Annotated in this window: 54 protein-coding genes and 4 tRNA genes (1 of these 58 cut by a window edge); 19 read left to right on the top strand and 39 right to left on the bottom strand. The window is 70.8% G+C overall.

Annotation, left to right across the window (positions count from 1 at the left end; genetic code table 11):
• The 10 genes from AC07AW_RS05245 to AC07AW_RS05290 form a co-directional block, all read right to left on the bottom strand.
• Window positions 1-785, bottom strand: partial view of a DNA-directed RNA polymerase subunit beta' gene (locus AC07AW_RS05245; protein ID WP_189800405.1) — the beginning only. The gene continues 3,115 nt to the left of window position 1, outside the view; only the first 785 of its 3,900 coding nucleotides appear in the window; its start codon is at window positions 783-785; its stop codon lies beyond the left edge, outside the window.
• Window positions 786-885: 100 nt separating this feature from the next.
• The gene (rpoB, locus tag AC07AW_RS05250; RefSeq protein ID WP_478814108.1) at window positions 886-4,368 is read right to left on the bottom strand and encodes a DNA-directed RNA polymerase subunit beta; all 3,483 of its coding nucleotides are present in this window, start codon (window positions 4,366-4,368) and stop codon (window positions 886-888) included.
• A gap of 549 nt (window positions 4,369-4,917) precedes the next feature.
• Window positions 4,918-5,301: a 50S ribosomal protein L7/L12 gene (gene rplL, locus AC07AW_RS05255; RefSeq protein ID WP_033202007.1), complete on the bottom strand. Its 384-nt coding sequence runs from the start codon at window positions 5,299-5,301 to the stop codon at window positions 4,918-4,920.
• Window positions 5,302-5,412: 111 nt separating this feature from the next.
• Window positions 5,413-5,943 (bottom strand): 50S ribosomal protein L10, encoded by a 531-nt coding sequence (gene rplJ, locus AC07AW_RS05260; RefSeq protein WP_030687887.1) that lies wholly within the window; start codon window positions 5,941-5,943, stop codon window positions 5,413-5,415.
• A 249-nt stretch (window positions 5,944-6,192) separates the two neighbouring features.
• Window positions 6,193-7,116: an SCO4651 family lipoprotein gene (locus AC07AW_RS05265; RefSeq protein WP_478814109.1), complete on the bottom strand. Its 924-nt coding sequence runs from the start codon at window positions 7,114-7,116 to the stop codon at window positions 6,193-6,195.
• A gap of 118 nt (window positions 7,117-7,234) precedes the next feature.
• Window positions 7,235-7,963, bottom strand: coding sequence for a 50S ribosomal protein L1 (gene rplA / locus AC07AW_RS05270; protein WP_125657863.1), 729 nt, complete (start codon window positions 7,961-7,963; stop codon window positions 7,235-7,237).
• Window positions 7,964-8,040: 77 nt separating this feature from the next.
• Window positions 8,041-8,475, bottom strand: a complete 435-nt coding sequence (gene rplK / locus AC07AW_RS05275) for a 50S ribosomal protein L11 (RefSeq protein ID WP_030687894.1) — start codon at window positions 8,473-8,475, stop codon at window positions 8,041-8,043.
• A 158-nt stretch (window positions 8,476-8,633) separates the two neighbouring features.
• Window positions 8,634-9,491 (bottom strand): transcription termination/antitermination protein NusG, encoded by an 858-nt coding sequence (gene nusG, locus AC07AW_RS05280; RefSeq protein ID WP_478814110.1) that lies wholly within the window; start codon window positions 9,489-9,491, stop codon window positions 8,634-8,636.
• Between the two features lie 44 nt (window positions 9,492-9,535).
• Window positions 9,536-9,823: a preprotein translocase subunit SecE gene (secE, locus tag AC07AW_RS05285; protein ID WP_478814111.1), complete on the bottom strand. Its 288-nt coding sequence runs from the start codon at window positions 9,821-9,823 to the stop codon at window positions 9,536-9,538.
• Window positions 9,824-9,926: 103 nt separating this feature from the next.
• A tRNA-Trp gene (locus AC07AW_RS05290) sits at window positions 9,927-9,999 on the bottom strand.
• A gap of 207 nt (window positions 10,000-10,206) precedes the next feature.
• Between AC07AW_RS05290 and AC07AW_RS05295 the strand changes: the two genes are divergently transcribed.
• Window positions 10,207-11,433 (top strand): pyridoxal phosphate-dependent aminotransferase, encoded by a 1,227-nt coding sequence (locus tag AC07AW_RS05295; RefSeq protein ID WP_478814112.1) that lies wholly within the window; start codon window positions 10,207-10,209, stop codon window positions 11,431-11,433.
• A 119-nt stretch (window positions 11,434-11,552) separates the two neighbouring features.
• On the top strand, window positions 11,553-12,572 hold the full coding sequence (locus tag AC07AW_RS05300) for an adenosine deaminase (RefSeq protein WP_478814113.1): 1,020 nt from the start codon (window positions 11,553-11,555) through the stop codon (window positions 12,570-12,572).
• On the opposite strand, the gene AC07AW_RS05305 is transcribed toward AC07AW_RS05300, so the two are convergent.
• Window positions 12,569-13,165: a TetR/AcrR family transcriptional regulator gene (locus AC07AW_RS05305; RefSeq protein ID WP_478814114.1), complete on the bottom strand. Its 597-nt coding sequence runs from the start codon at window positions 13,163-13,165 to the stop codon at window positions 12,569-12,571. The genes AC07AW_RS05300 and AC07AW_RS05305 overlap by 4 nt on opposite strands.
• An 87-nt stretch (window positions 13,166-13,252) precedes the next feature.
• Here AC07AW_RS05305 and AC07AW_RS05310 point away from each other — a divergent pair, with 87 nt between their 5' ends.
• A complete protein-coding gene (locus AC07AW_RS05310) occupies window positions 13,253-13,885 on the top strand; it encodes an NAD(P)-dependent oxidoreductase (protein ID WP_478814115.1) in 633 nt (210 codons plus the stop codon).
• A gap of 29 nt (window positions 13,886-13,914) precedes the next feature.
• Here AC07AW_RS05310 and AC07AW_RS05315 read toward each other — a convergent pair whose 3' ends face one another.
• From AC07AW_RS05315 to AC07AW_RS05340, 6 genes are all read right to left on the bottom strand, one after another.
• Window positions 13,915-14,973 (bottom strand): UDP-N-acetylmuramate dehydrogenase, encoded by a 1,059-nt coding sequence (locus AC07AW_RS05315; RefSeq protein WP_478814116.1) that lies wholly within the window; start codon window positions 14,971-14,973, stop codon window positions 13,915-13,917.
• Between the two features lie 60 nt (window positions 14,974-15,033).
• Window positions 15,034-15,462, bottom strand: a complete 429-nt coding sequence (locus tag AC07AW_RS05320) for a MaoC family dehydratase (RefSeq protein ID WP_478814117.1) — start codon at window positions 15,460-15,462, stop codon at window positions 15,034-15,036.
• Between the two features lie 2 nt (window positions 15,463-15,464).
• Window positions 15,465-15,917, bottom strand: a complete 453-nt coding sequence (locus AC07AW_RS05325; RefSeq protein ID WP_030687915.1) for a MaoC family dehydratase N-terminal domain-containing protein — start codon at window positions 15,915-15,917, stop codon at window positions 15,465-15,467.
• 104 nt (window positions 15,918-16,021) lie between these two features.
• Entirely contained in the window at window positions 16,022-16,186 is a 165-nt protein-coding gene (gene rpmG / locus AC07AW_RS05330) for a 50S ribosomal protein L33 (RefSeq protein ID WP_003956487.1), read from the bottom strand.
• 88 nt (window positions 16,187-16,274) lie between these two features.
• Window positions 16,275-16,347 (bottom strand) — tRNA-Met (locus AC07AW_RS05335).
• A 44-nt stretch (window positions 16,348-16,391) separates the two neighbouring features.
• A tRNA-Thr gene (locus AC07AW_RS05340) sits at window positions 16,392-16,464 on the bottom strand.
• Between the two features lie 206 nt (window positions 16,465-16,670).
• On the opposite strand from AC07AW_RS05340, the gene AC07AW_RS05345 reads away from it, so the two are divergent.
• Both AC07AW_RS05345 and AC07AW_RS05350 read left to right on the top strand, forming a co-directional pair.
• Window positions 16,671-17,951 carry an amidohydrolase family protein gene (locus AC07AW_RS05345; RefSeq protein WP_478814118.1) on the top strand — a complete coding sequence of 427 codons (1,281 nt, stop codon included), beginning with the start codon at window positions 16,671-16,673 and terminating at the stop codon, window positions 17,949-17,951.
• Between the two features lie 2 nt (window positions 17,952-17,953).
• On the top strand, window positions 17,954-18,610 hold the full coding sequence (locus tag AC07AW_RS05350; protein WP_478814119.1) for an NAD(P)H-binding protein: 657 nt from the start codon (window positions 17,954-17,956) through the stop codon (window positions 18,608-18,610).
• A 65-nt stretch (window positions 18,611-18,675) separates the two neighbouring features.
• On the opposite strand, the gene AC07AW_RS05355 is transcribed toward AC07AW_RS05350, so the two are convergent.
• Window positions 18,676-18,757, bottom strand: a tRNA-Tyr gene (locus AC07AW_RS05355).
• A 183-nt stretch (window positions 18,758-18,940) separates the two neighbouring features.
• Here AC07AW_RS05355 and AC07AW_RS05360 point away from each other — a divergent pair.
• The 4 genes from AC07AW_RS05360 (at window position 18,941) to AC07AW_RS05375 (ending at window position 21,936) form a co-directional block, all read left to right on the top strand.
• Complete coding sequence (locus AC07AW_RS05360) at window positions 18,941-19,432, top strand: YajQ family cyclic di-GMP-binding protein (protein WP_030687924.1); 492 nt, start codon at window positions 18,941-18,943, stop codon at window positions 19,430-19,432.
• 107 nt (window positions 19,433-19,539) lie between these two features.
• Complete coding sequence (locus AC07AW_RS05365; RefSeq protein ID WP_478814120.1) at window positions 19,540-20,061, top strand: methylated-DNA--[protein]-cysteine S-methyltransferase; 522 nt, start codon at window positions 19,540-19,542, stop codon at window positions 20,059-20,061.
• Entirely contained in the window at window positions 20,058-20,687 is a 630-nt protein-coding gene (locus AC07AW_RS05370; RefSeq protein WP_478814121.1) for an alpha-ketoglutarate-dependent dioxygenase AlkB family protein, read from the top strand. The genes AC07AW_RS05365 and AC07AW_RS05370 overlap by 4 nt, the downstream gene beginning before the upstream one ends.
• Before the next feature lie 10 nt (window positions 20,688-20,697).
• On the top strand, window positions 20,698-21,936 hold the full coding sequence (locus tag AC07AW_RS05375) for an APC family permease (RefSeq protein WP_478814122.1): 1,239 nt from the start codon (window positions 20,698-20,700) through the stop codon (window positions 21,934-21,936).
• Window positions 21,937-21,949: 13 nt separating this feature from the next.
• On the opposite strand, the gene AC07AW_RS05380 is transcribed toward AC07AW_RS05375, so the two are convergent.
• The 13 genes from AC07AW_RS05380 to AC07AW_RS05440 form a co-directional block, all read right to left on the bottom strand.
• Window positions 21,950-22,351 (bottom strand): YccF domain-containing protein, encoded by a 402-nt coding sequence (locus AC07AW_RS05380; RefSeq protein WP_478814123.1) that lies wholly within the window; start codon window positions 22,349-22,351, stop codon window positions 21,950-21,952.
• Entirely contained in the window at window positions 22,348-23,211 is an 864-nt protein-coding gene (gene htpX, locus AC07AW_RS05385) for a zinc metalloprotease HtpX (RefSeq protein ID WP_478814124.1), read from the bottom strand. Before htpX ends, AC07AW_RS05380 begins: the two co-directional genes overlap by 4 nt.
• A 144-nt stretch (window positions 23,212-23,355) precedes the next feature.
• On the bottom strand, window positions 23,356-23,814 hold the full coding sequence (gene mscL, locus AC07AW_RS05390) for a large conductance mechanosensitive channel protein MscL (RefSeq protein ID WP_478814125.1): 459 nt from the start codon (window positions 23,812-23,814) through the stop codon (window positions 23,356-23,358).
• A 34-nt stretch (window positions 23,815-23,848) separates the two neighbouring features.
• Window positions 23,849-25,378, bottom strand: a complete 1,530-nt coding sequence (locus AC07AW_RS05395; protein ID WP_478814126.1) for an NADH-quinone oxidoreductase subunit N — start codon at window positions 25,376-25,378, stop codon at window positions 23,849-23,851.
• Window positions 25,375-26,928, bottom strand: a complete 1,554-nt coding sequence (locus AC07AW_RS05400; RefSeq protein WP_478814394.1) for a complex I subunit 4 family protein — start codon at window positions 26,926-26,928, stop codon at window positions 25,375-25,377. The genes AC07AW_RS05395 and AC07AW_RS05400 overlap by 4 nt, the downstream gene beginning before the upstream one ends.
• Before the next feature lie 27 nt (window positions 26,929-26,955).
• Window positions 26,956-28,932, bottom strand: coding sequence for an NADH-quinone oxidoreductase subunit 5 family protein (locus tag AC07AW_RS05405; protein WP_478814127.1), 1,977 nt, complete (start codon window positions 28,930-28,932; stop codon window positions 26,956-26,958).
• Complete coding sequence (gene nuoK / locus AC07AW_RS05410) at window positions 28,929-29,288, bottom strand: NADH-quinone oxidoreductase subunit NuoK (protein WP_478814128.1); 360 nt, start codon at window positions 29,286-29,288, stop codon at window positions 28,929-28,931. The genes AC07AW_RS05405 and nuoK overlap by 4 nt, the downstream gene beginning before the upstream one ends.
• Entirely contained in the window at window positions 29,288-29,842 is a 555-nt protein-coding gene (locus tag AC07AW_RS05415) for an NADH-quinone oxidoreductase subunit J family protein (protein WP_478814129.1), read from the bottom strand. Before AC07AW_RS05415 ends, nuoK begins: the two co-directional genes overlap by 1 nt.
• Entirely contained in the window at window positions 29,839-30,387 is a 549-nt protein-coding gene (locus tag AC07AW_RS05420; protein ID WP_478814130.1) for a NuoI/complex I 23 kDa subunit family protein, read from the bottom strand. Before AC07AW_RS05420 ends, AC07AW_RS05415 begins: the two co-directional genes overlap by 4 nt.
• A complete protein-coding gene (locus AC07AW_RS05425; RefSeq protein ID WP_478814131.1) occupies window positions 30,387-31,355 on the bottom strand; it encodes a complex I subunit 1/NuoH family protein in 969 nt (322 codons plus the stop codon). The genes AC07AW_RS05420 and AC07AW_RS05425 overlap by 1 nt, the downstream gene beginning before the upstream one ends.
• Window positions 31,352-32,752 (bottom strand): NADH-quinone oxidoreductase subunit C, encoded by a 1,401-nt coding sequence (locus AC07AW_RS05430; RefSeq protein WP_478814132.1) that lies wholly within the window; start codon window positions 32,750-32,752, stop codon window positions 31,352-31,354. Before AC07AW_RS05430 ends, AC07AW_RS05425 begins: the two co-directional genes overlap by 4 nt.
• Window positions 32,749-33,312 (bottom strand): NADH-quinone oxidoreductase subunit B, encoded by a 564-nt coding sequence (locus tag AC07AW_RS05435; protein WP_190157505.1) that lies wholly within the window; start codon window positions 33,310-33,312, stop codon window positions 32,749-32,751. Before AC07AW_RS05435 ends, AC07AW_RS05430 begins: the two co-directional genes overlap by 4 nt.
• Window positions 33,303-33,731: an NADH-quinone oxidoreductase subunit A gene (locus tag AC07AW_RS05440; protein ID WP_327163673.1), complete on the bottom strand. Its 429-nt coding sequence runs from the start codon at window positions 33,729-33,731 to the stop codon at window positions 33,303-33,305. The genes AC07AW_RS05435 and AC07AW_RS05440 overlap by 10 nt, the downstream gene beginning before the upstream one ends.
• Before the next feature lie 159 nt (window positions 33,732-33,890).
• Between AC07AW_RS05440 and AC07AW_RS05445 the strand changes: the two genes are divergently transcribed.
• From AC07AW_RS05445 to AC07AW_RS05465, 5 genes are all read left to right on the top strand, one after another.
• The gene (locus tag AC07AW_RS05445) at window positions 33,891-35,102 is read left to right on the top strand and encodes a sensor histidine kinase (RefSeq protein WP_478814133.1); all 1,212 of its coding nucleotides are present in this window, start codon (window positions 33,891-33,893) and stop codon (window positions 35,100-35,102) included.
• Between the two features lie 215 nt (window positions 35,103-35,317).
• The gene (locus AC07AW_RS05450) at window positions 35,318-36,607 is read left to right on the top strand and encodes a sensor histidine kinase (protein WP_478814134.1); all 1,290 of its coding nucleotides are present in this window, start codon (window positions 35,318-35,320) and stop codon (window positions 36,605-36,607) included.
• A 426-nt stretch (window positions 36,608-37,033) separates the two neighbouring features.
• Window positions 37,034-37,765 carry a LuxR C-terminal-related transcriptional regulator gene (locus tag AC07AW_RS05455; RefSeq protein WP_478814135.1) on the top strand — a complete coding sequence of 244 codons (732 nt, stop codon included), beginning with the start codon at window positions 37,034-37,036 and terminating at the stop codon, window positions 37,763-37,765.
• 283 nt (window positions 37,766-38,048) lie between these two features.
• Window positions 38,049-39,986, top strand: a complete 1,938-nt coding sequence (locus tag AC07AW_RS05460; protein ID WP_478814136.1) for a 2-oxoacid:acceptor oxidoreductase subunit alpha — start codon at window positions 38,049-38,051, stop codon at window positions 39,984-39,986.
• Window positions 39,979-41,031 carry a 2-oxoacid:ferredoxin oxidoreductase subunit beta gene (locus AC07AW_RS05465; protein ID WP_478814137.1) on the top strand — a complete coding sequence of 351 codons (1,053 nt, stop codon included), beginning with the start codon at window positions 39,979-39,981 and terminating at the stop codon, window positions 41,029-41,031. The genes AC07AW_RS05460 and AC07AW_RS05465 overlap by 8 nt, the downstream gene beginning before the upstream one ends.
• Window positions 41,032-41,076: 45 nt before the next feature.
• On the opposite strand, the gene AC07AW_RS05470 is transcribed toward AC07AW_RS05465, so the two are convergent.
• The 4 genes from AC07AW_RS05470 to AC07AW_RS05485 all read right to left on the bottom strand — a co-directional run bounded on the left by AC07AW_RS05470 (window position 41,077) and on the right by AC07AW_RS05485 (window position 46,814).
• The gene (locus AC07AW_RS05470) at window positions 41,077-43,263 is read right to left on the bottom strand and encodes a bifunctional serine/threonine-protein kinase/ABC transporter substrate-binding protein (protein WP_478814138.1); all 2,187 of its coding nucleotides are present in this window, start codon (window positions 43,261-43,263) and stop codon (window positions 41,077-41,079) included.
• Window positions 43,264-43,267: 4 nt separating this feature from the next.
• On the bottom strand, window positions 43,268-45,496 hold the full coding sequence (locus AC07AW_RS05475; RefSeq protein ID WP_478814139.1) for a protein kinase domain-containing protein: 2,229 nt from the start codon (window positions 45,494-45,496) through the stop codon (window positions 43,268-43,270).
• The gene (locus tag AC07AW_RS05480) at window positions 45,493-46,335 is read right to left on the bottom strand and encodes a hypothetical protein (protein WP_478814140.1); all 843 of its coding nucleotides are present in this window, start codon (window positions 46,333-46,335) and stop codon (window positions 45,493-45,495) included. Before AC07AW_RS05480 ends, AC07AW_RS05475 begins: the two co-directional genes overlap by 4 nt.
• 83 nt (window positions 46,336-46,418) lie before the next feature.
• Window positions 46,419-46,814 carry a winged helix-turn-helix transcriptional regulator gene (locus AC07AW_RS05485; RefSeq protein ID WP_392151118.1) on the bottom strand — a complete coding sequence of 132 codons (396 nt, stop codon included), beginning with the start codon at window positions 46,812-46,814 and terminating at the stop codon, window positions 46,419-46,421.
• A 112-nt stretch (window positions 46,815-46,926) separates the two neighbouring features.
• On the opposite strand from AC07AW_RS05485, the gene AC07AW_RS05490 reads away from it, so the two are divergent.
• Both AC07AW_RS05490 and rarD read left to right on the top strand, forming a co-directional pair.
• Window positions 46,927-47,802: an SDR family oxidoreductase gene (locus AC07AW_RS05490; RefSeq protein WP_478814141.1), complete on the top strand. Its 876-nt coding sequence runs from the start codon at window positions 46,927-46,929 to the stop codon at window positions 47,800-47,802.
• Between the two features lie 156 nt (window positions 47,803-47,958).
• Window positions 47,959-48,864 carry an EamA family transporter RarD gene (gene rarD / locus AC07AW_RS05495; protein WP_478814395.1) on the top strand — a complete coding sequence of 302 codons (906 nt, stop codon included), beginning with the start codon at window positions 47,959-47,961 and terminating at the stop codon, window positions 48,862-48,864.
• A gap of 6 nt (window positions 48,865-48,870) precedes the next feature.
• Here rarD and AC07AW_RS05500 read toward each other — a convergent pair whose 3' ends face one another.
• A complete protein-coding gene (locus tag AC07AW_RS05500; protein ID WP_478814142.1) occupies window positions 48,871-49,188 on the bottom strand; it encodes a DUF6401 family natural product biosynthesis protein in 318 nt (105 codons plus the stop codon).
• A gap of 101 nt (window positions 49,189-49,289) precedes the next feature.
• Here AC07AW_RS05500 and AC07AW_RS05505 point away from each other — a divergent pair, with 101 nt between their 5' ends.
• Entirely contained in the window at window positions 49,290-49,931 is a 642-nt protein-coding gene (locus AC07AW_RS05505) for a DUF4291 domain-containing protein (protein ID WP_478814143.1), read from the top strand.
• Here AC07AW_RS05505 and AC07AW_RS05510 read toward each other — a convergent pair.
• Together AC07AW_RS05510 and AC07AW_RS05515 are read right to left on the bottom strand one after the other, a co-directional pair.
• The gene (locus AC07AW_RS05510) at window positions 49,880-50,527 is read right to left on the bottom strand and encodes an NADPH-dependent F420 reductase (protein ID WP_478814144.1); all 648 of its coding nucleotides are present in this window, start codon (window positions 50,525-50,527) and stop codon (window positions 49,880-49,882) included. The genes AC07AW_RS05505 and AC07AW_RS05510 overlap by 52 nt on opposite strands.
• 147 nt (window positions 50,528-50,674) lie before the next feature.
• Window positions 50,675-51,781, bottom strand: coding sequence for a hypothetical protein (locus AC07AW_RS05515; protein WP_478814145.1), 1,107 nt, complete (start codon window positions 51,779-51,781; stop codon window positions 50,675-50,677).
• 129 nt (window positions 51,782-51,910) lie between these two features.
• Here AC07AW_RS05515 and AC07AW_RS05520 point away from each other — a divergent pair, with 129 nt between their 5' ends.
• Window positions 51,911-52,264, top strand: coding sequence for a hypothetical protein (locus AC07AW_RS05520; RefSeq protein WP_478814146.1), 354 nt, complete (start codon window positions 51,911-51,913; stop codon window positions 52,262-52,264).
• Window positions 52,265-52,454: 190 nt separating this feature from the next.
• On the top strand, window positions 52,455-53,762 hold the full coding sequence (locus AC07AW_RS05525; RefSeq protein WP_478814147.1) for a M28 family peptidase: 1,308 nt from the start codon (window positions 52,455-52,457) through the stop codon (window positions 53,760-53,762).
• 66 nt (window positions 53,763-53,828) lie between these two features.
• Here AC07AW_RS05525 and AC07AW_RS05530 read toward each other — a convergent pair whose 3' ends face one another.
• On the bottom strand, window positions 53,829-55,010 hold the full coding sequence (locus AC07AW_RS05530; RefSeq protein WP_478814148.1) for a LolA family protein: 1,182 nt from the start codon (window positions 55,008-55,010) through the stop codon (window positions 53,829-53,831).
• Window positions 55,011-55,290: the final 280 nt, after the last annotated feature.

Raw genomic sequence — 55,290 nt, forward strand, 5'->3', positions numbered from 1 at the left:
TGCAGCGCCGCGGCACCCATCGAACCGTCGAAGTACGTGCCGAAGCGGTCACGCAGCTCGCGGTAGAGGAGCTCGTCGCCCTCCAGGTCCTGGACCTTGAGGTTCTTGAAGCGCGACCAGACCTCGTCCAGACGGTCGATCTCGCGCTGCGCACGGTCGCGCAGCTGCTTCATCTCGCGCTCGGCACCCTCGCGCACCTTGCGGCGCACGTCGGCCTTGGCGCCCTCGGCCTCCAGCTCGGCGAGGTCGTTCTCGAGCTTCTTGGCGCGGGCCTCCAGGTCGGAGTCGCGACGGTTCTCGATCTGCTGACGCTCGACGGAGACGTGCGCCTCCAGGGAGGGCAGGTCACGCGTACGACGCTCGTCGTCGACGTACGTGATCATGTACGCCGCGAAGTAGATGACCTTCTCCAGGTCCTTCGGGGCGAGGTCGAGCAGGTAGCCAAGGCGCGACGGAACGCCCTTGAAGTACCAGATGTGAGTGACGGGGGCGGCGAGCTCGATGTGGCCCATCCGCTCACGGCGCACCTTCGCGCGGGTGACCTCGACGCCACACCGCTCACAGATGATGCCCTTGAAGCGGACACGCTTGTACTTGCCGCAGTAGCACTCCCAGTCCCGGGTCGGACCGAAGATCTTCTCGCAGAAGAGTCCGTCCTTCTCGGGCTTCAGGGTGCGGTAGTTGATGGTCTCCGGCTTCTTGACCTCGCCGTGGCTCCACTGACGGATGTCGTCAGCGGTGGCCAGACCGATCCGGAGCTCGTCGAAGAAGTTGACGTCGAGCACTATGCGTCAATCCCTCTCAGGGTTGTAAGGCTGTGGGGTCTGATACGGGGGTCCTGGGGCCGGCGGGGGGACCATCACTGGTCCCCCTGCCGGACTCCCGTCAGACCTCTTCGACGCTGCTCGGCTCACGCCGGGACAGGTCGATGCCGAGCTCCTCCGCTGCGCGGAAGACGTCCTCGTCGGTGTCACGCATCTCGATGGACATGCCGTCCGAGGACAGCACCTCCACGTTGAGGCACAGGGACTGCATCTCCTTGATGAGCACCTTGAAGGACTCGGGGATGCCGGGCTCAGGGATGTTCTCGCCCTTGACGATGGCCTCGTAGACCTTCACGCGGCCGGTCACGTCGTCGGACTTGATCGTCAGCAGCTCCTGGAGGGCGTACGCGGCGCCGTATGCCTCCAGCGCCCACACCTCCATCTCACCGAAGCGCTGGCCACCGAACTGGGCCTTACCACCCAGCGGCTGCTGGGTGATCATCGAGTACGGACCGGTCGAACGCGCGTGCAGCTTGTCGTCGACCAGGTGGTGGAGCTTGAGGATGTACATGTACCCGACGGAGATCGGGTCCGGGAACGGCTCGCCGGAGCGGCCGTCGAACAGCCTCGCCTTACCGGTCGGGAGCACCATGCGCTCGCCGTCGCGGTTCGGGATGGTGTGGTTCAGCAGACCCGCGAGCTCGTCCTCACGCGCACCGTCGAAGACCGGGGTCGCGACGTTGGTGCCGGGGGCGACCTGGTCGGCGCCGATCGCCTGGAGGCGCTGCGCCCACTCGTCCGCGAGACCGGAGACGTCCCAGCCGCGGCTGGCGAGCCAGCCGAGGTGGATCTCCAGGACCTGTCCCGGGTTCATTCGGGACGGGACACCCAGCGGGTTGAGGATGATGTCGACCGGAGTTCCGTCCTCGAGGAACGGCATGTCCTCGATCGGAAGGATCTTGGAGATGACACCCTTGTTGCCGTGACGGCCGGCGAGCTTGTCACCGTCGGTGATCTTGCGCTTCTGGGCGACGTAGACGCGGACCAGCTGGTTCACGCCCGGGGGAAGCTCGTCGCCCTCCTCGCGGTCGAAGACGCGGACGCCGATGATCTTGCCGATCTCGCCGTGCGGCACCTTCAGCGAGGTGTCACGGACCTCACGGGCCTTCTCACCGAAGATCGCGCGGAGCAGGCGCTCCTCCGGGGTCAGCTCGGTCTCACCCTTGGGCGTGACCTTGCCGACCAGGATGTCGCCGGCGACGACCTCGGCACCGATGCGGATGATGCCGCGCTCGTCGAGGTCCGCGAGGACCTCCTCGGAGACGTTCGGGATGTCCCGGGTGATCTCCTCGGGGCCGAGCTTGGTGTCACGAGCGTCGACCTCGTGCTCCTCGATGTGGATCGAGGAGAGGACGTCGTCCTGCACGAGGCGCTGCGACAGGATGATCGCGTCCTCGTAGTTGTGGCCCTCCCACGGCATGAACGCCACGAGGAGGTTCTTGCCGAGCGCCATCTCGCCGTCTTCGGTGGCGGGACCGTCGGCGAGGACCTGGCCCTCGATGACGCGGTCGCCCTCGTCCACGACGACCTTCTGGTTCACAGAGGTGCCCTGGTTGGAGCGGGAGAACTTGTGCAGGCGGTACGTGATGTACGTGCCGTCGTCGTTGGCGACCGTGATGTAGTCGGCCGACAGCTCCTGGACGACACCGTCCTTCTCGGCCTTGAGCACGTCGCCCGCGTCGGTGGCGCAGCGGTACTCCATGCCGGTGCCGACGAGCGGGGCCTCCGACTTAATGAGCGGGACGGCCTGACGCATCATGTTCGCGCCCATGAGGGCACGGTTGGCGTCGTCGTGCTCGAGGAACGGGATCATGGCGGTCGCGACCGACACCATCTGGCGCGGCGAGACGTCCATGTAGTCCACGTCCGACGGCTCGACGTAGTCGACCTCGCCGCCACGCTTACGGACCAGGACGCGCGGCTCGGTGAACTGCAGGTCGTCGTTGAGCGCGGCGTTGGCCTGCGCGATGACGAACCGGTCCTCCTCGTCGGCGGTGACGTAGTCGACCTCGTCGGTGACCTGGCCGTCGACGACCTTGCGGTACGGCGTCTCGATGAAGCCGAACGCGTTGACGCGGCCGTACGAGGCGAGCGAACCGATCAGACCGATGTTCGGGCCTTCGGGGGTCTCGATCGGGCACATGCGTCCGTAGTGGGACGGGTGCACGTCTCGGACCTCGAAGCCGGCCCGCTCACGGGACAGACCACCGGGACCCAGAGCCGAGAGACGACGCTTGTGCGTCAGACCCGACAGCGGGTTGTTCTGGTCCATGAACTGGGACAGCTGGCTGGTGCCGAAGAACTCCTTGATGGAGGCGACGACCGGCCGGATGTTGATCAGGGTCTGCGGCGTGATCGCCTCGACGTCCTGGGTGGTCATCCGCTCGCGGACGACGCGCTCCATACGAGCCAGACCCGTGCGGACCTGGTTCTGGATGAGCTCGCCGACGTTGCGCAGACGACGGTTGCCGAAGTGGTCGATGTCGTCGGTCTCGACGACGATCTCGTTGCCGTTCTCGCCGATCGTCTCGGTCTCGCCCGCGTGGAGCTTGACCAGGTACTTGATCGTGGCGATGACGTCGTCGGTGGTGAGCACGCCGGCATCCAGCGGCTCGTCGGCGCCGAGCTTCTTGTTCACCTTGTAGCGGCCGACCTTCGCGAGGTCGTAGCGCTTCGGGTTGAAGTAGAGGTTCTCGAGCAGCGTCTGAGCGGCCTCACGGGTCGGCGGCTCGCCCGGACGCAGCTTGCGGTAGATGTCCAGCAGCGCGTCGTCCTGGCCCTGGGTGTGGTCCTTCTCCAGGGTGGCGCGCATCGACTCGTACTCGCCGAACTCCTGCAGGATCTGCTCGGTGGTCCAGCCGAGAGCCTTCAGGAGGACGGTGACGGACTGCTTGCGCTTGCGGTCGATGCGGACACCGACCAGGTCGCGCTTGTCGATCTCCATCTCCAGCCAGGCACCCCGGGACGGGATGATCTTGGCGGAGAAGATGTCCTTGTCGGACGTCTTGTCGATGGAGGAGTCGAAGTAGACACCGGGGGAACGGACCAGCTGCGACACCACGACACGCTCGGTGCCGTTGATGACGAAGGTGCCCTTGTTCGTCATGAGCGGGAAGTCGCCCATGAAGACCGTCTGGGACTTGATCTCGCCGGTCTCGTTGTTGGTGAACTCGGCGGTGACGAAGAGCGGGGCGCCGTACGTGAAGTCACGGTCCTTGCACTCGTCGATCGAGTTCTTCGGCGGCTCGAAGCGGTGGTCGCGGAAGGTCAGCGACATCGACCCGGAGAAGTCCTCGATCGGGGAGATCTCCTCGAAGATCTCCTCCAGACCGGACTTCCTGGGGACGTCCTGTCCCGACTCCAGGGCAGCCTCGACGCGAGCCTTCCAGGCGGCATTGCCGAGCAGCCAGTCGAAGCTCTCGGTCTGCAGCGCGAGGAGGTTCGGAACCTCGAGGGGCTCCCGGATCTTTGCAAAGGAGATGCGCAGCGGGGCGGTGCTTGCGCCGTTGTTCGTATTGGTCGAGGCGTTGCGCGAGGCGGCCAAGAGGGGGTCCTTCCGAGGGCTCGGACTCACTACGCGCGTACCGGTCCCCAGCAACGCTTCACGGCAGACTTTTCCTGAGATGACCAAAAGGCCAGGTCAGACGGGGTCGGTCCACGAAGCTGATGCGAAGGTATGCCCCTGGTGACGGGCAGGGGGCAGCTAACAGGCAGCGCAAAGGGTCAGTGTAGCCACTTGGCTCACTGATGTCCAGGGCGAATAATTCGCGACCCTCGTTGCTCTCAACTCCGCGGTACCTCGCGCCGTGCGGCGCACCTCGATACTGCCCGTTCAGCCGTCGATCCATGCCTCGGAAACGGATCGTTGTGACGACGCGTCCTGAGAATTGCGCGCTGCGTGCGGTTCGTCAAGACCCGCCGGTCTGCGGGGCGCACGGCGAAGATCACCATACTCCGCTTCCGGCGGCCCGCCAGACCCCCGCCACGCCCGCTTCCCGGGAACGCCGAAAGGCGACCACCCAGATGGGTGATCGCCTCTCGGTGCCTCCGCGTTACACGGGGGCAGGAGTCAGCTCAGCGAGCCGAAACGGTCTTACTTGACCGTGACGGAGGCGCCGGCGGCCTTGAGGGACTCGGCAGCCTTCTCGGCGGCCTCCTTCGCGACCTTCTCGAGGACCGGCTTCGGGGTGCCGTCGACGAGGTCCTTGGCCTCCTTCAGGCCGAGGGAGGTGAGCTCACGCACGACCTTGATGACCTGGATCTTCTTGTCGCCGGCACCCTCGAGGATGACGTCGAACTCGTCCTGCTCCTCGGCGGCCTCGGGGGCAGCGCCACCGACGGCGGGGCCGGCGACGGCGACGGCCGCGGCGGCGGTGACGTCGAACTTCTCCTCGAAGGCCTTCACGAACTCGGAGAGCTCGATGAGGGTCATCTCCTCGAACTGGGCGAGGAGGTCGTCCTGAGAGAGCTTCGCCATGATGGGCGATCCTTCCACTAATTCGGCAGGTGCCGATGTGTCTATAGAGGCGGGCGTAACGGCCCGCTACGACCCGCGCACTAGGCGGCGCGGATCAATGCGCGAGCCGAATTACTCGGCACCGCCCTGCTCGGCGAGCTTGACGCGAAGCGCTTCCGCAGTGCGGACGAACTTCGACGGCAGCGCCTGGAAGAGCGAGGCAGCCTGAGACTGCTTGCCCTTGAAGGCACCGGCCAGCTTGCTGAGCAGAACCTCGCGGGACTCGAGGTCCGCAAGCTTCTTGATGTCGTCGGCGGAGAGAGCCTTACCGTCAAGGACACCGGCCTTGATGATGAGGTTCGGGTTCTCCTTGGCGAAGTCACGCAGGGCCTTCGCCGACTCCACCGGGTCACCGGTGACGAAGGCGACCGCGGTCGGACCAGCGAAGTGCTCGTCCAGTGCGGTGATCCCGGCCTCGTTGGCCGCAATCTTGGTCAGCGTGTTCTTCACCACGGCGTACTGGGCGTTCTCACCGAGCGAACGACGCAGCGTCTTGAGCTGCGCCACGGTGAGACCCCGGTACTCGGTCAGCACGGCGGCGTTGGAGCTCTGGAACGCGTCCTTGAGCTCGGCCACCGATGCAGCCTTGTTGGGCGTCGGCATAGTGCTTCGGCCTCCTTCCGGGTGATGAGGACCGCTCAGAAGGAGGCTGGACAAAACAAAACGCCCCGGGCGCAGGCGCACGGGGCTGAGCTCGACCGGACACGAAGTCCGGGAACTTTCCACAGTCACCTGCGCGGGTCGTCCGTTGTCAGCGGATCCTTCGGCCACCGCACCCGAGAGGGGCACAGCAACGACCAGCGGTCTTTGGCTTCTGTGGAAGAGTACGTGACGGGGTCGGCTTCGGGCAAATCAGCCCTGGTCGGTGTTCTTCCCGAAGTCCTTCATCATCTCGAAGAGGTCCACGGTGTCCTTGGCCGGCGGGGCCTGCACGGCGGCCTTGGTGCCGTAGTCGGTGTAGTCGGCCCGCATCTGCATCGTGCCCTTGGCCATGGTCATGCCGATGTCCATGCGCGCCGGGTAGCCGTCCTCGGTGACCCAGAGCTCGGTGTCGTAGCCCTTGAGACCCGCCTGCTTCACGGTGGCGATGAGCTTGTCGTGGTCCTCCTTGGAGAGGAGCTTCGACGACTCGTTGGCCTTGAGCATCTGCTCGAAGGTGAGCGTGCCCTTGTAGTGCTGGGTCTCCATGCCGTTGATCTTCTCGGCACCCATGTGCCTCAGGTCCGGGGAGTCCAGGAGCAGGGCGAGCTGCTGGGCCGGGTCCTGGTTCATGTTGTCCAGGCCGCCGGTCATCTGCTTCTGCAGCGCCTTGTCGCCGGAGGCGTCGGCCGCGGCCTTCATGTCGAGCTTCATCCAGCGCTTGCCGTCCATCTCGGCGGCCTGCTTGGCACCCATGTCCATGTACATGACCTGGTCGAGCATGATCATGTGCATCTGCTCGGGCCCGTCCGGGCTGCCGGCGGAGAGCATGGAGCTCTTCATGGTGATGTCCATCACCGCCGGGTCCCAGCCCTGCACGCCGGTCATCTCGATCGTGCCGGACTCGGCGCCGAGCCCCTCCATGGTCATGGTCATCTTGACCTTGGCGGCCTTGGCCGCCGAGGTCTTCGCGTACGCGGCCTGGATGATCTGCGTGACGTCCCCGTGGTTCTGCACCTCGGGAGCGGCCGGAGCGGCCCCCTTGGCGTCCCCGCCGTCCTGACAGCCCGCGACGCCACTCACGACCACCACGGCCGTGAGAGCGACGCCCGCGCGCTTCCATGCGGACTTGTTCATGAGCGTTCCCCACCCCTTGATCCAAGGTCTTTACGGTTCCTTGAACCGTAACAAAGAGCCGGCCCCGCACCTCCGGAGAGGTGCGGGGCCGGCTGACCACTCAGTGAGCCTGTGGGGCTCAGACCGCGGCCGGGTCCTCCTCGACGAGGAGGTTACGGGTGCGGTTGGAGTCCAGCGGGATGCCGGGGCCCATGGTCGTCGTCAGGGTCGCCTTCTTGATGTAGCGGCCCTTGGCGGCGGACGGCTTCAGACGGAGGATCTCCTCCAGAGCCGCGGCGTAGTTCTCGACCAGCTTCGTCTCGTCGAAGGAGACCTTGCCGATGATGAAGTGCAGGTTCGAGTGCTTGTCGACGCGGAACTCGATCTTGCCGCCCTTGATGTCGTTGACAGCCTTCGCGACATCGGGGGTGACGGTGCCGACCTTGGGGTTCGGCATGAGACCACGCGGGCCGAGGACGCGGCCGAGGCGGCCGACCTTGCCCATGAGGTCCGGGGTGGCCACAACGGCGTCGAACTCGTTCAGGCGGTTGCCCTTGGAGATCTCGTCGATGAGCTCGTCGGAGCCGACGATGTCGGCGCCCGCGGCGATCGCGGCCTCGGCACGGTCACCGGTCGCGAAGACCAGGACCCGGGCGGTCTTACCGGTGCCGTGCGGAAGGTTCACGGTGCCACGGACCATCTGGTCGGCCTTGCGCGGGTCGACGCCCAGGCGGAAGGCGACCTCGACGGTGCCGTCGAACTTCGTGGTGGCGGTGTCCTTGGCGAGACGGACGGCCTCGAGGGGGGCGTAGTTCCGCTCGCGGTCGACCTTGGCGTCCGCGGAGCGGAGAGCCTTGCTGCGCTTCACTGCTTCTCCTGTTGGTTCAGGTATGGAGTCGTGGTGCGGGCCGCGCCGGCCCTACCACTAGGTCAAACGGGGGGTGATCAGCCCTCGACCGTGATGCCCATGGAGCGGGCGGTGCCAGCGATGATCTTGGACGCGGCGTCCAGGTCGTTGGCGTTGAGGTCGGGGAGCTTGACCGTGGCGATCTCGCGGACCTGGGCGGCCGTGAGCTTGGCGACCTTGGTCTTGTGCGGCTCGCCGGAGCCCTTCTCCACACCCGCGGCCTTGAGGATCAGCTTGGCGGCCGGCGGAGTCTTGGTGATGAAGGTGAAGGTGCGGTCTTCGTAGACCGTGATCTCCACCGGCACGACCATGCCACGCTGCGACTCGGTCGCGGCGTTGTAGGCCTTGCAGAACTCCATGATGTTGACGCCGTGCTGACCGAGCGCGGGGCCGACCGGCGGGGCCGGGTTGGCCGCACCGGCGTTGATCTGGAGCTTGATAAGCCCCGTGACCTTCTTCTTCTTGGGAGGCATTGCTCTCTCCGGGTCCTAGTGAGAGTGTTCAGCCCGCCTTCCGGTCATCCGGATGCAGGCATACCGCACAACGATAACGGGTATAGACGTGCGGCTAAAAACCGAGCAGGTCAGAGCGGCTGCGAGAGCCACTCTGACCTGGTCGGAAGACGGTGAGATCAGTTCTTCTGGATCTGGTCGAAGCTGAGCTCGACCGGGGTCTCGCGACCGAAGATCTCGACGAGGCCCTTGACCTTCTTCGAGTCCGGGTTGATCTCGTTGATCGTGGCCTGGAGGGTCGCGAACGGGCCGTCCGTGACGGTGACCGAGTCGCCGACCTCGAAGTCCAGGACCTGGACCTCCAGCTTGCGGGCCGGAGCCGGCTTGCCCTCGGCCTCGGCGGCCTCGCGGGCGGCCTTCTCCTCGGCCTCCGGGGCGAGCATCTTGACGATCTCGTCCAGGGTCAGCGGGTACGGGTCGTAGGCGTTGCCCACGAAGCCGGTGACACCGGGGGTGTTGCGGACGACGCCCCAGGACTCGTTCGTCAGATCCATGCGGACGAGAACGTAGCCGGGAAGCTTGTTCTGCTTGACGTTCTTCCGCTCGCCGCCCTTGATCTGGACGATCTCTTCCTCGGGGACCTCGGCCTGGTAGATGAAGTCCTCGACGTTGAGCGAGACGGCACGCTGCTCGAGGTTGGCCTTCACGCGCTTCTCGTAGCCCGCGTAGGTGTGGATGACGTACCACTCGCCGGGGAGGGTGCGGAGCTCCTCGCGGAGCGCGGCGACCGGGTCGACCGGGGCGGCCGGCTCGGCCTCCTCCTCGGCGGCCTCGACCTCTTCGGCCTCGGCCTCGGTCTCGTCCTCGTCGGACTCCTCGACCTCTTCGGCCTCGTCGATCTCGACGTCCTCGTCCGCAGCGTCCTCTGCAGCGTCGACCTCGACGTCCTCGACGTCCTCGTCGGCGGCCTCGACGATGTCCAGCTCGTCCTCGACGGACTCGGACTCGAAGGCGTCGTTCAGGTTCGCGTCAGACACGGTGGCTGCTTCTTCCTGCGATACAGATGGGGTGGAACAAAAAGTCAGCCGAAGATGTACTTGACTGCTTCCTGGAAGCCATAGTCAATCACGGTGACAAGGCCGATCATGATGACGACGAAGACAATCACCACGGTGGTGTACGTCGTCAGCTGGCTGCGCGTGGGCCAGACGACCTTGCGGAGCTCGGCGATGATCTGGCGGTAGAAGAGCGCGAGACGGCCCAGGGGGCCCTTCTTTCCACGCTTCCCGCCCTTGCGGGACTTCTTCTTCGACTCTGCGGTGTCGTCGTCGGCATCAGGCATGTCGATGGAGCCTACGGCGTCCGTCACGATCTCTCACCTGATTCCGGGTCGGCCGTGCCGCGCCCGGGTGGAGCCGCACGGCGGTGCAATGAAGTACGTACATGCGCACAACACCTGGCGGTGTGTGTAGCAGGGCCGGAGGGACTTGAACCCCCAACCGCCGGTTTTGGAGACCGGTGCTCTACCAATTGAGCTACGACCCTTTGTCGGTGCCCCCCAAACGTACCGCATCGTGAGATGTGGTCGGTGCGGGCCAACGAGGAGTGAGCATACGTGGTCTTGGGCCCCTACGTCGAACAGAAAGCGCGCCGACCTGCCGTCGGACGCGCGTACGACCGGTAATGACCGGTCCTGTCCGGTCCGTGAAACCTGTGTGCCGGGCCTCTGCGAGGTCTGGGACGATGGCCCGTATGAGCGCTGCTACCCCTCCCACCGAGCGTCGGGTCTCCGCCCGGATCGGTGCGATCTCCGAGTCCGCCACCCTCGCCGTCGACGCCAAGGCCAAGGCCCTCAAGGCCGCCGGGCGCCCGGTGATCGGTTTCGGCGCGGGTGAGCCCGACTTCCCGACCCCCGACTACATCGTCGACGCGGCCGTCGAGGCCTGCAAGAACCCGAAGTACCACCGCTACACGCCGGCCGGTGGTCTGCCCGAGCTGAAGGCCGCGATCGCCGCCAAGACGCTGCGCGACTCCGGTTACGAGATCGACGCCTCCCAGGTCCTGGTGACCAACGGCGGCAAGCAGGCGATCTACGAGGCCTTCGCCGCGATCCTCGACCCGGGCGACGAGGTCATCGTCCCGGCGCCGTACTGGACGACGTACCCCGAGTCGATCCGCCTCGCGGGCGGTGTCCCGGTGGACGTCGTCGCCGACGAGACCACCGGTTACCGGGTCTCGGTGGAGCAGCTGGAGGCGGCGCGCACGGAGAAGACCAAGGTCGTCCTCTTCGTCTCCCCCTCGAACCCGACCGGCGCCGTCTACAGCGAGGCCGAGACCGAGGCGATCGGCCGCTGGGCCGTCGAGCACGGCCTGTGGGTCCTCACGGACGAGATCTACGAGCACCTGGTCTACGGCGACGCCTCCGCCGTCTCGCTCCCGGCCGTCCTGCCGGAGCTGCGCGACAAGTGCATCGTCGTCAACGGCGTGGCGAAGACGTACGCGATGACGGGCTGGCGCGTGGGCTGGATCATCGGCCCGAAGGACGTCGTGAAGGCCGCGACCAACCTGCAGTCGCACGCCACCTCCAACGTGAGCAACGTGGCGCAGGTCGCCGCGCTCGCCGCCGTCTCCGGCAACCTGGACGCGGTCGAGGAGATGGGGCGCGCCTTCGACCGCCGCCGCCAGACGATCGTGCGGATGCTCAACGAGATCGAGGGTGTCGTCTGCCCGACGCCGGAGGGCGCGTTCTACGTGTACCCGTCGGTGAAGGGGCTGCTCGGCAAGGAGATCCGCGGCAAGCGCCCGCAGACCTCGGTCGAGCTCGCGGCCCTGATCCTGGACGAGGTCGAGGTCGCGGTCGTCCCGGGCGAGGCCTTCGGCACCCCGGGCTACCTGCGGCTGTCGTACGCGCTCGGCGACGAGGACCTGGTGGAGGGCGTGTCCCGGATCCAGAAGCTGCTCGCCGAGGCGCGCGACTGATCCTCTTGAGGTGCGGGCCCCCGGTTCTCCGGAACCGGGGGCCCGTTTTTGCGTTCTAGCAAGGTCCCGATCGGGGAAATGGACTTCATTCGTCCATTCGGGTGCGGCAGTATCGGCCAATGGAGCACGTATACCGCGACATCACCCTGCTGCCCAAGGCCCATCTGCACCTGCACTTCACCGGTTCGATGCGGCCCACGACGCTCATCGAGCTGGCCGACAAGTACGGCGTGCATCTCCCGGAGGCGCTGAGCAGCGGTACGCCTCCCAAGCTGCGGGCGACCGACGAGCGCGGCTGGTTCCGTTTCCAGCGGCTGTACGACATCGCCCGCTCCTGCCTGCGCGCGCCGGAGGACATCCAGCGGCTCGTCCGGGAGGCGGCCCAGGAGGACGTCAGGGACGGCTCGGGGTGGCTGGAGATCCAGGTCGACCCCACCTCGTACGCCCCGCATCTCGGCGGTCTGATCCCGGCCCTGGAGATCATCCTGGACGCGGTCGACGCGGCCTCGCGGGAGACCGGGCTCGGGATGCGGGTGCTGGTCGCGGCGAACCGGATGAAGCACCCGCTGGAGGCGCGGACCCTGGCCCGGCTCGCGGTGCGGTTCGCGGACCGGGGCGTGGTCGGTTTCGGGCTCTCCAACGACGAGCGGCGGGGCATGGCCCGGGACTTCGACCGGGCCTTCGCGATCGCGCGTGAGGGCGGCCTCCTGGCGGCCCCGCACGGCGGCGAGTTGACGGGCCCCTCGTCCGTACGGGACTGCCTGGACGATCTGCGGGCGGCGCGGGTCGGCCACGGGGTGCGCTCGGCGGAGGACCCGCGGCTGCTGCGGAAGCTCGCCGAGAGGGGCGTGACCTGCGAGGTCTGCCCGGCGTCGAACGTGGCTCTCGGGGTGTACGAGAAGCACGAGGACGTCCCGCTGCGGACCCTCTTCGAGGCGGGCGTCCCGATGGCGCTCGGCGCCGACGACCCGCTGCTCTTCGGCTCGCGGCTCGCGGCGCAGTACGAGATCGCGCGCAAGCACCACGGGTTCACGGACGCGGAGCTGACGGAGCTGGCCCGCCAGTCCGTGCGGGGCTCGGCGGCGCCGGAGGACGTCAAGGCGAAGCTCCTGGCGGGGATCGACGACTGGATCGCCTAGCCGATCCCCCGGAGCAGGGTGCGGGCGAGCGTGCGGGCGAAGTCGTCGAGGGAGTCCGGGGGCCTGCGGTCCGGGCTCATCTCCCAGGCGAAGGAGCGCTGCACACAGGCCCCGAGGAGCAGGGAGGCGGCGGCCACCGGGTCGGCGTCGGGGCTGATGCGGCCGTGCGTCTGCTCGGCGCGGAGATAGGCGGCGAGGCCCTCGATCGGCTTGTGGGGGCCGCTGCCGTAGGTGCGCATGGCCTCCTCGTGGCGCCGTTTGAGCTGCGGTTCGGCGTAGAGGGAGGCGACGACCGGGAAGGTCTGCTCGTAGAAGAGCGCGGCCTGCCGGGCGACCTCGGTGAGGTTCTCCTCGACGGTGCGGCCGCCGGGGTCGGCGGCGAGCGTGCCGAGGAGCCCGCCGAGCTGGGGCAGGCGCTCGTTCAGGACGGTCAGGAAGAGCTCTTCCTTGCTGCTGAAGTACTTGTACAGCGCGGCTTCCGAGCAGCCGGCCGCCTTGGCGATCTCCTTGGTGGTGGTGCGGGCGAGCCCCGCCGTCCGCATGAGGTCACGGGCGGCGTCGACGATCCGGGTCCGGGTCGGCCTCTGTTCCATGCATCCTCCAGCCACGCTTGACGTCTAGGTGAGTATCCACTCACCCTGGGGGTGAGTGAACACTTACCCACCCCGGGAGGGTGCGACATGAAGCTCACAGTCTTCGGTGCGACCGGCGGCATCGGCCGGGAGATCGTCCGGCAGGCGCTGGCCTCGGGCCACGAGGTGACGGCGGTGGTACGGGACCCGGCACGGCTCACCGTGACCGGCACGCGCCTGACGGTCCAGCGGGCCGACCTGGCCGACCCCGAGGCCCTGCGCGGGGCCGTCGCGGGCCGGGACGCGGTGCTCTCGGGCCTCGGCGCCCGCACCCGGGCGGACGCGGGCGTGGCGGCCCGGCTGACCCGCTCGGTGCTCACGGCGATGGAGGCCGAGAAGACGCGCCGGCTCCTGGTGGTCAGCGCGGCCCCGCTGGGCCCGGTCCCGGACGGCCAGGCCTTCGTCGACAAGGCGGTCCTGGCGATCATCAACAACGTCCTGAAGGACGTCTACGCCGACCTGCGGGTCATGGAGTCCGACCTCGTCGCGAGCGGCGCCGACTGGACCTCCGTCCGCCCGCCCAAGCTGACGAACCAGCCGGGCACCGGGCAGTACCGCCGGGTCGTCGGCGGCACCCCGTCCCGGGGCCGCTCCCTGGCCCGCGCGGACGTGGCGCACGCGATGCTGGCGATGATCGACGACCCCGCGACGGTCAAGCAGGGCGTCGGCGTCGCCTACTAGTCGGTGTCGCGTACCGGAGGCGTCGCGTACTAGAGCTGGACTCCCACGGTCACCGGCTCGTTGACGAGGGTGATCCCGAAGGCGTCCCGTACCCCGGCGACGACCTCGCGGGCGAGGGCGAGGAGGTCCTCGGTGGTCGCCTCGCCGCGGTTGGTCAGGGCGAGCGTGTGCTTGGTGGAGATCCGGGCGGGCCCGGAGCCGTACCCCTTGGTGAAGCCGGCCTTGTCGATCAACCAGGCCGCCGAGGTCTTCACGGCGCCGTCGTCGCCCGCCGGGAAGGCCGGCGGGGTGACGTCCGGGCCGAGCCGCTCCGCCACACGGGCCCGGAAGCTCACGAACTCGTCGTTCGTGAGGATCGGGTTAGTGAAGAAGGAGCCGGCGGACCAGGTGTCGTGGTCCGCGGGGTCCAGCACCATGCCCTTGCTCGCGCGGAGCTGGAGGACGGTCTCGCGGGCGGTGGCGAGGGGCACCCGGTCCCCTGCCTCGACACCCAGGGCGCGGGCGGTCTCGGCGTACTTGACGGGCGAGGAGAGCCCGTCGGCGTCCTCCAGCTCGAAGCGGACCCGCAGCACGACGTACCGGTCGGGCTGGTCCTTGAAGAGGCTGTGCCGGTACGAGAAGGCGCACTCGGCGTTCGTGAGGGTGACGGTCTCCTCGGCGCGCCGGTCGTAGGCGACGACCTCGGTGATGGTGGCGGAGACGTCCTGCCCGTAGGCGCCGACGTTCTGGATGGGGGTCGCGCCGGCCGAGCCGGGGATGCCGGCGAGGCACTCGATCCCGGCGAGCCCGGCCTCGACGGTCCGCGCGACGGCGTCCGTCCAGACCTCGCCGGCGGCGAGCTCCAGGCGCGTGCCGTCCAGGTGGAAGCCGGTGGTGGCGATGCGCAGCGCCGTGCCGTCGAAGCCCTTGTCCCCGATGACCAGGTTGGATCCACCGCCGATGATCAGCAGCGGGGTCCCGGCGGCGTCGGCCTCGCGGACGGCCGCGACCACCTCGTCGTCGGTGACGGCGGTGACGAGCCGGGTGGCGGGTCCGCCGAGCCGGAAGGTGGTCAGGGGCGCGAGGGGGGCGTCTGCGATCTGCTGCACGGGCTCAAGGGTACGGGCCCCGCCTTCCGCCGCGGCGGAGAGCGGGGCCCGTCAGCGGCTTCAGGCGAGGCGGACGACGGCCCGGGACATGCCCAGGACCTTCTGCCCGGCGCTCATGGCCGTGATGTCGACCCGCACCTGCTTGTCGTCCAGCTTCGCGGCGACCTTGGCGGAGACCTCGATGAGGGCGCCGGTCTCGTCGTTGGGGACGACGACCGGCTTGGTGAAGCGGACGCCGTACTCGACGACGGCGGCGGGGTCGCCGGCCCAGTCGGTGACGACGCGGATCGCCTCGGCCATGGTGAACATGCCGTGGGCGATGACGTCCGGGAGGCCGACCTCGACCGCGAACTTCTCGTTCCAGTGGATCGGGTTGAAGTCCCCGGAGGCGCCGGCGTACTGCACGAGCGTGGCGCGGGTCACGGGGAAGGTCTGCGCGGGCAGCTCGGTGCCGGCCTCGACCTCGTCGTAGGCGATCTTCGCGGTCATGGTCAGGCCCCCTCGGGTGCGCGGGAGACGAGCTTGGTCCAGGCGGTGACGACGTGCTCGCCGGAGGCGTCGTGGACCTCGCCGCGGATGTCGAGGATGTCGTTGCCGGCGAGGGACTTGATCGCCTCGATGGTGGAGGTGACCGAGAGCCGGTCCCCGGCGCGTACGGGCCGGGTGTAGGCGAACTTCTGGTCGCCGTGGACGACGCGGCTGTAGTCGAGGCCCAGCTGCGGGTCCTCGATGACGGCGCCGGCCGCCTTGAATGTGATGGCGAACACGAAAGTGGGCGGAGCGATCACATCGGAATGTCCGAGCGCCTTGGCCGCCTCGGTGTCGGTGTACGCGGGATTGGCGTCACCGATCGCCTCGGCGAACTCGCGGATCTTCTCGCGGCCGACCTCATAGGGCGCGGTGGGCGGATAGGTCCGGCCCACGAAGGACTGGTCGAGCGCCATGGACTCGATACCTCCTGCTGGATTTGTTGCCGATGTCGTCGGGGGGAGCCGACAAACGACACGAGGCCGCCCCCGAGTGGGGACGGCCTCGTGTACGAGCCTGATTAACGCGTCTCGCGGTGCGCGGTGTGCGAGTTGCAGCGGGGGCAGTGCTTCTTCATCTCAAGACGGTCCGGGTTGTTACGCCGGTTCTTCTTGGTGATGTAGTTCCGCTCCTTGCACTCCACGCAGGCCAGCGTGATCTTCGGGCGGACGTCGGTGGCAGCCACGTGAGTGCTCCTTGACGGACGGATGGACGGATGAACGCATAGAAGAGTAGCCGATCGTAGGACCGACCCCACAATCGGCTACTGTCTGTAGCGGTGACCGGACTTGAACCGGTGACACAGCGATTATGAGCCGCTTGCTCTACCGACTGAGCTACACCGCTTTGATGATCCGGATCCCACCCGAAGGCGGGATCCCTCTCACCAGAGCCCCAATACGGAATCGAACCGTAGACCTTCTCCTTACCATGGAGACGCTCTACCGACTGAGCTATTGGGGCGAGCGAGGAAGACATTACACGGTCTGCGGCCCATCACCCAAATCCGTTTCCCCACACCCTCGCGACGGCCCTCACCAGGCGTCCCGTACGCCACTCGTGGCCTCATCGGTACGACTATTGCGCTCCTCCCCGAAGGTCGCTCCGAGCGCCCCTAGGCTCGGCCTCACGCTTCGTGATCTTGACCTTGAGGAGCCTTGAGGAGCCCGATGTCAGCCGACAGCAAGCAGCCCCAGCCACCCGAGGACGGGGCCGCCACCACCGCCGACTCGACCTCGCTCCTGCTCTCCCACGCACGGCTCACCGACGGACGGACCGTGGACGTACGGCTCGGCGGCGGCCGCATCGAGGCCGTCGGCACCGCGGGCAGCCTCACCGCCACGGGCGCTCGGGTCGACCTCACCGGCTATCTGCTGCTGCCCGCCGCCGCCGAACCCCACGCCCACGCCGACACCGCGCTCTCCGCCGACACCCCGGGGCCCGTCTCGTACGCCCCCGAGGAGGTGCAGCGGCGGGCCACCGAGGCGGCCCTGCTCCAGCTCGGCCACGGCGCGACGGCGCTCCGCGCGCACGTGCGCATCGGCGACATCCAGGGGCTCGGCCCGCTGGAGGCCGTACTCCAGGCCCGGCGCTCGCTGCGCGGCCTCGCCGATCTGACGGCCGTCGCCGTGCCCCGGCTGCTCACCGGCGTCGCGGGCGCGGACGGGCTCGCGATGCTGCGGGACGCGGTGAAGATGGGCGCCGGCGTGGTCGGCGGCTGCCCGGACCTCGACCCGGACCCGGCCGGATACGTGGAGGCGGTCCTGGAGGTCGGGGCCGAGAACGGCGTCCCGGTCGACCTGCACACCGACGGGGACGATCCGGCGCGCCTGGCCCGCTTCGCGGCGATGGCGGGCGGGCTGCGGCCGGGAGTGACGATCGGGCCGTGCGGGGGGCTCTCCCGGCTCCCCTCCGACGCGGCGCACCGGGCGGCGGACCGGCTGGCGGCGGCCGGGGTGACGGTGGTGTGCCTGCCGCAGGGCGGCTGCGGGGGTACGGAGCTGCGCGGGGCGGCGCCGGTGCGGCTGCTGCGGGCGGCCGGCGTGCGGGTCGCGGCGGGCAGCGGGGCGCTGCGGGACGTGGCCAACCCGGTGGGGCGCGGGGACCCGCTGGAGGCGGCGTACCTGCTGGCCTCGCTCGGGGGCCTCGCGCCCCAGGAGGCGTACGGGGCGGTGAGCGCGGAGGCGCGGGCCGTCATGGGCCTCCCGGAGGTGCGGGTGGAGGCCGGTTTCCCGGCGGAGCTGCTCGCGGTGCGCGGCGAGCGCCTGGCGGGCGTGCTGTCCCTCGCGTACAGCCGGATCGTGGTGCACCGGGGGCGGGTGGTGGCGCGGACGAGCGCGGTGCGGGAGTACTGCGACTCGGCGGCGGCCCTGGACCTGCCGCGTCAGGCGCGCCCGGAACGGCCGCCCGAGCCGGGAAGCCCTCCGGCCGGACCCGACGTACGGTCGTGAGTATGCGCATCGTCATCGCTGGAGGACACGGACAGATCGCCCTGCGTCTGGAGAGGCTGCTCTCGGCGGCGGGGCACGAGGTCGCGGGGATCATCCGCAACCCGGAACAGGACGACGACCTGCGGGAGGCGGGCGCCGAGCCCGTCGTCCTCGACCTGGAGACGGCGTCGGTCGAGATGGTCGCCGCGGTGCTGCAGGGCGCCGACGCGGCCGTCTTCGCGGCGGGCGCGGGCCCCGGCAGCGGCGCGGCCCGCAAGGACACGGTGGACCGCGCTGCGGCGGTGCTCTTCGCCGACGCGGCGGAACGCGCGGGCGTGCGCCGCTACCTCGTCGTCTCATCGATGGGCGCGGACGCCTCCCACCCGGGCAACGACATCTTCGACGCCTACCTCCGCGCGAAGGGCGCGGCCGACGACGACATCCGCGCCCGTACGGCCCTGGAGTGGACGATCCTGCGCCCCGGCTCCCTGACGGACGACGCGGGCAGGGGCATGGTCCGCCTGGAGGCCCGTACGGGCCCTGGCCCGGTCCCCCGGGACGACGTGGCCGCGGTCCTCGCCGAACTCCTCGACACCCCGGCGACCGCGGGCCTCACCCTGGAACTGATCGCCGGCTCGGTCCCGCTCTCGGTCGCGGTGAAGGACGTGGCCGGCAATTGACCGCTCCGACCGCCCCCGAAAACGAGTGAAGGTCCCCGGTGCAAGCACCGGGGACCTTCTTCACGTGGCGACGCCAGGATTCGAACCTGGGTAGGCTAAGCCGACGGATTTACAGTCCGCTCCCATTGGCCACTCGGGCACATCGCCATGGGTTCGCTGCCTTGGTTCACCGCTTTTCTGCGGTGTTCCCCGGCAACGACGTAAACAATACCTGATCCCGGGGGGTGCTTCGCCACCGGATTGATCGACGGCCGATCAGCGGTTCGGTCCACGGCTCACCCCCTAGGCTTTGGGGGTACCCCACAGCATCCGAGCAAGGAGCCACGAGTCATGGCCGACTCCAGTTTCGACATCGTGTCCAAGGTCGAGCGGCAGGAGGTCGACAACGCCCTCAACCAGGCCGTGAAGGAGATCTCCCAGCGCTACGACTTCAAGGGAACCAACGCCTCGATCTCCTGGTCGGGCGAGAAGATCCTGATGCAGGCGAACGGCGAGGAGCGCGTCATGGCGATCCTCGACATCTTCCAGTCCAAGCTGATCAAGCGCGGGATCTCGCTCAAGTCGCTGGACGTCGAGGGCGAGCCGCAGCTGTCCGGCAAGGAGTACAAGCTCTTCGCCTCCGTCCAGGAGGGCATCTCCCAGGAGAACGCCAAGAAGGTTGCGAAGGCCATCCGCGACGAGGGCCCCAAGGGCGTCAAGGCCCAGGTCCAGGGCGACGAGCTGCGGGTCAGCTCGAAGAGCCGGGACGACCTGCAGGCCGTGCAGGCGCTACTCAAGGGCAAGGACTTCGACTTCGCGATCCAGTTCGTGAACTACCGCTGACCCTGTCGTGAGGTCGTGAGGGTCGTGTCCGAATACCGCCGGCCCGGGGCTCGGCGGTCCCCGCACACTGGGTCTCGGGAAGACCCGTGCGGGGAGAGGAACCAGTCATGACCGTGTACGCGTACGTCGACGGCCCCCTGGGCGAGATGCTCCTCGTCGGAGAGCTCGCCGAAGGGGGCCGGGCCGTGCTGCGCTCGCTGTCCCTGCCGGGGCAGAAGGGCGCCGTCGAGGTCGAGGACGGCTGGACGTGTGCCCCGGAGGCGTTCGCCGAGGCCGCCCGGCAGCTGGGCGAGTACTTCGCCGGACGCCGCGACCGGTTCGACCTGCCGCTCGCGGGCGACGCCGGGACGGAGTTCCAGCGGCGTGTCTGGCGGGCCCTTGAGGAGATCCCGTACGGGACGACCGTCTCGTACGGGGAGATCGCCCGGCGCGTCGGTTCGGCCGGCGCCGGGGTACGGGCCGTGGGCACCGCGATCGGGCGCAATCCGCTGCTGGTGGTGCGGCCCTGCCACCGGGTGATCGGGGCCGACGGGAACCTGCGCGGGTACGCCGCCGGTCTTGAGCGCAAAGAGCGGCTCCTCGGACTCGAAGGGGCCCTCGGAGGAGCCCTCGAAGAGGCCCTCACATGAGTGAAGGGCTCTTCCCCCGCGAGCGGGTCACGGTGGCGCCCGGGGCGGTGCACGTGCCCGCGTGGCTGCCGTTCGCGCGCCAGCGGGAGCTGGTGGACGCCTGCCGGGAGTGGGGGCGCGGCCCCTTCCCGTACCGGCAGACGGTGCTGCCCGGCGGCGGTGTGATGTCGGTGCGCTCGCTGGCCCTGGGCCGGCAGTGGGTGCCGTACCGCTACCTGGACTCCTTCGGGATCGAGCTGCCGGACCGGCTCGTCGCGCTCGGCCGGGAGGCGCTCGTCGAAGCGTACGGGGACCACGGGGGTTTCACGCCCGACACCGCGCTCGTGAACTTCTACGCGCCCGGGGCGCGCATGGGCATGCACCAGGACCGGGAGGAGCGCTCCGGTGCGCCGGTGGTGTCGCTGAGCCTCGGGGACCGGTGCGTGTTCCGCTTCGGGAACGAGGAGAACCGCGGCCGGCCGTATCAGGACGTCGACCTCGTCTCCGGCGACCTCTTCGTCTTCGGCGGGGCTTCGCGGTGGGTTCACCACGGGGTTCCCAAGGTGTTCCCGGGGACGGCCGAACCCGCGCTCGGCCTGGCCGGGCGCCTGAACATCACCCTCAGGGAGACCGGCCTCAGCGTCTAATGTGCGGAGCATGACACCGGAACTCCGCCGCTCCCTGGGCCTCTTCGACGCGGTCGTGATCGGCCTCGCCTCGATGATCGGGGCGGGGATCTTCGTCGCGCTCGGGCCCGCCGCGGACGCGGCCGGATCCGGGGCGGGGCTGCTCTGGGCACTCGGGCTCGCCGCCGTCGTCGCGTACTGCAACGCCATGGCCTCGGCGCGGCTCGCCGCCCTCTATCCGGCCTCCGGCGGCACCTATGTGTACGGTCGCGAACGCCTCGGCTCCTTCTGGGGATACCTGGCCGGCTGGGCGTTCGTCGCGGGCAAGACGGCCTCCTGCGCGGCGATGGCGCTGACGGTCGGGGCGTACGTGTGGCCGGAGCAGGCGCACGCGGTGGCGGTCGCCGCCGTGGTGGCCCTGACGGCCGTCAACTACGGGGGAGTTCAGAAGTCGGCGCTGCTCACGCGGGTGATCGTGGCGGCGGTCCTGGCCGTGCTCGCCTGTGTCGTCGCGGTCTCCTTCGGGGCGGGCGGGAGCGGGGTCTCGACCGCCGGCACGGAGCTCACCACGGGCGGCGTGCTCCAGGCCGCGGGTTTGCTCTTCTTCGCATTCGCGGGGTACGCGCGGATCGCCACGCTCGGCGAGGAGGTCCGCGATCCGGCCCGCACCATCCCCCGGGCGGTGCCGCTCGCGCTCGGCCTCGCGCTCGCCGTCTACGCGCTCGTCGCGGTGAGCGTGCTCACCGTCCTCGGCCCGGCGGCCCTCGCCGACTCCCCCGCGCCGCTCGCCGACGCGGCCCGCGCGGCGGACGCCGACTGGCTGGTGCCGCTGGTCGCGGTGGGCGCGGCCGTCGCGGCGCTCGGCTCGCTCCTCTCGCTGATCCTCGGCGTGTCCCGTACGACCCTGGCGATGGCCCGGGACGCGTACCTGCCGACGGCCCTCGCGGCCGTCCACCCCCGCTTCCAGGTGCCGCACCGGGCGGAGCTCGCCGTGGGCGCGGTCGTGGCCGTGGTGGCGGCGACCGTGGACGTGCGCGGCGCGATCGGCTTCTCGTCCTTCGGCGTGCTCGTCTACTACGGCATCGCGAACGCCTCCGCCTGGACCCTCGGCGGCCGCAACCGCCCCCTCGCCGCCCTCGGCCTCACCGGCTGCGCGGCCCTGGCCTTCGCCCTCCCCCTCGGCTCGGTCCTGGCGGGCTCGGGAGTGATGGCGGCCGGTGTGGTCGCCTGGGCGATAAGCCGGGGCCGGGCCGTACCGCCACGGGCCTGAGGCCAGGAACGCGTCAGCGGACGCCGTAGGCCTGGTACGCCTGGCTCGTCGGGACGATCTCCTTGCCCAGGGGCAGCAGCGACACCGGGATCATCTTGAAGTTCGCGAGGCCCAGCGGGATGCCGATGATCGTGATGCAGAGGGCGATCCCGGTCGTGATGTGGCCGAGCGCGAGCCACCAGCCCGCGAGGATCAGCCACAGCACGTTGCCGATGCAGGACGGCGCGCCCGCGTCGCGGCGGTCGACGACCGTGTGGCCGAAGGGCCAGAGCGCGTAGATGCCGATGCGGAACGCGGCGAGTCCGAAGGGGATGCCGATGATCGTGATGCAGAGCAGGACGCCCGCGAGCATGTAGCCCAGGAACATCCAGAATCCGCACAGGACCAGCCAAATGACGTTGAGGATCGTCTTCACGGGCGTCGACCTGCCATCTGTTCGAGCCGGGCGATGCGCTCGGCCATCGGCGGATGGGTGGAGAACATCTTGGAGAGGCCCTGTCCGGGCCGGAAGGGGTTCGCGATCATCATGTGGCTCGCGGTCTCGATCCTCGGCTCGGGCGGCAGCGGCAGCTGCTTGGTGCCGGCCTCCAGCTTCCGCAGGGCGCCGGCCAGGGCGAGCGGGTCCCCGGTGAGCTGGGCGCCGGAGGCGTCGGCCTCGTACTCCCGGGAGCGGGAGATGGCCAGCTGGATGACCGAGGCGGCGATCGGGCCGAGGATGAGGATCAGCAGGTAGCCGAGGATCCCGGGGCCGTCGTCGTCGTCGGAGCGGCCGACCGGGATCAGCCAGGCGAAGTTGACCAGGAACATGATCACGGAGGCGAGCGCTCCGGCGACCGAGGAGATGAGGATGTCCCGGTTGTAGACGTGGCTCAGCTCGTGGCCGATGACCCCGCGCAGCTCGCGCTCGTCGAGGATCGCGAGGATGCCCTCGGTGCAGCAGACGGCGGCGTTGCGCGGGTTGCGGCCGGTCGCGAAGGCGTTGGGCGCCTGCGTCGGCGAGATGTAGAGCCGGGGCATGGGCTGCCGCGCCTGCGTGGAGAGCTCGCGCACCATCTTGTAGAGCGCCGGGGCCTCGAACTCGCTCACCGGGCGGGCACGCATGGCCCGCAGCGCCAGCTTGTCGCTGTTCCAGTACGCGTACGCGTTGGTGCCGAGCGCCACGACGAGCGCGACGATCAGCCCCGTACGCCCGAAGAAGCTGCCGATGACGATGATGAGGGCCGAGAGCCCTCCGAGGAGGACGGCGGTCCTCAGCCCGTTGTGCCGGCGGTGCACGGTACGCCCTCCAAGTGGTGCGGCAGGGGAACCCTCTTCCTCGTTCCAGTGGACCCTCCCGTACTGGTCAACGCCAGGCGGGAGGTTCGGGTTCCCCGGCTCGCACGGGGTGCCGTGTGGGCCGTACGGGTGAACGGCCGGTCTCTAGCGGGCGGCGGGGACCTTCTCCAGGCCGGCGGCGGTGACGGCCGTGGGCTCGACCTCGCTGGTGCAGTGGGCGCAGCGGGAGGCGATGGCCGGGATCTCGGTGAAGCAGCGGGGACAGTCGCGCTTCTCCGACTTGGGGTCCTTCGCCTCCTCCTTGGCGAACTTCTCCTGGATCTTCGTCATCGGGACGACGATGACGAAGTAGAGGACGGCGGCGGTGATGACGAACGCTATGGCGGCGGCGATCGCGAGACCGTAGGGGAAGTCGGTCTTGCCGATCGTGAACTTGGCCTCGCTGAAGTCGCCGACGGAGCCGGTGGCCAGACCGATGAGCGGGGTGATGAACGCCTTGCTGAAGCCGGTGACGACGGCCGTGAACGCGGAGCCGACGGCCAGACCGATGGCCATCGAGATGACGTTCCCGCGAAGTATGAAGTCCTTGAATCCGTTCAGCACGGGGTGTTGCTCCTCGGTTCTCTCTGTGGGGGGATCAGAAGAGGCTGCCCGTCGCGAAGCGGAGGGCGAACTGCGGGTAACCCGACAGGACGACTCCGGCGGCGGCGGTCAGCACGATCGCCAGGGTGACCGGCGCGGGGGCCCTGTGCCGGACGGGGGCGCCCTCCGGCGCGCCCTCCGGCGCGCGGAAGAGCAGGGCCGTCCAGCGCAGGTAGTAGTACAGCGCGATCACGACGTTGACACCCATGATCACGGCGAGCCACCCGAGGCCCGCGTCGACGGCCGCCGAGAAAACGGTCACCTTGGCGAAGAGGCCGATGATACCCGGGGGCAAACCGGCCAGATTCAGGAGGAAGAACCCGAGCGCGAGGGCGGCGGCGGGGCTCGTGGCGTACAGACCGCGGAAGTCGGAGATCCGTGCCTCGGGGTGCGTACGTGCGACGAGCACGACGATCGCGAAGGCGCCGAGGTTCACGACGGCGTACATGAGGGCGTACGCGACGGTGGCGCCGATCTGGTCGTCGCTGGAGTACGCGGCGGCGGCGATCGGCACCAGGAGGTAGCCGGCCTGCGCGACGGAGGACCAGGCGAGGAGGCGGACCGCGCTCCACGCGCGCGTGGAGACCTGGCGGAGGGCGGCGACGTTGCCGACGGTCATGGTGAGCGCGGCGAGGGCGGCGAGCGCCGGGCCCCACACGTCCGCGTACGACGGGAAGCCGACGACCGTCACCAGGATCAGGCCGGTGAAGCCGACGGCCTTGCCGACGACGGAGAGGTAGGCGGCGACGGGCAGCGGGGCGCCGACGTAGGTGTCGGGCACCCAGAAGTGGAAGGGCACGGCGGCCGTCTTGAAGGCGAAGCCGACCAGGGTGAGGGCGACACCGGCCTCGGCGAGCGTCTGGAGCTGTCCGGGGACGTCGTCGAGGCGCTGGGCGATCTCCGCGAGGTGGAGGGTGCCGGTCGCCGCGTACACGAAGCTGACGCCGAGCAGGGTGACGGCGGTCGCGGTGACGGAGGAGAGGAAGAACTTGAGCGCGGCCTCGCCGGACATGCGGTCGCCGCGCCTGAGGCCGACGAGCGCGAAGGCGGGCAGCGAGGCCACTTCGAGGGCGACGACGAGGGTGGCGAGGTCGCGGGAGGCGGGCAGCAGGGCGGCGCCGGCGGCCGAGGACAGCAGCAGGAACCAGTACTCGCCGGCCGGGAGCCTCTCGCGGGTCTCGTCCAGGGAGAGGAACGCGGTGACCAGCGCGCCGGCGAGGACCAGCAGCTGGATGACCAGGGTGAACTGGTCCGCGGTGTAGCTGCACGCGGCCGCGTGGCCCTCGGCCTGGGCCTTGGCGGTCAGGCAGAAGGTGGCGCGGTCGCCGGGCCGCAGCGGCAGGAGGAGGGCGAGGGAGGCGAGGAGGCCGCCGATCGCGGTCCAGCCGAGGAGCTGCTTGCGCTCCTGCGGGACGAACAGGTCGGCGACGAGGACGACCAGGGCGACCACGGCCGTGAGGGTGGGGGGCGCGATCGTCAGCCAGTCGACGGACTGGACGAGCGACTCGCTGGCGAACGACGTCACTGGGTGCCTCCGGCGAGGAGCTGCTGGACGGCCGGGTCGGTGAGGCCGAGGAGGACGGCGGGCCAGAGTCCGGCGAGGACGGTGAGGGCGACGAGCGGGGTCCAGGCGGCGAACTCGTACCCCTGGACGTCGGCGATCGCCGTCTCCCCCGCGGGTCGCGGGCCGCCCATGCAGACGCGGCGGACGACGACGAGGAGGTAGGCGGCGGTGAGGAGGGTGCCGAAGGCGCCGATCGCCATGAAGGTGAGGAAGGCGGGGCGGCTGAGGCCCTCGGCGGGCTCGAAGGCGCCGAACAGGGCGAGCATCTCGCCCCAGAAGCCGGCGAGGCCGGGCAGTCCGAGGGAGGCGACGGAGGCGAAGGCGAGGAGGGCGCCGAGGCGGGGGGCGCGGCCGTAGAGGGCGGCGCCGGTGGCGCCGGCGAGGGTGTCGAGGTCGGCGGTGCCGTACCGGTCCTTGACCGCGCCGACCAGGAAGAACAGCAGGCCGGTGACGAGGCCGTGGGCGATGTTGGCGAAGAGGGCGCCGTTGACCCCGGTGGGGGTCATGGTGGCGATGCCGAGGAGGACGAAGCCCATGTGGCCGACGGAGGAGTACGCGATGAGGCGCTTGAGGTCGCCCTTGTTGCCGGGCTTCGCGAGGGCGAGGCAGGCGAGCGATCCGTAGATGATCCCGGCGACGGCGAAGGCCGCGAGGTACGGGGCGAAGATCCGCATGCCGTCGGGGGTGATCGGCAGGACGATCCGGACGAATCCGTACGTGCCCATCTTCAGCAGGACGCCGGCGAGGAGGACGGAGCCGACGGTCGGGGCGGCGGTGTGGGCGTCCGGGAGCCAGCTGTGCAGCGGCCACATCGGGGTCTTCACGGCGAGCCCGAGACCGATCGCGAGAACGGCGATGACCTGCACGGATGTGGTCAGTCCACGGCCGTTGTCCGTGGCCAGTGCCACCATGTCGAACGTGCCCGCCTTCACGCCGATGAGGAGCAGGCCGAGCAGCATGACGACGGAGCCGAGCAGCGTGTAGAGGATGAACTTCCAGGCGGCCGCCTGCCTGCCCTCGCCGCCCCAGCGGGCGATGAGGAAGTACATCGGGATGAGGACCATCTCGAAGGCCAGGAAGAACAGGACGAGGTCGAGGACGGCGAAGGTGGCGAGGGTGCCGGACTCCAGGACGAGCAGCAGGGCGACGAAGGCCTTCGGGGACGGGCCCGCGGGCATCTTGAAGTAGCTGTACAGCGCGCAGAGGAAGGTCAGCAGCGCGGTCAGGACCAGGAGGGGGAGGGAGATGCCGTCGACACCGAGGTGGATGCGCACGTCGAGTGCGCTGATCCAGCTGATGTCCGTCGTGGCCTGCATCGTCGACGGGTGGTCGTGGTCGAAGCCGAGGGCGAGGACGATCGCGGCGAGCAGGATGACGCCGGTGACGGTGACGCCGTGGCGGAGCACGGCCTGGTCGGGTGACGTCCCCTTCAGTCCGGGCGGGGCCGGGAGGAGAGCGGCGGCGGCGCCGAGGAGCGGGCCGGCGACGATCAACGCCAGAAGGAACTGCATCACGGATTCGCTGATATCGATCACGGCTCACGCTCCGACGGCGTTGGCGAGGGCGACGGCGGCGATCGCCAGGACGACGGAGCCGGCGAGCAGGGCGCTCAGATAGGTCTGCACGTTGCCGGTCTGGGCGCGGCGGACGAGCCATCCGAGCCCCTTGGCGGAGTTCCCCGCGGCGCTCACGTACGTGTCGACGACCTCGCGGTCCAGGAAGCGGACCAGGGAGGCGGCGGCGAGTACGGGGCGGACGAAGGCGGTCCGGTAGACGGCGTCCAGGTGGAAGCCGTCGGCGGCCGCGCCGTGCAGCGGCCCCAGGAGGGCGCGGCCGGGGTCGGCCGGGTCCTCGGCGGGGTGCGGCAGGTGCAGCGCCTCCGCCTCGACCTGACCCGCCTCGGCGTCCGGGTGGGCGACGTGCGGGACGGGGCCCGCGGCGGGGGTGCGGGCGGCGAGGGTGCGCCAGACCGCGTAGGTGATGACGGCTCCGGCGGCGGCGAGGCCCGTGCCGAGGACGGCCGTGGTCAGGGTCGGGGTGAGGGGGTGCCCGTCGAGCCAGTCGTCGAGGTAGGTGACGGTCAGACCGAAGCCGAGGGAGGGGATGGCGAGGACCCACAGGACGCTCGTCATGGCGATCGGCTGACGGCCGTGGTCCGGCGCCTCGGGGCCGTGGCCGCGGAAGGTCCGCAGCCAGAGGCGGAGCGCGTACGCGGCGGTCAGCAGGGCCGTGATCAGTCCGGCGACGAGGACGATCCAGCCGGCCCCGGCGGGGGCGACGTCCCGCTCGCCGAGGGCGGTGTGCTCGGCGGCCACGAGGACGGCTTCCTTGGAGAAGAAGCCGGCGAAGGGCGGGATCGCGGCGAGCGCGAGGAGGGCGACGGTCATCGTCCAGTACGCGTCGGGGATGCGCTTCGCGAGGCCGCTCATGCGGGACATGGCGGTGAGCGAGTTCGTACCGGCGGCGTGGATGACCGCGCCGGCGGCGAGGAAGAGCAGCGCCTTGAACGCGGCGTGCGAGAGGAGGTGGAAGACCGCGGCACCCCGGTCGCCGACGGCGAGGGCGCCGGCCATGTAGCCGAGCTGGCCGATCGTCGAGTAGGCGAGGACCCGCTTGATGTCGTCCTGGGCGAGCGCGGCGAGCCCCGAGCCGACCATCGTGATCGCGGCCATCACGGCGAGCACGGTCATCGCGGCGGCGGAGGCGGCGAAGACCGGGAGGAGCCGGGCGACGAAGTAGATGCCGGCGGCGACCATCGTCGCCGCGTGGATGAGCGCGGAGACGGGGGTGGGGCCGGCCATGGCGTCGGGGAGCCAGGTGTGGAGCGGGAACTGCGCGGACTTGCCCGCGACGCCGGCGAGCAGCAGCAGCGCGATCAGGGTGGGGTGGTCGAGGCCGCCGCTCGCGACGGCGCCGAGCACGCCCGTGATCTCGAAGCTGCCCGCGTCGGTGGCCAGCGCGAAGAGGCCGATCAGGAACGGCACGTCACCGAGCTTGGTGACGAGGAAGGCCTTGAGGGAGGCCGAGCGGGCCTCGGGCGTCTCCCAGTAGTGCCCGACCAGGAAGTACGAGCAGATGCCCATGACCTCCCAGCCGACCAGCAGCACCATCAGGTCGCCGGAGTACACGACCAGCAGCATCGCGGCGGTGAAGAGGGAGACCAGCGCCGCGTACGAGGGGTAGCGCGGGTCGTGGCGCAGATAGCCGGTCGAGTAGACCTGCACGCAGGTGGCGACCACGCCGACCAGGACCGCGACGAGGGCGGCGAAGCCGTCGATGTGGAGGCTCAGTTCGATGGGGATCGAGCCGGTCGGGGTGAGCTGGGTGGCGGCGTCGATCGCCTTCCCGCCGCCCTGGCGGAAGGCCACGACCGCGGCCAGTACGGCGGCGGCGAGCGTCGGCAGCACGGCCAGCGGGCGGACGAAGCCGGGCGCGGTGCGGCCGAGCAGGAGGCCGGCGGCGGAGCCGAGGAAGGGGAGGAGGGGGACGAGGACGGCGAGGGTGGTCGTGGTCACGCGGCGGCCTCGGCCTTCTCCTCGACGGACGGCTGTTCCTCGGCCGACGGCTGTTCCTTGGTGTCGCGGAGACGGTCGATGTCCGCGGTGCCGCGGTTGCGGTGGACCATCAGGACGATGGCGAGACCGATGCCGATCTCCGCGGCGGCGACGGCGATGGTGAAGAGGGTGAGGGCCTGGCCGGCGTGGAGGGTGTCGCGGAGCCAGACGTCGAAGGCGACCAGGTTGAGGTTGACGGCGTTGAGCATGAGCTCGACGGACATCAGGACCAGGATCGCGTTGCGGCGGGCGAGGACACCGTAGAGACCGACGGCGAAGAGGAGGGCGGCGAGGACGGCCGGGTAGGCGAGGTGCATCAGCTCTCGTCCTCCTTCTTCTTCCGGGAGAGGACGATCGCGCCGACCAGGGCGGCGAGGAGCAGCACGGACAGCGCCTCGAAGGGCAGCACCCAGTGCTGGAAGAGGATCTCGCCGGTCACGCCCGTGGAGCCCTGGGCGGGGCCGTCCAGATCGATCCAGGTCGTACGGAACGCGTCGACGACGACCCAGACGAGGGCGGCCGCGGCGGCCAGGGCGACGGCGAGGGCGACCGGCCGGTTGCCGGAGTCGGCGTCCGGGGAGCGGCCGATGGGGGCCTTGGTGAGCATGAGACCGAAGAGGAGGAGGACGACGACGGAACCGACGTAGATCAGGACCTGGACCCAGGCGATGAACTCGGCGGTCAGGAGCAGGTACTCGACGGCGAGCCCGCCGAGCGCCACGACCAGCCAGAGGGCGGCGTGCACCAGCTGGCGGGTGGTGACGGTGACGAGGGCGGCGCCGAGGGTGGCGAGGCCGACGAGGACGAAGGCGATCTCGACGCCGGTGGGCGAGAGGAAGCCGTGGGCTGCGGCTGTGGCTGCGAGGGTCACTGCTGGTCCTCCGTGGCCGCCGCCTGGGCGGCGGCCTTCTCCGCCGCCTTGCGGGCCGCGGCGATCTCCTTCGGCTCCTCCGCGTGCGGGTCGAGCGCGGGCGGCTCGGGGACCGTCCACATCCACTCGCGGAGCTTGTCGCGCTCGTGGGTGAGCTCGTGGATGTCGGTCTCCGCGTACTCGAACTCGGGCGACCAGAACAGCGCGTCGAAGGGGCAGACCTCGATGCAGATGCCGCAGTACATGCAGAGCGAGAAGTCGATGGCGAAGCGGTCGAGGACGTTCCGGCTGCGCTCGCGGCCGCCGGGGGCGGCGGCCGGCACCGTCTCCTTGTGGGAGTCGATGTAGATGCACCAGTCGGGGCACTCACGGGCGCAGAGCATGCAGACCGTGCAGTTCTCCTCGAACAGGCCGATGACCCCGCGGGTGCGGGGCGGCAGCTCGGGCTGCACCTCGGGGTACTGCGCGGTGACCGTCTTGCGGGTCATCGTGCGGAGGGTGACGGCGAGGCCCTTGGCGAGGCCGGAACCGGGGATGGGAGGCATTACTGGATCGCCACCTTCACGATGCCGGTGAGCGCGATCTGCGCGAGCGCGAGCGGGACGAGGGTCGTCCAGGCGAGCTTCTGGAGCTGGTCCTCGCGCAGGCGCGGGTAGCTCACCCGCAGCCAGATGACGACGAAGGCGAGGACGGCCGTCTTGAGGAGGGTCCAGACCCAGCCGAGGCCGTCGGCGCCGAAGGGGCCGTGCCAGCCGCCGAGGAAGAGGACGGTGGTGAGACCGCAGAGGACGACGATGCCCGCGTACTCGGCGAGCAGGAAGAGCGCGAAGCGGAGACCGGTGTACTCGGTGTACGCGCCGAAGATGATCTCCGAGTCGGCGACCGGCATGTCGAACGGGGGCCGCTGGAGCTCGGCGAGGCCGGCGACGAAGAACACCAGCGCGCCGATGATCTGCCAGGGCAGCCACCACCACTCGAAGGCGTTCAGGATGCCGGGCAGCGAGACGGTGCCGGCGGCCATCGCCACGGAGGCGGCGGCGAGCAGCATCGGGAGCTCGTACGCGAGGAGCTGGGCGGCCGTACGCAGGGCGCCGAGCAGCGAGAACTTGTTCGCCGACGCCCAGCCGGCCATGAGGCTGCCGAGGACGCCGACGCCCATCACGGCGAGCACGAAGAAGATGCCGGCGTCGACGAGCTGCCCGACGGCCCCTTCGCTCGGGCCGATCGGGATCGCGACGAGCACGAGGAGGTACGGGAGGAGGGCGACGGCCGGCGCGAGCTGGAAGATCCGCCGGTCCGCGTCCTTCGGGACCACGTCCTCCTTCTGCGCGAACTTCACGCCGTCGGCGACGAGCTGGGCCCAGCCGTGGAAGCCACCGGCGTACATGGGGCCGAGGCGGCCCTGCATGTGGGCCATGACCTTGTGCTCGGTCTGCCCGACGACGAGCGGCAGCACGAGGAAGACACCGAAGACGATGAGCAGCCTGACGGCGACGTCGAGTGCGTCGTTCACGCGGGATCGCCTCCGGCGGGGTCGGTGGGCTGGTCGGTGGGCTCGGGGGTGGACTCGCCCTGCTGGGCGGGGCGGGCCGCGTCGGACTCGGGGGCGGTTGCCTCCGCCGGGGCGTCCGGACCCGGAGCCTCGGTGGCGGGTGCCTCCGGAGGCGCGGGCTCGGTGGCAGGTGCCTCCGGCGGCGCGGGCTCGGTGGCGGGTGCCTCCGGCGGCACGGGCTCGGTGGCAGGTGCCTCCGGCGGCGCGGGCTCGGTGGCAGGTGCCTCCGGCGGTGCGGCCTCGGTGGCAGGTGCCTCCGGCGGCGCGGGCTCGGTCGGGGGCTTCGGTGCCGCCGGCTCCTCGTCGAAGGCCGGGCGCGCGTGGTGCCAGGGGGCGTCCGAGCTGCGGGTACGCGGAGTGGCGGCCGCCGCGCGGGACGCGGGACCGGCCGTGTCCGGGGCCTCGCCCTCCGCAGCCGCTGCCTCCGGCGCCGCCTGGCTCGCCGAGCCGTCGGCCGCCGAGCGGGAGCGGCGCGGCGGGCGGGCCGTGGCGGCCGGGGTCTCCGTGGCCGTGAGGTCCTCCGTCGTCGCGCCCGGCTCAGGGGCCGCCTGGCTCGCCGAGCCGTCCGCGGTCGTGCGGGAGCGGCGCGGCGGGCGGGCCGTGGCGGCCGGGGTCTCCGCGGCCGTGAGGTCCTCCGTCGAAGCACCCGGCTCCGGAGTCACCTGGCTCGCCGAGCCCTCCGTGGTCGTGCGGGCGCGGCGGACCGGGCGGTCGCCGGCCGCGGCGCGGGCCGGGCGGTCGCCCGCTGCCGCGCGGGCGGGGCGGGTGGGGGCCGGGGGGAGCTGGCCCTTCAGGGGACCCCATTCGTTGGGGTCGGGGACGCCGGGCGGAAGCATCTGCCGACGCTTCGGACCGCCGCCGTCGTGCGACTCGCCCGGTTCCTTCGCGCCCGGCCACGCCTTGGCGACCCGGGCCGCGAGGACGAAGTCCTTGCGCAGCGGGTGGCCCTCGAAGTTCTCGGGGAGCAGGAGGGGGACGAGGTGCGGGTGGCCCTCGAAGGCGACGCCGAACATCTCGTGGGTCTCGCGCTCGTGCCAGCCCGCGCCCGCGTACACCCCGATCGCCGTCGGGAGGACGGGGGCCTCGTGCGGGACCGTCGTGCGCAGCAGGAGGCGCTTCGGGGCCCCTTCCCCCAGCGCCACGACGTGCGCGCAGACGCGGAAGCCCGTACCGGGCTCGTCCACCGCGCTCAGCCAGTCGAAGTAGGTGCAGCCCAGGACGTCCCGGGCGGTCTCAAGGGCTGTGAGCCAGGTCGCCGGCGGCACGTCGACGGTCAGGAGGTCGTACGCGTGCTCCGCCGTCGCCTCCTCGCCGAAGATCTCCGTCACGGCCTCGGGGAGGGAGTCGTAGCCGGTCATGCCGTGCCTCCCGGCCGCTCGACCAGGGGGCTGGTCAGCTGGGAGACCGTGGCGGCGGTCGCGTACCGCTCGGCCAGGCTCTCCCGGGCGATCTTCTCCTGGAGCTTGAGGATGCCCTGGAGCAGCGCCTCCGGGCGCGGCGGGCAGCCGGGGACGTAGACGTCGACCGGGATGATCTGGTCGACGCCCTTGGTGACCGAGTACGAGTCCCAGTACGGGCCGCCGCAGTTCGAGCAGGCGCCGAAGGAGATGACGTACTTCGGCTCGGGCATCTGCTCGTACAGACGCTTCACGGCCGGCGCCATCTTGTCCGTCACGGTGCCCGAGACGATCATCAGGTCGGCCTGGCGCGGTCCCGGCGCGAAGGGGATCACGCCGAGCCGGATGAAGTCGTGCCGGGCCATCGACGCGGCGATGAACTCGATCGCGCAGCAGGCGAGGCCGAAGTTGAAGACCCACAGGCTGTAGCGGCGGCCCCAGTTCAGGACCACCTTCATCGGCTCGGGGGCCAGGCGGGCGAGCGGCCCCAGCTTCGGAGCGGGCAGGGGTGTTACGTCCATGCCAGGACGCCCTTCTTGTACGCGTAGAGCAGCCCCACGGCCAGGAAGCCGAGGAAGACGAACATCTCGACCAGGGTCGTGGCGCCGTATCCGGGCGCGGCGAAGACCGTCGCCCAGGGGAAGAGGAAGATCGAGTCGACGGCGAAGATGACGTAGAGGAAGGCGTACACGTAGTAGCGGACCTGGGTATGGGCCCAGCCCTCCCCGACAGGGTCGACACCGCACTCGTAGGTGAGGAGCTTCTCGGGCGTCGGCACGACGGGCCTGAGCAGCCGCCCGGCGCCGAACGCCACGGCGACGAACAGCACGCCGACGACGGCCAGCAGGCCGACGACGGAGTACGTCTGGAAGTAGTCCGCCGCGTCGGCCGCGACAACGGTCGGTTCCCGCACGTCCGCCCCTCGGTCTCGGTGTCTCATGAGTCACTTCTGTACGCACGCGAGTCTAGGCCCTGCTAAAGGGACCGTAAGCAGTCGCGGGTGCCTTCTTGAGCGCTCCGGCAAGTGGGGATAGCCCCCCTTCCGCTCACCCACCTCCCCCATGGCGCCGCGCCCTCCCCGACCGGCAGTCTGGGGAGCATGACCGCCGATCTTGATCCCGCCGAGTCCACCGAGTCGTCCGACTCCTCCGGCTCCGCCGAAAAACCGCGCCCGCCGCTGCGGTTCGCCTATGGGAAGGAGACCTGGAAGGAGATCGCCTTCCTCCTCTCCAACCTCTTCACCTCGCTGGCCGGTTTCGTCTACGCGATCGTCAGCATCGCCCTCGGCGTGGGCCTCTCGGTGACCGTGATCGGGCTGCCGCTGCTCGCCCTCGGCCTCGGCGGCGCCCGCCTGATCGGCCGGTCGGAGCGGGCGCGGGCCCGCGGGCTGCTCGGGGTGAAGGTCGCCGAGCCCTCCCCGCTGCCACGGCACCGCGGCTTCTTCGGCTGGCTGTGGGGATCGCTGAAGGACCCGGTGGCCTGGCGGACCCAGCTGTACGGGCTGATCCGGCTGCCCTGGGGAATCATGACGTTCACCTTCGGCCTGGTCTCGCTCGTCGTCCTCTGGCCCGTCCTGCCCTTCCTGGCCCGGGGCCTCACCAACGGCGACCGGGGCATGGTCCGGGGACTGCTCTCGCCCTCCGACGAGCTGGAGCGGCGGATCGCCGAGCTGGAGTCGGACCGGAGCGTGGTCGTCGACACCTCCGCCGCCGACCTGCGGCGCATCGAACGCGACCTGCACGACGGCGCCCAGGCGCGGCTCGTGGCCCTCGCGATGGGGCTCGGCCTCGCCAAGGAGAAGCTGCTCGAGGACCCGGAGGCCGCCGCGGCGATGGTCGACGAGGCGCACGGCGAGGTGAAGCTCGCCCTCCAGGAGCTGCGGGACCTCGCCCGGGGCATCCACCCGGCCGTCCTCACCGACCGGGGCCTGAGCGCGGCGCTCTCCTCCGTCTCCGCGCGCTGCACGGTGCCGGTGACGGTGAACGTGGACCTGGCGGAACGGCCGGCGGAGGCGATCGAGGGCATCGCGTACTTCACGGTCTCGGAACTCCTCCAGAACGTCTCCAAGCACGCGCGGGCCCGGTCCGCCTCCGTGGAGGTCTGGCGGGCCGGCGAGCGACTGATGCTCCAGGTGCGGGACGACGGGGCGGGCGGGGCGAGCTTCGACGGCGGTACGGGGCTCGCGGGGCTCGCGGAGCGGCTCGGCGCGGTGGACGGGCTGCTGGTCCTGGACTCCCCCGAGGGCGGTCCGACGACGGTCACGGCGGAGCTGCCGTGGCGGTCGCGGCCGGTGCCGGCGTCTCGCAGGTAGCGGCCGTCTCGCGCGGTTATCGACCACCTCCCGCAGGTAGGGACCGCCTCACGCAGGTAGCGGCTGTCTCCCGCAGGGAGCGGCCACCTCCCGCAGGTAGGGAAAACCCCCGCCCTCAGACGCCCACCCGCCTCATGGTCCGGCGGGCGGCGGGACGGAAACCTGGAACACGTACCGCCCGCCACGCCCGCTCCCAGCAGAGAAGGAACACCGCGATGGCCTCCCTCCCCCTGCCCGCCGCGATCCGCGCGCCGTTCGAGGCCCGTACCTGGCGTGCCTTCCTGTACGTGCTGATCGGGCTGCCGCTGAGCGTCGTCTGGTTCTCGCTCGCCGTCGCCTTCGTCTCGGCCGGCGCCGGGCTGCTCATCACCTTCCTCGGCGTGCCGATCCTGGCCGGGGCGCTCGGGATGTGCCGGGGCTTCGGCGCGGTGGAGCGGACCCGGGCGCGCGGGCTGCTCGACCTCGACGTCGCCGCGCCGGAGCCGGTGCGCGGGCGGACCGGCGGGGCGTTCTCGTGGATGGGGGCCATGCTCAAGAGCGGTGCGTCGTGGCGGCACCTGCTGTACGCGGTCCTGCACATGCCGTGGGCGGTGTTCTCGTTCTCGGTGACCGTGGCGCTGTACGCCTGGGGCTGGAGCCTCTTCACGTACCCGCTGTGGCAGTGGGTCTTCCCCACGTGGGTGGGGCAGGACGGGATCCAGCTGTACGGCGACGCAACCCACTCCTTCTACCTCGACGCGCCCTTCGAGATCGCCGTGACCAGCGCGATCGGGCTCGTGTTCGTCCTCATCGGACCGTGGGTGCTGCGGGGGCTCGTCTCCGTCGACCGGCTCCTCGTCTCCGGGCTCCTCGGCCCGTCGCGCCTCGCCTCGCGCGTCACGGAGCTGGAGTCCGACCGGGGGGTGGTCGTCGACACCGCGGCGGCCGATCTGCGGCGCATCGAGCGCGACCTGCACGACGGCGCGCAGGCGCGGCTCGCCGCGCTCGCCATGGACCTGGGGCTCGCGAAGGAGAAGCTGGCGCGGGACCCGCAGGCGGCGGCGGTACTCGTCGACGAGGCGCACGGCGAGGTGAAGCTCGCCCTCCAGGAGCTGCGGGACCTCGCGCGGGGCATCCACCCGGCCGTCCTCACCGACCGGGGCCTGGACGCGGCGCTCTCCGCCGTGGCCTCCCGGTGCTCGGTCCCGGTCTCCGTGGACGTGGACCTGCCGGCGCGGCCGGTGCCGGCGATCGAGGGCATCGCCTACTTCACGGTCTCGGAACTCCTCCAGAACGTCACTCGGCACTCGGGGGCGCGGCGGGCCTGGGTGGACGTGTGGCGCACGGAGAACCGGCTGATGCTTCAGGTACGGGACGACGGGGTGGGCGGCGCGAGCGTCTCGGACGGCGGCTCCGGGCTCGCGGGGCTCGCGGAGCGGGTCGGTGCGGTGGACGGGGTGCTGGCGGTGGACTCGCCGGCGGGGGGCCCGACGACGGTGACGGCGGAACTCCCCTGGCGCGCGTAGCCCCCACACGGGGCCTCCGCCCCCCGTTGTGGGCAATCGTTCCGCCGGGGCGGAACGGGTGGGCGCAACGGACCCGCGCCCTGTCGGCGCCAGAGGCTTCCGCTCCCTGACCCGCACCACGTTGTGCGCCGCCGCTGGGGTGCGGGTCCAGGCGCGGAAGGCGGAGGCGCCCGCATGGGCGCCGTCCCGTGTGCCCACCCGTCCCGCCCCAGCGGGACGATTGCCCACACGGAGGTGGGCACCGCCCAGCACGGGCGCGGGCCCACACGGGCGAGGGCGCCGCCCAGCCTGGCGCGGGCTCACACGGGGCCGGGGCGCGGGCCCGCACGGGCGGGGCACCGCCCAGCCGGGCAAGGTACCGCCCAGCACGGGCGCGGGCCCGATGTGAAGGGTGGCGTGCCGCCCACGGTGGAGGCTTGAGCTGACATGCTGAAGGTTCAAGTGGTGGACCGAAGCAGGGGGCTGCAGGGCGTGAGTGGGCAAGGTGTGGCGGGGCGCGTACGGGTGGTCATCGCCGAGGATTCCGTACTGCTCAGGGAGGGGCTCACCCGGCTCCTGACCGATCTGGGGCACGAGGTCGTCGCCGGCGTGGGGGACGGGGAGGCTCTCGTGGAGACCGTCGCGGGCCTCGCGGGCGAGGGCGCGCTGCCGGACGTCGTCGTGGCCGACGTACGTATGCCGCCGACGCACACCGACGAGGGCGTGCGGGCGGCGGTGCGGCTGCGGAAGGAGCACCCGGGGCTGGGCGTGCTCGTCCTGTCGCAGTACGTGGAGGAGCAGTACGCCACCGAACTTCTGGCCGGTTCCACCCGTGGCGTGGGCTATCTCCTGAAGGACCGCGTCGCGGAGGTCCGTGAGTTCGTGGACGCCGTCGTCCGGGTCGCCGGGGGCGGTACGGCCCTGGACCCCGAGGTCGTGCAGCAGCTCCTCGGGCGGAGCCGGCAGCAGGACGTGCTGGCGAACCTGACCCCCCGCGAGCGGGAGGTCCTGGGTCTGATGGCCGAGGGCCGGACGAACTCCGCCATCGCGAAAGCCCTGGTGGTGAGCGACGGCGCGGTGGAGAAGCACATCAGCAACATCTTCCTGAAGCTGGGTCTCTCCCCGAGCGAGGGTGATCATCGCCGGGTGCTCGCGGTATTGACGTACCTGAAGTCCTGATCATCTGACACCCTGTCAGATATCCTGGTCCTAGTTCCAAAGGATGAGGCGGAATCCGACTTTCCGGAACACTCCGGGTGGCGACAGAACGTGACGATTCAGGGCAAGAGGGCGTCTCAAAAAGAGGTTCACGATGTGAGAAGTCCCGGGAAGGCCCCCCTTACCGTCGTAGGGTGGGCCTCGGGACGGAAGGTGATCTCCGTACGGAGGCCTCCTGCCGCACCCCGAGCCTTCTCCCCGCCTCCGGCGGAGAGTCCCCTTGCCGCGAGGGAGGTCCAGTTCAGTGACCAGCCAGGTCAGTAGCGAGGCCGGTGAGGCCCTGGTCGGGGAGCAGCGCAGCGCTCCGGCGACGCCCCACCACGGCACCGAGAAGGAAGTGCGCCGGCTCGACCGGGTGATCATCCGCTTCGCGGGTGACTCCGGTGACGGCATGCAGCTGACGGGTGACCGCTTCACCTCGGAGACGGCGTCCTTCGGGAACGACCTCTCCACGCTGCCGAACTTCCCGGCCGAGATCCGGGCCCCTGCCGGAACCCTGCCGGGTGTCTCGTCCTTCCAGCTCCATTTCGCCGACCACGACATCCTGACCCCGGGCGACGCCCCGAACGTGCTGGTCGCGATGAACCCCGCCGCCCTGAAGGCGAACATCGGGGACGTGCCGCGCGGCGGCGAGATCATCGTCAACACCGACGAGTTCGCGAAGCGGGCGATGGCCAAGGTCGGGTACGCGACCTCGCCCCTGGAGGACGGCTCGCTCGACGGGTACCGGGTCCATCCGGTGCCGCTGACGACGCTGACCCTGGAGGCCCTCAAGGAGTTCGGCCTGTCCCGGAAGGAGGCCGAGCGGAGCAAGAACATGTTCGCGCTCGGGCTGCTGTCCTGGATGTACCACCGGCCGACGGAGGGCACCGAGACCTTCCTGCGCCAGAAGTTCGCGAAGAGGCCGGAGATCGCCGAGGCCAACGTGGCCGCCTTCCGGGCCGGCTGGAACTTCGGCGAGACCACCGAGGACTTCGCCGTCTCCTACGAGGTCGCGCCCGCGACCCGGGCCTTCCCCACCGGCACGTACCGGAACATCTCCGGGAACCTGGCCCTCTCGTACGGTCTGATCGCCGCCGCCCGCCAGGCGGACCTGCCGCTCTACCTCGGCTCGTACCCGATCACCCCGGCCTCGGACATCCTGCACGAGCTCAGCAAGCACAAGAACTTCGGCGTGCGGACGTTCCAGGCCGAGGACGAGATCGCCGGGATCGGCGCCGCGCTCGGGGCGGCCTTCGGCGGCTCCCTCGCCGTGACCACCACGAGCGGCCCCGGTGTGGCGCTGAAGTCCGAGACCATCGGACTCGCCGTCTCCCTGGAGCTGCCGCTCCTCGTCGTCGACATCCAGCGCGGCGGACCCTCCACCGGTCTGCCCACCAAGACCGAGCAGGCCGACCTCCTCCAGGCCATGTACGGCCGCAACGGCGAGGCGCCGGTCCCGGTCGTGGCCCCGAGGACGCCCGCCGACTGCTTCGACGCCGCCCTGGACGCCGCCCGGATCGCGCTCACCTACCGCACGCCGGTCTTCCTGCTGTCGGACGGCTATCTGGCCAACGGGTCGGAGCCGTGGCGGATCCCGGAGGTCGAGGACCTGCCCGACCTCACGACCCCGTTCGCCACCGGGCCGAACCACACCCTCTCCGACGGCACCGAGGTCTTCTGGCCGTACAAGCGCGACCCCGAGACCCTCGCCCGTCCCTGGGCCGTGCCCGGCACCCCCGGCCTCGAACACCGCATCGGCGGCATCGAGAAGCAGGACGGCACCGGCAACATCTCGTACGACCCCGCCAACCACGAGCTCATGGTCCGCACCCGCCAGGCCAAGATCGACGGCATCGAGGTCCCCGACGTCGAGGTCGACGACCCGGACGGCGCGAGCACCCTGGTCCTCGGCTGGGGCTCCACCTACGGGCCGATCACGGCGGCCGTCCGCCGCATCCGGCGCGAGGGCGGCCACATCGCCCAGGCCCATCTCCGCCACCTCAACCCCTTCCCGAAGAACCTCGGCGAGGTGCTGAAGCGGTACGAGAAGGTCGTGATCCCCGAGATGAACCTGGGCCAGCTCGCCACCCTCGTCCGGGCGAAGTACCTCGTCGACGCCCGCAGCCACACCCAGGTCAACGGCATGCCGTTCAAGGCCGAGCAGCTCGCCGCCGCTCTCAAGGAGGCCATCGATGAGTGAGTCGCTCCTGCACCTGGTGCCCAGGGCCGAGGCCGCCCAGTCCATGAAGGACTTCAAGTCGGACCAGGAGGTCCGCTGGTGTCCGGGCTGCGGTGACTACGCGGTCCTCGCCGCCGTGCAGGGCTTCATGCCCGAGCTCGGGCTGGCGAAGGAGAACATCGTCTTCGTCTCCGGCATCGGCTGCTCCTCCCGCTTCCCGTACTACATGAACACCTACGGGATGCACTCCATCCACGGCCGTGCGCCGGCCATCGCGACCGGTCTCGCCACCTCGCGCCGCGACCTCTCCGTCTGGGTCGTCACGGGCGACGGCGACGCGCTGTCCATCGGCGGGAACCACCTGATCCACGCCCTGCGCCGCAACGTGAACCTGAAGATCCTGCTCTTCAACAACCGGATCTACGGCCTCACCAAGGGCCAGTACTCCCCCACCTCCGAGCTCGGCAAGATCACCAAGTCGACCCCGATGGGCTCGCTCGACGCGCCCTTCAACCCGGTGTCGCTCGCGCTCGGCGCGGAGGCCTCCTTCGTGGCCCGTACGGTCGACTCCGACCGCAAGCACCTCACCGAGGTGCTCCGCCAGGCCTCCGAGCACAACGGCACGGCGCTCGTCGAGATCTACCAGAACTGCAACATCTTCAACGACGGCGCCTTCGAGGTCCTCAAGGACAAGGACCAGGCCAAGGAGGCGGTCATCCGCCTCGAACACGGGCAGCCGATCCGCTTCGGCGCCGAGAACGAGAAGGGCGTCGTCCGCGACCAGGCGACCGGCGACCTCCAGGTCGTGACGGTCACCCCGGAGAACGAGTCCCGGATCCTCGTCCACGACGCCCACGCGGCCACCCCCACCACGGCCTTCGCGCTCTCCCGCCTCGCGGACCCGGACACCCTCCACCAGACGCCCATCGGCGTCTTCCGCTCGGTGGACCGCCCGGTGTACGACACGCTGATGGCGGACCAGCTCGACAAGGCCGTCGAACAGCGGGGCAAGGGCGACCTCGCCCAGCTGCTGACCGGCAACGACACCTGGACGGTCGTCGGCTGACGCCCGTCCGAGGGGCCCGGTCCGCGGCGCGGGCCGGGCCCCTCGTCAGTCCTCCTTCGCGGCGGTGGCGAAGGGGCCCCGGTAGGTGGGGACCCCGCCGCGCACCTGCCAGAGGAAAACCGCGTTCAGCTCCGCGTCCTTGCTGTTCCTCAGGTCGGGCCGGTACGTCTTCGCGATCCCCTCGTACGGGCCCTGGCGCAGACCGTTCACGACGGCGGAACCCTCGTTCTCCACCTTGTTCGCGAGCGCCGTGCGCAGCACCTGCGCGATCCAGTGGACGATGTCGTACGCCTCCGTCGCGTACCGCTCGAACGGTGCTGTCGCAGGCAGCTTCCAGCGCTCGCGATAGGCGGCGGCGAACCGTTTTCCAGCCGGCATGCGGCCGGGGTCGACGTAGCTGGTGCCGAAGTACCAGCCCTCCGCCGCCGGGCCCGCCAGGCTCAGGAACTCTGGCTGGAGAACCTGCTCCGTGCTGCCGCACGGCCCCTTGTACCCCTGACGGGCCAGGGCCTTGGCGCACAGCGCGGCCCGACGGGGCGACGTCCCCGCGTAGTACACGCCGTCGGGGCGCGCCGCGAGGGCCCGCCGGACGACGGACTCGAAGTCCTCGCTGCCCGCCTCCACCGGGTGGGAGGTGGTGACGCCCCCTCTTTCGGACGAAGGGGGGTTCTCCTTCAGGATCCTGGCGGCGAACCAGGCGGACCGTCCGGCCGCCCGGTCCTCGATGACGGCGGTTCTGCGGCGGTCGTGCTCGTTCAGCCACCGGCCGAAGGCCACGACCATCACATCGGGCGAGGCCCGGGCCTCGAGGTAGTACTGGGCGTTGCCCGTTCCGGCGAGGTCCGATTCCATCACCGAGGCGACCGCACTCACCAACGGGATCTTGTGGACGAGGAGTTCGTCGTAGATGGCCATGTCCGTCCCGGTGACCGTCGGGCCGGTCACGACGGCCAGGTTCCCGATGCCGACCAGGGCCCGGGCGGCCGCCTTGGCGCGCTTCGGGTCTCCCCCGTCGTCGATGACCTTCAGGGCCATGTCGAAGGTGCGGTCGGCGCGGGCGTTGTGGGTCTCCACGGCGAGCCGCGCCCCGCGTTCCTGCGCCCGCCCGTCGACCTTCGTCGCTCCGCTCAGGTCGGTGACGACGCCGATCGTGTACGTGGCGAGCTGCGCGCCCGTGCCCGTACCGCCGCCGCTGCCGCCGCTTCCGGAGGGCGTACGGCTCAGCAGGTAGGCGGTCAGGCCGCCGGCGCCGACGGCGGCCGCCGCCGAGGCGCCGATCAGGAACCGGCGGCGCGAAGGGCCCTGCGGGGGCTCGTCGGCCACGAGCATCGTGGGCTCCGGCACCGGCAGGTCGAGGACCCGGGAGGAGCGCTGGGCGATCAGGGCGGGCAGGCCGTCCGGCAGCCAGTCCCCCGCCGGGCCCCCGGCCTCCCCCAGGGTGGCCCGCACCTCGGCCGCCGTGGGCCGGTCCTCCGGGTCCTTCGCGAGACAGGCCGTGACCAGGGGAAGGATCGTGTCCGGTACGTCGTCGAGTGCGGGCTCCTCGTGGACCGTGCGGTAGACGACGGCCGCCACCGCGCCCGTACCGAAGGGGCGTTCACCGGTGAGCGCGTAGGCGAGGACGCAGCCGAGCGAGAAGACGTCGGCGGCCGGTCCGACCTCCCCCGAGCCGGCGACGCGGGCCTGTTCGGGGGCGAGGAAGCCGGGGGTGCCGATCATCGCGTCGGTGGCGGTCAGGGCGGTGGCCCCGGCGGTCCTGGCGATGCCGAAGTCGATCAGCCGGGGCCCGTCGAGGGCGAGGAGGACGTTTCCCGGCTTGACGTCCCGGTGGACGAGCCCTGCCTCGTGCATGTCGGCGAGCGCGGCCGCGAGACGGGCGCCGAGGGCCCGTACGGTCGGCTCGGGCAGGGTGCCGTGCAGGGCGACGGCCTCGGCGAGCGAGGGCCCGGGCACGTACTCGGTCGCCAGCCAGGGCTCGCGGGCCTCCGGGTCGGCGCCGAGGACACGGACGACCCAGCGGCCGGTGATGCGTTCGGCGGCCCGCGCCTCGCGGCGGAACCGTTCCCGGAAGCCGGGGTCGGCGGCGTGCTCGGCGCGGATGAGCTTGAGCGCGGCGAGCGCACCGCCGGTCGAGCGGGCGAGGTAGACGACACCCATGCCGCCGGCGCCGAGGCGGCTCAGGAGGCGGTACCCGGCGATCGCCGAAGGATCGGCCTTGCGCAGTGGCTGCACGGGCTCAGGCCTTCTTCTTGTTCCGCGCGGGCTTGTTCGGCATCAGGGGTGCGGCGCCCACCGGCTTGTACGTGCCGTTCTGCACGACGAAGACGAAGGTGCCGCCGGGGCTCAGCTCGCCTGTCTCGTTGAAGGTGTAACCCCCCATCGCGCCGGTGTACTTCTGCTTGCGCAGCGCGGACCACAGCCCCTTCCGGGCGGGCTTGCGGCCGGCCTTCGCGTCGGCCGCGAGCTGCTGGAGCGTCATCGTGACCACGTCGTACGACTCGCCCGCGTAGTACACGGGGGCCGTGCCGTACCGCTTGCGGTGGGCGGCGGTGAAGGCGGCGGCCGTCTTCAGCGTGGCGGGGTCGGCGACGGGCGCGCACACGAACCAGCCCTCGGCGTCCGCCCCGCCCTGCTCGACGAAGTCCTGGCCGAAGACGTGCTGGCCGGTGAACCTCGGCCCGGTGAAGCCGAGTTCGGTGAGCGCGCGGGCCGCGAGGACGGCGGTCTCGGTGATTCCGCAGTGGATGTACGCGTCGATGCCGGCGTCGATCATCTCGCCGAGGACCCGGCGGTAGTCGCGCGCCCGGGCCCGGGCCGGGACGACCCGGTAGTGCGGGGTGATCCCGGCCTGTCCGAAGCCGAAGCGCACGCCGCCGGTGAGCTGCCAGCTGTACGAGTCCTCGATCCGGTCCTCCAGGACGCCGGGACGGCTGATCTTCGGCAGCAGGGTGGCGGCGAAGGCGAGGTGGGCGCCGGCGAAGATGTGGCTCGGGATGGCCCGCAGGACCGTCTCGTTCGGCACGTTCCCGTCGGGCCGCAGGGTGAGCAGGTTGTATCCGGCCGAGACCGTGATCAGCGGGATACCGGCCTCCTCGAAGGCGGGGAGGACGGCCAGGCCGACGGCGTCGGTGGTGGCACCGAGGACGGCGACGACCCCCGGGTCGGTGGTCAGGACCCTGGCGCGTTCCACGGCCCGGGCCGCGTCGCTCCGGTCGTCGACCACCTTGAGTTCGAGCGTGAAGGGCTTGTCCTTGCGGGCGTTGAACTGCTCGACGGCCAGGCGCGCGCCGCGCTCCTGGGCCTGCCCGATCGCCTTGGCGGGTCCGGAGAGGTCGGCGAGGACACCGATCGTCCAGCTCGTGCGGGGCGGCGGGGTCTTCTTGCCGTCGCCCGCGCTCTCCCGGCCGTCCCCGAGACCCGCCCAGATGCTGCCGCCGCCCACCGCGAGCACGGCGCCGCCGGCGGCGAGCAGGAAGCCGCGCCGGCTCTTCGCGGGCGGGACGGGGGGCGTGCCGGGCTCGGTGGTGTCGATCTCGGGGAGGGCGAGCATCCGGGCGGAGCGTTCGGCGATGGTCCGGACGACGGGCGCGGGCAGCCACTCGGCGCCGTCGCGCGGGGTGTCCTCGACGAGCCGTACGCAGGCCTCGGCCGCCGTGGGCCGGGCGGCCGGGTCCTTGGCGAGGCAGGCCCGGACGAGGTCGAGCAGTCCTTCGGGTACGCCGGTGAGGTCGGGCTCGTCGTGGACGGTGCGGTACATGAGGGCGTCCACGGCGCCGGTGCCGAAGGGCGGGCGGCCGGTCGCCGCGTAGGCGAGGAGGCAGCCGAGGGCGAAGACGTCGGCGGGCGGGCCGATGGCGTCGGTGCGGGCCTCGGCCTGCTCGGGGGCGAGGAAGCCGGGCGTGCCGACGACCATGTCGGTGGCGGTGAGCGCGGTCTCTCCGGTGCTGCGGGCGATGCCGAAGTCGATGAGGCGGGGGCCGTCGACGGCGAGGAGGACGTTGCCGGGTTTGACGTCCCGGTGGACGAGCCCGGCCGCGTGCACGGCGGCGAGGGCGCGGGCGACGGACCAGCCGAGGAGGCGGGCGGACCGCTCGGGCAGCGGGCCGTGCGCGGTGACGGCCTCGCCGAGGGAGGGTCCCGCGACGAAGGCGGTGGCCATCCAGGGTTCGGGGGCGTCCGGGTCGGCGCCGGTGACGGGCACGGCCCAGGGGCTGGAGACCCGCCGTGCGGCTTCGACCTCGCGGCGGAAGCGGGCCCGGAAGTCGGGCTGGTCGGCCTGGTCGGCGTGGGTGACCTTGACGGCGGCGAGCTCGCCGGCGGCGGTGCGGCCGAGGTAGACGACGCCCATGCCGCCGGCGCCGAGGCGGCCGAGGAGCCGGTATCCGGCGATCGTGGACGGGTCGGAGGGCAGCAGGGGCTGGAGGTCGCCGGGCTGGGGTCCCGGCTGCGGGGCGGCAGTGCTCACGACTGGACCTCCAACTGCTCCTTGACGCGCTGCAGCATGGTGATGAGGGCATTGACCTGGGGCTGGACCGTGCCCGTGGTCGTGGGCGTGGCCTGCTCGGCATAGCCGGGGGCGGCCTTGACGACGGTGGCGACGGTGACCTGGCCGATGCGGGACTGGGTCCAGCCGTACTGCTGCTTCCCCTTCACGTCGTCGCGCTCGTAGAAGCCGCGTTCGCCGAGGGAGTCGTGGGCGGTGTACATGCCGTCCCTGCCGAACGCGTTGCCGACCGAGATGAGCCCGGAGATGCGCTCGCCGGCGCGCAGCCGCTGGTCGGGGCAGCGCAGCGCCTCTTCGAGCGTGGAGGCCATCTCCCAGTCGGCGTCGGTCTCGGTGCGGTGCACGGTGACGGTGGAGGCGACCCGCAGGTTGCCCTTGCCGCCGGCGGCCGGGATCTCGCTGTAGGCGGTGACGCTGTAGAGCACCGTCGAGGGACGGCTGCCGGTCTCCCAGGAGCAGGTCTCGTCGAGCACGGGCCAGTACTCCGGGTCGCTGAGGTACGGGCTGCGCTTGACGTACTCGGGGCCCCAGGCGTCGGGACCTGCGACGACGGCGAGGGCGAGACGCCTGGCCTCGGCCTCGGTCTTCGGCGCGCGCTTCGGGTCCGGGGTGAAGTCGAGGGCGGTCGGCGTGGGGGTGGGAGTCGGGGCGGGGGCCTTGGTCGGGGCCGCCGTCGCGCTCGTACCGCTCTTGCCGTCGGGTTTCCTCCCCTCGCCGCCGCTACTGCATCCGGTCGCGATCAGCCCGCCCACCATCACGGCACAGCAGGCACGCAGCAGTCTTCGGTCCCCGTACGCCACAGCTCCCCCACGGTCTTCACGGATTCCCCCGATCGGTGAGCAGATCGTACGGCCTGGCGACCCAACTCACCTGGACCACAACATCATTGGGACGAAGCGGTGGCACTCTCGCGACGCGCCCCGTCGTACCGCTCACGGGCCGCCTCGACCGCGCCGACCTGCTGTTCGGTCCAGCGGGCGAGCTCCCAGACCTGGCGGGCGGCCCCTTCGCCGAGGGGGGTGAGGCTGTAGTCGACGCGGGGCGGGATGACGGGCTTGGCGTCGCGGTGGACGAAGCCGTCGCGCTCCAGGGTCTGGAGGGTCTGGGCCAGCATCTTCTCGCTGACGCCGCCGATCTCGCGGCGCAGTTCACTGAAGCGGTACGAGCGCTCCAGGAGGGCCGCGAGGACGAGGACGCCCCAGCGGCTGGTGACGTGCTCCAGGACGAGGCGCGAGGGGCACATCGGCTCGTTCACGTTCGGCGGCTTGCTTACTCCCATACCAGTACCTTACTTCAAAGTGGGTACTTACGAAAGGTTAGCGCCCGCCGTACGGTGAGTGCATCGGGTGAGCGCATCGCCCCACCGCACCCCACGGGAAGTAGGAAGCATCATGAGCATCGTCGTCACCGGAGCCACCGGACAGCTCGGCCGTCTCGTCGTCGACGCCCTCCTCTCCGGCGCGTCCGCCGTCCCCGCCGAGTCCGTCGTCGCCGTCGTCCGTGACAAGGCGAAGGCCGCCGACCTCGCCGAGCGCGGGGTCGAGCTGCGGATCGCCGACTACAGCCGTCCGGAGACCCTGGCGGAGGCCTTCGAGGCCGGCGACCGGGTGCTCCTGATCTCGGGCAGCGAGGTCGGGCAGCGCGTCGCCCAGCACCGTGCCGTGATCGACGCGGCCAAGGCGGCGGGCGTGGCCCAGCTCGCGTACACCGGTGTCCTCGGCGGCCCGGAGGCCGACTTCACGCTCGCCGACGAGCACAAGGCGACCGAGGAGCTGATCCTCGCGTCCGGCCTGCCGTACACCTTCCTCCGCAACGGCTGGTACTCCGAGAACTACACCGCGAACCTCGCCCCGGTCCTGGCCCACGGCGCCGTCGTCGCCAACGCCGGCGAGGGCCGGATCGCCTCCGCCTCCCGTGCCGACTACGCGGCCGCCGCGGCCGCCGTCCTGACCGGCCCGGCCGAGGAGCACCTGAACAAGGCGTACGAGCTGAGCGGCGACACCGCCTGGTCCCTCGCCGAGTACGCGGCCGAGGTCGCCGCCCAGACCGGCCGGGAGATCGTGCACAGCGACGTCCCCGCCGCGACCCACCTGGAGATCCTCACCGGCGCCGGGGTCCCGGCGCCCTTCGCCGAGATCCTCGTCGACGTCGACCGCGCCGTCGCGCTCGGCGCGCTCGCCCTCCAGACGGGCGACCTGGCCCGGCTGATCGGCCGCCCGACCACCCCGATCGCCGAGTCGATCAAGGAGGCGCTGGCCGCCTCGTAAAGCTGTCATGACCGTATGGCGATACGGGCATGACAACCCGCCCCGTGCGGCGCTACCTTCGACAGGACAGGCGCGGCGCACAGGGCGGGAGGTCCGGTGAAGACGGAGAAGAACGAGGGACGAGCAGGACTGCTCTACGGGATCGGCGCCTACGGCATGTGGGGACTGGTCCCGCTCTTCTGGCCCCTCCTCAAGCCCGCCGGCGCGATCGAGATCCTCGCCCACCGGATGGTGTGGTCCCTGGCCTTCGTCGGCATCGCGCTGCTCGCGCTGCGCCGCTGGAGCTGGATACCCGAGCTCGTGCGCAGCCCGCGCAAGCTCGGCCTGATCACCCTCGCCGCCGCCGTCATCACGGTGAACTGGGGCCTCTACATCTGGTCCGTGAACACCGGCCACGTCGTCGAGGCCTCCCTCGGCTACTTCATCAACCCGCTCGTCACCATCGCCCTCGGCGTCCTCGTGCTGAAGGAGCGGCTGCGCCCCGCGCAGTGGGCGGCGGTCGGCGTCGGCCTCTCGGCCGTGCTCGTGCTGGCGATCGGGTACGGGCGGCCGCCGTGGATCTCGCTCACCCTCGCCTTCTCCTTCGCCCTCTACGGCCTGGTGAAGAAGAAGGTCAACATCGGCGGCCTGGAGTCCCTCGCCGCCGAGACCGCCGTCCAGTTCCTGCCCGCCCTCGCCTACCTCGTCTGGCTCGGGACCCAGGGGAACCTGGCCTTCGGGCACCACGGCGCCGGCCACACGGCGCTGCTCGCCGCCACCGGCATCGTCACGGCCGCGCCGCTGGTCTGCTTCGGGGCGGCGGCGATCCGCGTGCCGCTGTCGACGCTGGGCCTCCTCCAGTACCTCGCGCCGACCTTCCAGTTCCTGCTCGGGGTCGTCTACTTCCACGAGGAGATGCCGGCGGAGCGCTGGGCGGGCTTCTCCCTCGTCTGGCTGGCCCTGACGCTCCTCACCTGGGACGCGCTGCGGACCGCCCGGAAGAGCCGCGCGGAGATGGAGGCGGCGGCCGCCGCGTCCCGTACGGAGACCGCTCCCGCGACCACGGTGACCTCCGCCTCCTGACGAGGGTCACGCGTCCAGGAGGTCGTGCTCCCGGATCAGCCAGCAGACCGCCGTCAGGCGCAGGGTCGCGAAGTCGTGGCCGACGGGCTCGGTCCACTCGGCCTCGGAGAGCCGGTCGGTGAACCCGAGGACGTAGTCGGCGAGCTCCTCCCGGCGGACCGTCCGGCCCTCCGGGCCCCGCCGGGCCGGGACCAGCGCGTCGCACACGGCCGCCGCGTGCTGGTCGACGGCGGCCACGAGCCCGGGCTCGAAGGAGAACTCAGAGAGCCGGGGCATGTACGTGGCGGCGACGTCGGTCAGCGGGCAGCCGGGCGCATCGTTCATCCCTCCACATTAGGGGCGTACCGGGCGGTTCAGGCCGTGACCTTGCTCGCAGCGCGAAATCCGGTGGCCCTTCCGGGGGTGGTCCCCGCACCCTGAGGCGCATGGAAGAACCGAAGTACCGGATCCGCGCGCTCCACTCCGAGCGCACGGTCACCGTCTACCAGGCGTACCGGCCCGAGATCGGGCTGCCCGCGGCCCGCGACGGCCGTTTCCCGGACGTCTGGAAGCGGGACCGGATGACGTGGATCAAGCCGTCGTTCCTCTGGATGATGTACCGCTGCGGCTGGGGGACGAAGGAGGGCCAGGAGACGGTCCTCGCCGTGGAGATCAGCCGCGAGGGCTTCGAGTGGGCCCTGCGGAACGCCTGCCTCTCCCACTACGAGCGTGGTTTCCACACCGACCAGGCGTCCTGGAAGCGGCAGTTGAAGCAGGCGCCGGCCCGGGTGCAGTGGGACCCGGAGCGCGATCCGCACCTCCGGCCCCTCCCGCACCGCTCGCTCCAGCTCGGCCTGTCGGGCGAGGCGTCGCGCCGGTACGCGGACGAGTGGACGGTCTCGATCACCGACGTGACGGCGCTCGCCCACGAGGTCCACGGCCTGGTCAGGTCCGGCGACCTGGAGGCGGCCGCCGGGCTCCTGCCGCAGGAGAGGCCCTACCCGGAGCCGGAGGGCCTCCTGGACCACCTGCGGGTTCAGGCTCCCGCGACGCCGAAGTTGAAGTCGCCCGTGCCGAGCAACCCGTAGAGCCGCAGCCACAGGGGCAGGAGCTGCTCGGTGGCGCGGGCGCTCGACAGGTCGCCGAGGTCGATGATCCGGTCGGCGGCCCAGCCGAAGGAGGCGAGCAGCTCCGCGACCACGGCCTTCGCGTCCGCGTCGTCGCCGCTGAGGAAGACGTTGTGGTGTCCCGGGACCCGGCCGGGCTCGACCATGACGGTGTTGGTCATGGTGTTGAGCGTCTTGACGACGCGCGTCTCCGGGAAGGCGCTCTGGAGGTGCTCGGCGACGCTCCGGCCGTCGGGGAGGCCGACCTTGGGCGGGAAGCCCTCCGAGAAGTCGAGCGCGTTGGACACGTCGACCAGGACCTTGCCGCGCAGGTTCTCGGCGCCCGCGGCCTCCAGGACGGCGAGGGAGACGAACCCGCCGGTCGCGTTGACGACCAGTTCGGCGGGGCCGGCGGCATCGGCGAAGGTCCCGTGCGCGCCGCCGTGTTCGGCGGCCCACTTGGCGGCGTCGGCGTTGTCGGCGGTACGGGACCCCAGGGCCACCTCGTGCCCGAGCGAGACCAGCTTCGTGGCGAGCCTGCGCCCGACCTCACCCGTTCCCAGTACGGCGATCTTCATGTGCGTGCGCTCCTTCGGAGGGGACGGTGGACCGGAAGGCCGACCCTAAGCCGTACTGAACCCGCCCGCCGCCCTTTCTCTTCCCGGCATGTCCTGCGTCCGGGGAGGCCCCGCCCCCGGGCGCGTTTCGCACGAGCGACCGGGCCTCTACACCCGCCGCACCGCCTGCGCCTCCGCCCGCTCGACCGACGCCCGGCCGTGCACGTGGACCAGGGCCAGATGGAAGAGGGACGGGGCCAACGGAGCCCAGCGGTGGCGCCGTTCCGGGGAGAGGAGGTAGCGCGTGACGTCGGCCGTGCGGAAGGGGACGTACTCGATCGTCTCGTGCTCCCACCGGTCCGCGACGCCCCTGCTCATCCGCGCCTGGAGCTGGTCGCCCGTCAGATCGTCGAGGCGCGCGTAGAAGTGGGCGCTCCAGTGGCGCTTGCCGACGTCGAGGACGAAGGCGAGCAGGGAGAGGGAGTACTCGTGCGGCTCGATCGACAGTTCCTCGCGCATGCCCCGGCGGGCGACGGCGTGCAGGTCGGGGGCGTTGCGTCCGGCGGAGTCGATGTGGCGCGAGAGGCCCTCGTTGACCGAGGAGTTCCAGAGTCCCGGCGCCATGCGGACGCGCTCGCTGCGGCGGCTCACGACCAGCAGGTGGTCGGCGGTGACGACGGCGATGTTGACGGCGAAGCTGCACTGGAGGAACGCGGGCGCGGTGAGCGGCGCGTCCGGGTCGAGATAGCGGCCTCGTGGGGTGGTGCCGTCCGGGAGGCGCCGGTCGAGCTGCTGGGCGGCGAGGAAGGTGTAGTAGTCGGTGGGCTTCAGCCGCAGGTGGACCTCGGACTGTTCGTCGAGGGCGGTACGAGTCACCTCGACGGATTCGACGGCGTACCGCGGTCCGTTCCAGACGGGCCGGCGCTCGCCGGCCTCGGCGGCACGCTCCTCCTCGGCCTCGATCTCGGTGCGCCAGCCGGCGATCTCCTCCGGCAACTCGACTTCCCCGCCGAGAACTTGGACGTGGACGGATTCGGCGGCGATGGCCCGGTCACCGTCGCCCTCGACGATGAGCGCGGGGGTGTGCAGCGGGCCGAGGGAGAACGTGGCCCAGGCGCGGCCCTGCTCCTGCCGGTACGTGAGGCTGCGCACGACACCGGCGGAGCGGCGGCGGACCTTGAACCACAGGTCCTGGGTCCACTGCTGGAAGAGCGTCGCGAAGACCACTCCGAGGATGGCGCCGACGATTCCGTTGCCGAGATCTATTCCGTCCACGCGCAGCAGCGTAGGTCATGTCCACGCCCTGTCCGCCGGCCGTCCCACACCGTCCCACCATGCCCCCGAGTCACGCCACCGGCCGAAAACGGGATGCCGCGACGCCGCCAGACCGCCAGACTCCCCGGCGTGAACACCGCGCCCCCGCCTCCGGAGCCGCCGCTCGTCCGCGAGGTGTACCCCGAACTCGTCGCCGAGCTCGTCCGGCTCCTCGAAGAGGAGGGCGAACGAGAGCTGTCCATCGTCGTGCGGGACGTGCGGCTGCACGGAGAGTGCGGCTGCTCCGACGACTTCTGCCAGAGCATCCGCACCTCGGAGCACCGGCCGGGCACCCCGTACGGCGAGGGCCACCGCTGCGTACCACTGCTCGCCGACAGGGGGATGCTCAACATCGACGTCGTCCACGGCCGGATCGTGTACGTCGAGATCCTCGACCGCCCTGCCATGACCCGCCGCGACGGCGGGGAGGCCGCCGTCCGCTGAGCGAACGCACCTGACCGGTTTCCGCTCTTGACGCAGAGTCAAACTCTCACTGAACATTCAGCACGCACACACGAACGAACGCACAACTGAACCATCGCGCAACCGCACAGCTCCAGCCGCCTCGTGGCACCCACGCCCGAGGCGTCTCGCACGTTCCGTCCCATCCCCGTTCGGAATCCGGAGCCCCCACATGAACCTCTCCGTGCCCAGACGCGTCACCGCGGTCGCCGCCCTCGCGGCGCTCGCCCTCGCCGGGCTCAGCAGCACCAGTGCCTCCGCCGACCCGGCCGCGGTCGCCGCGCCCGACATCCCGCTCGCCAACGTCAAGCAGCACTTGGCGGACCTCCAGTCGATCGCCACCGCCAACGGCGGCAACCGCGCCCACGGCCGTACCGGCTACAAGGCCTCGATCGACTTCGTGAAGGCGAAGCTGGACGCCGCCGGCTACACCACCACGCTCCAGCAGTTCAGCTACAACGGCGCCACCGGCTACAACCTGATAGCCGACTGGCCGGGCGGCGACCCGAACCAGGTGATCATGTCCGGCTCGCACCTGGACTCGGTCACCGCGGGCCCCGGCATCAACGACAACGGCTCCGGGTCCGCCGCGATCCTGGAGACCGCGCTCGCCGTCTCCCGCGCCCAGCTCCAGCCGACGAAGCACCTGCGCTTCGGCTGGTGGGGCGCCGAGGAGCTGGGGCTGGTCGGCTCGAAGTACTACGTCAACAACCTTCCCAGCACCGAGCGTTCGAAGATCAGCGGCTATCTGAACTTCGACATGATCGGCTCGCCGAACCCGGGCTACTTCGTCTACGACGACGACCCGACGATCGAGCAGACCTTCAAGGACTACTACGCCGGGCTCGGCATCCCCACCGAGATCGAGACCGAGGGCGACGGCCGCTCGGACCACGCGCCCTTCAAGAACGTGGGCATCCCGGTCGGCGGCCTCTTCTCCGGCGCCGACTACACGAAGACCTCGGCCCAGGCGCAGAAGTGGGGCGGCACGGCCGGGCAGGCCTTCGACCGCTGCTACCACTCGTCCTGCGACACCACGGCGAACATCAACGACACCGCCCTGGACCGGAACGCGGACGCCATCGCGTACGCGATCTGGAACCTGTCCACGGGGACGACGACCCCGCCGACGGGCACGGTCTTCGAGAACACCGCCGACGTCTCCATCCCGGACAACGGCGCCGCGGTGACCTCCACCGTGAACGTCACGGGCATCACCGGGAACGCGCCGAGCACCCTCAAGGTCGGCGTGGACATCGTCCACACCTACATCGGTGACCTCGTCGTCGACCTGATCGCCCCCGACGGCTCGGTCTACAGCCTGTCCAACCGGGCCGGCGGCAGCGCGGACAACATCAACACCACGTACACCGTGAACGCCTCCTCCGAGGTCGCCAACGGCGCCTGGAAGCTCCGCGTCCAGGACAAGGCCTCGATCGACACGGGTTACATCAGCGGCTTCAAGCTGACCTTCCCGTAACCGCAGAAACTCCCGGGTGGGTCGGTGAATTTCGCCCCCGACCCGCCCGGGGTCCCAACTCGTCTGCTACTTACCGGCGTTCGCCGCGTCCACCAGCGCGTCCTTCGTCACCGCGCCGACGTAGACCTTGCCGTCGTCGGTGAGGAGCGCGTTGACCAGCTTCGTCTTGAAGACGGTGCCGGAGCCGAACTTGCCGCTGACCTTGTCGCCGAACGAGTCCAGGAAGCCCTGGATCTCCTTCGGCGCCTCGTCGGTCTTCGGCGCCGGAGCGCCCGTGTCGAGCTTCGCGATCGCCGTCCAGCCCTCGCCGATGACGTTCATGCCGCCGTCCTTCCCGAAGCCCGCTCCGAGGCCGGGGAGGCCGAGGCCCTCCTCGAAGCCCTTCGGCAGGTCCTCCGCGGAGTCCGTCGCCTTCTCCGCCGCGCCCTCCGTCACCTTCGCGCCCTTCGGCGCGGTGAAGGTGAACTCCGAGGCGGCCGGCTTCCCGAAGTCGACCTTCGTGAAGCCCGCGTCGACGACCGGCTTGCCGCCCTCGACCGAGGAGAGGGTGAACTTCAGCGGGGTGCCGTTGGCCGCGTCCACCGCGATCTTCACCGACTCGACCGTGGAACCGGCCTGCTTCGGCTTGATCACCAGCTGGTACGCGTCCCGGCCGGCCACCTTCGCCGTCCCGTCGACCGTGATCGACGTCGTGTCGCCCGCGGCCTTCAGGACCTCGTCGGCGAGCTCCTTGGGCGAGCCCGGGAGCTTCTTCTCGGCGTCGGCCTTCTCGCCCTCGCCTGCCGCGCCCTTCTCGTGGAAGACCTCGTTCGACTTGCTGTCGTAGGCCCAGACGTCGTCGCCGTTGTGGATGAGGCTGTACTCGTCGGAGCCGTCGAGCAGGGTGAGCTTCTGGCGCTCGGGGCCGTCCGCCGCCACGCGCAGCGTGTGGCTGCCCGAGACGAGCTCGGTGAGCTTCTCGGACGGGTCCGCCGAGGAGGGGCCGCCGTCGCCGCCGCCCAGGCCCCCGAGGCCGGACGCCAGACCGTCGAGGGCCGGCAGACCCAGGTCGGTGGAGATCTTGAAGGTGCCGGACAGGGTCTGGGTGTCCGAGGCGGCGATCTTCTCGATGAGCTGCTGTGCCGTGATCTCCGGCAGGTCCGGGTCGCCGGACGCCGCCAGCGCCGGGACGAGCCCGATGGTCGCCGCGGCCACTCCGGCCACCGCGACCGGGACGATGAACCGGCTCGCCTTACGGGTCTCTGCCATGGTCTCCGCTACCTCCGTACCGTGCTGCCCCTGTGGATGATGACTCCATCTCACCAACTCGGAGGCCCGGAATCGTCAGCCCGCGGGATCAACCTGGCCTACTCCTACGGGATGACCCACCCCTAGGTTCCGTGGCCCGCACGGCGGACCGCTGCCGGACCGGCCGGGCTCTTTCACCCTTCCCCGCCATCAATCCCGCCGATGTTGTCGGCCTATTATTCCGAGGAAATTTCCAGCTGAAAAGCGCGGGCGCCGCATCCGCCGGATTCACCTAATCGTC

The sequence above is a fragment of the Streptomyces sp. NPDC044003 genome, assembly GCF_056435185.1.

Bases quoted from the DNA above. Each gene is read 5' to 3' on its own strand.
- rplL (WP_033202007.1), bottom strand. From the start codon at position 5,301: ATGGCGAAGCTCTCTCAGGACGACCTCCTCGCCCAGTTCGAGGAGATG.
- rplJ (WP_030687887.1), bottom strand. From the start codon at position 5,943: ATGCCGACGCCCAACAAGGCTGCATCGGTGGCCGAGCTCAAGGACGCG.
- AC07AW_RS05265 (WP_478814109.1), bottom strand. From the start codon at position 7,116: ATGAACAAGTCCGCATGGAAGCGCGCGGGCGTCGCTCTCACGGCCGTG.
- rplK (WP_030687894.1), bottom strand. From the start codon at position 8,475: ATGCCTCCCAAGAAGAAGAAGGTCACGGGGCTTATCAAGCTCCAGATC.
- AC07AW_RS05295 (WP_478814112.1), top strand. From the start codon at position 10,207: ATGAGCGCTGCTACCCCTCCCACCGAGCGTCGGGTCTCCGCCCGGATC.
- AC07AW_RS05300 (WP_478814113.1), top strand. From the start codon at position 11,553: ATGGAGCACGTATACCGCGACATCACCCTGCTGCCCAAGGCCCATCTG.
- AC07AW_RS05305 (WP_478814114.1), bottom strand. From the start codon at position 13,165: ATGGAACAGAGGCCGACCCGGACCCGGATCGTCGACGCCGCCCGTGAC.
- AC07AW_RS05310 (WP_478814115.1), top strand. From the start codon at position 13,253: ATGAAGCTCACAGTCTTCGGTGCGACCGGCGGCATCGGCCGGGAGATC.
- AC07AW_RS05320 (WP_478814117.1), bottom strand. From the start codon at position 15,462: ATGACCGCGAAGATCGCCTACGACGAGGTCGAGGCCGGCACCGAGCTG.
- AC07AW_RS05325 (WP_030687915.1), bottom strand. From the start codon at position 15,917: ATGGCGCTCGACCAGTCCTTCGTGGGCCGGACCTATCCGCCCACCGCG.
- AC07AW_RS05345 (WP_478814118.1), top strand. From the start codon at position 16,671: ATGTCAGCCGACAGCAAGCAGCCCCAGCCACCCGAGGACGGGGCCGCC.
- AC07AW_RS05350 (WP_478814119.1), top strand. From the start codon at position 17,954: ATGCGCATCGTCATCGCTGGAGGACACGGACAGATCGCCCTGCGTCTG.
- AC07AW_RS05360 (WP_030687924.1), top strand. From the start codon at position 18,941: ATGGCCGACTCCAGTTTCGACATCGTGTCCAAGGTCGAGCGGCAGGAG.
- AC07AW_RS05365 (WP_478814120.1), top strand. From the start codon at position 19,540: ATGACCGTGTACGCGTACGTCGACGGCCCCCTGGGCGAGATGCTCCTC.
- AC07AW_RS05370 (WP_478814121.1), top strand. From the start codon at position 20,058: ATGAGTGAAGGGCTCTTCCCCCGCGAGCGGGTCACGGTGGCGCCCGGG.
- AC07AW_RS05375 (WP_478814122.1), top strand. From the start codon at position 20,698: ATGACACCGGAACTCCGCCGCTCCCTGGGCCTCTTCGACGCGGTCGTG.
- AC07AW_RS05400 (WP_478814394.1), bottom strand. From the start codon at position 26,928: ATGCAGTTCCTTCTGGCGTTGATCGTCGCCGGCCCGCTCCTCGGCGCC.
- nuoK (WP_478814128.1), bottom strand. From the start codon at position 29,288: ATGCACCTCGCCTACCCGGCCGTCCTCGCCGCCCTCCTCTTCGCCGTC.
- AC07AW_RS05420 (WP_478814130.1), bottom strand. From the start codon at position 30,387: ATGCCTCCCATCCCCGGTTCCGGCCTCGCCAAGGGCCTCGCCGTCACC.
- AC07AW_RS05430 (WP_478814132.1), bottom strand. From the start codon at position 32,752: ATGACCGGCTACGACTCCCTCCCCGAGGCCGTGACGGAGATCTTCGGC.
- AC07AW_RS05435 (WP_190157505.1), bottom strand. From the start codon at position 33,312: ATGGACGTAACACCCCTGCCCGCTCCGAAGCTGGGGCCGCTCGCCCGC.
- AC07AW_RS05440 (WP_327163673.1), bottom strand. From the start codon at position 33,731: ATGAGACACCGAGACCGAGGGGCGGACGTGCGGGAACCGACCGTTGTC.
- AC07AW_RS05445 (WP_478814133.1), top strand. From the start codon at position 33,891: ATGACCGCCGATCTTGATCCCGCCGAGTCCACCGAGTCGTCCGACTCC.
- AC07AW_RS05450 (WP_478814134.1), top strand. From the start codon at position 35,318: ATGGCCTCCCTCCCCCTGCCCGCCGCGATCCGCGCGCCGTTCGAGGCC.
- AC07AW_RS05455 (WP_478814135.1), top strand. From the start codon at position 37,034: ATGCTGAAGGTTCAAGTGGTGGACCGAAGCAGGGGGCTGCAGGGCGTG.
- AC07AW_RS05465 (WP_478814137.1), top strand. From the start codon at position 39,979: ATGAGTGAGTCGCTCCTGCACCTGGTGCCCAGGGCCGAGGCCGCCCAG.
- AC07AW_RS05485 (WP_392151118.1), bottom strand. From the start codon at position 46,814: ATGGGAGTAAGCAAGCCGCCGAACGTGAACGAGCCGATGTGCCCCTCG.
- AC07AW_RS05490 (WP_478814141.1), top strand. From the start codon at position 46,927: ATGAGCATCGTCGTCACCGGAGCCACCGGACAGCTCGGCCGTCTCGTC.
- rarD (WP_478814395.1), top strand. From the start codon at position 47,959: ATGTGGGGACTGGTCCCGCTCTTCTGGCCCCTCCTCAAGCCCGCCGGC.
- AC07AW_RS05500 (WP_478814142.1), bottom strand. From the start codon at position 49,188: ATGAACGATGCGCCCGGCTGCCCGCTGACCGACGTCGCCGCCACGTAC.
- AC07AW_RS05505 (WP_478814143.1), top strand. From the start codon at position 49,290: ATGGAAGAACCGAAGTACCGGATCCGCGCGCTCCACTCCGAGCGCACG.
- AC07AW_RS05510 (WP_478814144.1), bottom strand. From the start codon at position 50,527: ATGAAGATCGCCGTACTGGGAACGGGTGAGGTCGGGCGCAGGCTCGCC.
- AC07AW_RS05525 (WP_478814147.1), top strand. From the start codon at position 52,455: ATGAACCTCTCCGTGCCCAGACGCGTCACCGCGGTCGCCGCCCTCGCG.
- AC07AW_RS05530 (WP_478814148.1), bottom strand. From the start codon at position 55,010: ATGGCAGAGACCCGTAAGGCGAGCCGGTTCATCGTCCCGGTCGCGGTG.